Source organism: Nocardia sp. NPDC050412 (genome assembly GCF_044458825.1).
GTDB lineage: Bacteria > Actinomycetota > Actinomycetes > Mycobacteriales > Mycobacteriaceae > Nocardia.
Map to the genome: position 1 here is coordinate 1 of NZ_JBITIJ010000008.1, position 56,525 is coordinate 56,525.

Below are 56,525 nucleotides of genomic sequence, written 5' to 3' on the forward strand. Positions count from 1 at the left end.
GTCTCGCGTCCGAGCCGTCGAAGCGCATGCGCCGCAGGCGCGAGTCTCGACGGCTCGGACGCGAGACACCAGGGGGCCGCGAACACGCCGCGCCGAAGGCGCTGCCATCAGACAGAGCTCAGGCGGAAGATCCGCAAATCCTCCGGCACCCCACTCAACGGTGCGGCGAAGAAACTGCGCCTGTACGGCTTGACCGAGTACCCGAGTTCTTCGAGTGTCTCCGGCGCGAGGGACTGCAACGTCGCATGCGAAAGCATGGTGTTGCCATTGCCTCCGGCCTCCATCACCCGAGCGGCAATCGTCACATCCACACCGAGCCAGTCGCCGCCGATCTCGCGCGGCGAGCCGGTGTGCAGTCCGATCCGCATCTGCGGGCGATAACCGCGCACACTGACGTCGGCCAGATTCCGTTTCGCCTGTACCGCAGCGCGCACCGCGCGATCGGCCGAGGTGAACACGGCCATCACGCCGTCGCCCATTCGCTTGACCACCTGACCGCCGCGATCGGCGATCGGCGGTTCGATGGCTTTGGCTACCCCGCGCAACAATTCGAGGGTCGCCTCATCGCCTGCAGAGAGCGACCAACTGGAGAACGCCACCAAATCGGTGAACATCACAGTTATTTCTTCGCTACCTCGGCCGCGGCCGACGCGCTCCAACATCGCCTGCCAGACCTGCAGTGCGCCGAACCCGATTTCCCGGGCCGCGCTCGGCGTATCGCCGACCAACTTATCCGCCGCGCGCGCCACCGCGCGGGCGCCGCCGGGACCCGAAACCGAAAGCGGGTCACCGAAAGACGGGTCACCTGGCAGTTGTTCGCGCGCCTTGCGTAGCACACCGATGATGTCGGGCCGCTGGTTCGCGGCATTCATCAAGGCGGAGAACTGTCCGCGTCGAATTCCCGAGCCGGGACGACGAGCGGATCGGTCCTCGTCGGCGGGCACCAACGGTATGGTCACCTCGGACGAGCCGCCCCCGTTGTCCTCCGGCTCCATCCCCGGCTCAGCACCGCCGGAAGGTGTTTCGGTCACGCCCCGAGCGTATCTCAGCCGACCAACCGTCGGCGGGTTACTTATTATCGCCACCTGCGCCCCCTCGATCAGACTGAGCGGGCACTTCGACGGGTCCGCCAATGGATAACTCACTGGTTGCTGAACCCCGAGCGTAGCCAGGGCTGATTCTGGACGGAAGCGGTGCCGGGCATAGTTTCCGGGATGTTCACATGCCGCCCGGATTGTCCCGAATACATACACCGGCCCGGTGTGGAAGGGGATTCACACACCGGGCCGATGACACATCGTCCACCGGGCAGTGGCAGACGGTGCGCGGGGCGTCGGACCTCCCGACAAGGTCGGCACCCGTCACCCGAGCGGCGAGGGAGGGCAACTCGGGTAGTTCAATCATGCATCGCGTTGGTTGACCATAACCAGTGCACCGCCAAAGACAATTGCCACGAAAACCGCGAAGTAGAGCAGACCGCCCCACGGCCCCCAGTGCCAGTTCGCCGTCGATTCCGACGCGCTGTAGAAGTGGCTCGCATTCGCGAAGGGCAGGAACGGCTGCACATTGCGTCCGAAGCTGCCGAAGGCGCCGAGCAGCGGCTCGATCAGCAGCGGCCAGAGCACGATCAGGGAAATCGCTGCGGCCGATTGTCGGACCAGCACACCGATGCCGACCGCGAGGATCACGCCGAGGAACGTATAAATCGGAATGCCGTAGATCTCGCGCCAGGCATCACCGCCGGAGAGCGTCAGATTGTCGGCCGCACCACCACCGATTGCCTTGGCGATCGCGTAGGCGGCGAAGGCCAGCACAATCGTGAGCACCGCGCCGTACACGCCGACCAGCCCCGCCTTGGTGGCGATCACCTTGGCGCGATGCGGTGTCGCCTGGAAGGTGGTCCGGATGATGCCGAAGCGGTATTCGCTGGTCACGGTCAAGGTGGCCATGATCATCAGGACCATGACGCCGAATCCGCTGATCCCGCCGACCGCCGTGGACACGGTGAGATCGAGCGCGTTCTCCTGGCCCGATGACGAGCGGGCCACCGCCGCGAACAGCGCGGCCAGGCCGAGTGCGAGCACCACCACGATCGCCGTGCACCACCACGGCGACCTCGTCGAGGTGAGCTTGATACGTTCCGCTGCCAGCACGCCCATCAGAGCGCACCTCCCATCGCTGTGTAGGGCGCGGGGCCCTGCGGGGTTACGCGAGCCGCCGCCTCCGGGCCTGACGCTCCCACCGGGTCGAAGCCTTCGGCGTGGTACTGCACCGCGCCGCCGGTCATCCGCATGAATGCCTCCTCCAGCGAGGCCCGCTGCGGCGCCAATTCGTACAGCGTGATGTCGTTCGAACCAGCCAGTTTGCCGACCGTGTCACTGGTCACCCCGGCCACGACCAATGCGGCGCCGTCCTGGCCCGTGCCGTCCTCGCGGACGGTCATGCCATTGGAGGTGAGCAGACTGCGCAACTGCTCGAGCTGCGGACTGCGCACGCGCACCGACTGTTCCGAGGCGCGTTCGATGAATTCCTGGGTGGTCGAATCGGAAATCAGCTGACCGCGCCCGATGACGACCAAATGCTCTGCGGTCTGGGCCATTTCAGAAAGCAGATGGCTGGAGACCAGCACCGTGCGCCCCTCGGCCGCGAGCCGCTGCATGAACCGGCGGATCCAGAGGATGCCCTCGGGATCCAGGCCGTTCACCGGCTCGTCGAACAGCAGCACCGGCGGATCGCCGAGCAGTGCCCCGGCCAGGCCTAGCCGCTGCGACATGCCGAGGGAGTAGCCACCGGCATTCTTGCCCGCCACCTCGGACAGGCCGACCAGCCGCAGCACCTCGTCCACCCGAGACATAGCGATGCCATTGGAAGCGGCCATCCACTGCAGATGCGCGCGGGCCGAACGGTTCGGATGCACCCACTTGGCATCCAGCAGCGCACCGACGGCACGCAGCGGATGGTCCAGCTCGTGATACGGCTTGCCCTGGATCAACGCGGTGCCCGCGGTGGGCTTGTCCAGGCCGAGGATCATCCGCATGGTGGTGGATTTACCGGCGCCGTTCGGTCCAAGAAAGCCCGTCACCTGTCCGGGTCGAACGGTGAAGGAGAGATCTTGAACCGCGACGGTCTGCCCGAAATGCTTGGTCAGGCCCCTCAGCTCGATCATGGTGCCAGCTTTCCTCATTGCGCTGCCATGCGCGTCATTAAATGGTGCCGATTTCAATCATCCTCGAGGATGACGAACGATCCCATCGGCCCCCGGGCCGCATCAGGGAATCACCCTGAACCATCTACCCGTTAACGAGCCGGGGCTCGGAGCCGCCCGCATCGGACGTGAGCGGCGACCGTGCGCCGCAAACCCATCGTTGGGTCCGGAGCCAGCACCATGCCGTAGTCGACCGGGGGCCTTGTCTACTCGTCCTCCTCGTCATCGTGGCCATGGGGCGGCCAGCAAACCGCGCCGACAAGCACCGCCAGCGGCAACCCAACCGCCATGGCCAACCCGAACGCAACCGTACCGCTCACCACAGCTGCCCGGCAGGCGCGACCGCCGCCCAACGATGGAACGAAAGTCGTGGCAGCACGATCTCCACATCGGCCACACTCATGATCGCGTTCACCGCAAGCACATTCAGGTGTTCGAGCGACGGTGTTATCACCGCATCGACATCAGCACAGCGCACCTGGTCGACAAGCGGAAGAGGCGAAACCTCCGGCCAGATCAGCGCATACCCGAGCCGCTGCGCCAGCCGCCGCACCTGCGCCGCATCCCAGTCCTCCGCCGTACTGATATCGAGGTCGACCCATCCCAATGCGGTCGGCTCTTCTCGCATCGCATGTACCCCCTCGTTGGCGTGGTGGGCACCCGCCGCCGAGGTGCCGAAGGCATCGACCCGGCGGCGCGTGCTACCTCGAGCGTCACACTGGGGACCTATGGCACTCAATGGCACTTTGCCGAGCGACATTGCTGAAGTGCCACAACGAAGTCACGCGCCCAGAGCCCTGCGGGCAGTCGAAAGGTATTGGCGCGCTTAGTATTCCAGACAGACCAGATCGGCCAGCTCGCGCATTTCATTGGTCAGTGTGCGCCGCCGGGCGATGATTCTGCCGACCAGATCCCGAGCCATCCGCTGCTCGATCAGCCACGGCCGGGCTTCGTGAGACAAGCGGAACAGGGTTTCGAACGCCGCGTCGTAGCGACGCAACTCGATATGCGCGTGCGCGACGTCCAACAGATGCCGATTTCGGTTGTCCGACGTCGGCCGCAGACCCGCCGGTACGTTGCGGGCAAGTCGGAGCGCCAGGTCCGGGCGATCGTCCACGACCGCGTTCTCCACCCGTTTCATCGCGACCGTCGCCGGGTCGAAAGTTGTCCAATACTGGTGGTAGCCGCCCGGTTGGCGGCGGACCGCGACCGCTCCGGCCTGGGCGAGCCGCATCATGTCGTCAGCCTCGTCGGACCGGTTGTCCCGGATGGCCGCGGCAGACGCGCGCAACAGCAACCAACCCCAGGTAGAAATCTCCTGCGTGGTGGCCACCGACAGTCGCGGCTCAACCCGATCGGCCCATTGCGTTGCCAGCTTGCGAACCTTTTCGAACTGCCGCTCGACCAGCAGCAACCAGCACAGGGTCACCACAGCCGACGCCGCGTCGAGCACATTGCCGGTCGCCTCAGCTTCGGCCAGCGAGCGCTCGAGCGCCACCCGTGCCGGCTGCAGCTGGCGGGTCTGGACCAGCACCGAACCGGCAAGTTGCAGAATCCGCGACCGCATGAGTGGAGACCCGGCGTAGCCGTCCTCGATCAGCCGAGGCAATACGGCGGCGAGCCGCTCGTATTCGTTGTCGTGGTACAGCTTCACGGCTCCGGTGAGGGCTTCCTCCATTGCACGATCGGCCACTACCCCGCCGTCCTGCCCAGAGCTCGGCGACAGGATTGCCGTACGGGTCGGCAGCCAAAGATTGCCACCGCCACCCTCCGGTGCCCCTGGGTTCGGGCCGAGCAACACCGACACCGGGCACTCCAGTGCGACGGCCATCCGGCGCAGGGTCTCGATCCGGGTGTCGTCGCGCTCACCCTGCTCGATCTTGCGGACCAGCGACACCGAGATACCCGAAGCCTGTGCAAGCTGCCGCTGTGTCAGTCCGCGCCGCTTCCGAACCGATTGCAGGCGTTCACCGAGATCCGCGCCCATGATCCGAGCCTACGGGGATGTGCATGCGCCCGTACGAGTTTGCGCCGCTTGTGGCGCCGCTTCACGCACCCGACCTGCGAATACCGGCACGAGCACCGAACCACAGGCGACGGCGTCACCGCAGACTCAGCGCACCGGTGACGACGCCTCGGCCCAAAAGGGTTTTGGTGCTCCGGCCTGCCCGACGCGCCAGGTGACCGAAGGTGACCCCATTGCGCACAGCCGCCGCCACTTTTCGGGTGCCCCCCGTTTCGGCCCAACCACCCCAGTCACCAGCCACCCCAGCGCGACGGCCATGCGCACCCGCCCGTCACGCCTCCGGCTGCTGCCGCGCATTGATTCGCGCGCCACGCACGAATTCGCGCGAAATAACATGCGTGGCACGCGAATCGCTGCGCCGGACGGTGCTATCGGCCGCAGGCACGCGTCAGCGGCGGGTGGTCCCGGCTCAGCGGGCCGGTGAGGAGGCTTGGGCCCAGAAGCGTTTGGGGATGCGGCCTGCGTGGCGCGCCAGGTGACCGGCGGTGACCGCATTGCGCATCGCAGCCGCCATGAGGGCCGGCTGCTGGGCGCGGGTGACGGCGGTGGCGAGCAGGACTGCTGAGCATCCGAGTTCCATGGCCAGTGCGGCGTCGCTCGCGGTGCCGATGCCCGCATCGAGGATGATCGGGACGCCCGCGGCGGCCACGATCATCTCGATATTGTGTGGATTGCCGATGCCGAGTCCGGTGCCGATCGGGGCGCCGAGTGGCATGACGGCGGCGCAGCCGGCATCCTCCAGTCGGCGGGCCAGGATCGGGTCGTCGGTGGTGTACGGCAGCACGATGAATCCGGCGTCGACCAATTGCTCTGCGGCGGTGAGTAATTCGATCGGATCCGGCAGCAGGGTGCGCTCGTCGGCGATCACCTCGAGTTTGACCCAGTTGGTGTCGAGTGCCTCGGCGGCCAGTTGCGCGGTGAGCACGGCCTCGGCGGCGGTGCGACAACCCGCGGTATTGGGCAGCGGCGTGATCTCGAGGCGTTTGAGCAGGTCGAGCACGCCGGTGCCGCCGACGGCGTCGACCCGGCGCATGGCGACGGTGGTCAGCTCGGTGCCCGAGGCGATCAGCGCCTCCTCCAGCACGGCCAGATTCTCGGCGCCGCCGGTGCCCATGATGAGGCGAGAGCCGAACCGCTTGCCCGCGATCTCCAGTGCGTCAGGGGTGTCCAGTGCTTCAGCCACCCTGGACCGCCGTCAGCACTTCGATCTCCCAGCCGCGCCCGACCGGCTCGTCCCAGCGGGACTTCGGGAAAACCGCACCGTCCACCGCGAGCGCGACGCCCTGCGACGGCAGCCCGAGCTGGTCGAGAAGTTCACGCACCGTGAGGGATCGGTCGAATTCGTGGTCCTGCCCGTTCACCGTGACACCGATGGGGACCGAGGTCATCGAACTCCTCCTGCAGATATTGCCGGCGACGGCGAGTGCGCCGTCGAAAAACGTTGAGGGTCGGCGGCTTTCGCATCAGGGAGCGGTGCGCCGTCGAGCAGGCTCAGCACCGCGTCGACGGTGAGCGGTACCGCGAGCATGCCGTTGCGGCCGTGACCTGTGGCGGCCACGAGCCGGTCGGTGAGCCGCCCGATCAAGGGCAGGTTGTCGGGGGTGCCCGGCCTGGATCCTGCGCTGGCCTCGGCCAATTCGTATTCGCCGATACCGGGCAGTATCGCCTCGGCGTCGGCGATCAGGTCGCGGACTCCGGCGACGGTCACCGTCGTGTCGAAACCCGCCTCGTACTGTGTTGCGCCGACGACGATTCCGTCCGCGCGGGGCACCAGGTAGACCTGCCTGCCGTGTACCCGCGCGCGAATCACGCGCTGTGGCGGCGGTGTCGCGCCCGGACGATGGCGCAGGCGCAGGATTTCGCCCTTCACGGGGCGGACCTGGAGTTCGGACCACAGCCCCGACGATGCCGCGCCCGCGGCGAGCACTATTTGGTCGTGCGACAGTGCGTCCACTCTTTCGACCGTTTCAGCACGCACCTCGACTCCTGCTTTCCTGCAAGCCTTTTGGAGCGCGTCCAGGAGTCGGCGATTATCGATAGCGGGTTCGGCGGGGGCGCGCAGACCGGCGCGCACGGTGCGTGCCAACGCGGGTTCGAGCGCGCGCACACCGGCTCGGTCGAGCACTTCGAGCTCATGGCCTCGAGCACCGACCCATTCGGCCACCGCGCGCAGATCGGCGGCATCCGCGCCATCCAGCGCGACGGTCAGGGTTTCATCGGCGACGAATACCGATACACCGGTCGTCGATTCGAGTCGCGCGGCGAACTCGGGCCAGCGGGCCAGCGAGGCCGCGCCGAATTCCAGGACCAGATCCTCCCCCGGCCAGCCCTCGGACATTGGTGCGAGCATCCCTCCGGCAACCCAGGAGGCGCCGGACCCGACGGCGGGATCGAATACGGTGACCGACCAGCCCGCCTCGGCCGCCCGCCAGGCGGCGGCGAGTCCGATGGCGCCGCCACCGACGACGGCCAGAGTCCGCATCAGATCCACCTGCCCTACTACTCACGCTATTCGCATCCCCACGGTAGCGCGACTACGGTCGAGCACGTGCAACCCTCCCACCAGTTCCGGTCCCTACCGCCCAGGGAGCGTTTGGCTACCGCCCGGCTGTATCTGTGCACGGACGCACGCAGGGAGAAGGGCGACCTGGCCAAGTTCGCCGAGGCCGCGTTCGCGGGCGGTGTCGACATCATTCAGCTCAGGGATAAGGGTTCCCCCGGTGAGGCGAAGTTCGGCCCGCTCGAGGCCAAGTCCGAAATCGGCGCACTCGCCGAATTGAAGGCCGCGGCCCGCAGGCACGGCGCACTGATCGCGGTGAACGACCGCGCCGATATCGCATTCGCCGCCGGAGCCGATGTGCTGCACCTCGGACAGAACGATCTACCGCCGTGGTATGCCCGACGCATTCTCGGCCCCGATGTGGTGATCGGGCGCTCCACCACCAACCGGGCGCAAGCCGGGCTCGCCGCGATCGATGACCACATCGACTACTTCTGCACCGGACCGGTGTGGGCGACGCCGACGAAGCCGGGACGTCAGGCGGCAGGCTTGGAGCTGGTGCGCTCCACCGCCGACGCCCACCCCACCCGGCCGTGGTTCGCGATCGGCGGCATCGATGCCGAGCGACTACCCGAGGTGTTGGCGGCGGGAGCGCAGCGCGTTGTCGTGGTTCGCGCGATTACCGAGGCGCACGATCCGGAGGCAGCGGCACGGCAGCTGAAGACCGCACTTCTGCAAAACGCTCGGCTCGGCTAGATCTCACCCAGCGCTACCCGCACGCAGCGGCGCGACAACTCCAGCCAGCTCTGCAGCAAAACGCCTAGGTCGGCGGCGACTCGGCGCGCGGGAACCCGAGGTGACATTGGTCGGTCAGCACAGCCACGGCCTGCCGAGTGCGAAACCGAAGCACCGCCCCTCGCCCTGGGGCCTGCCGATCACGAACTCGAGGCGACCTGCCCAGCACGACTCGAAGTTGTATTGCCGCATTTCAGCGCTGCGGAGAGGTGGGGCTTTCGTACCCCCATCTTCAGGACAGCACCTGGACTCGGGTAAGCGCCAAGATCGAATCGGTCGGGGCGATCGTCGAATTCGCATCCGGCCGCAAGGCATCCGTCGAAACCATATCCGCATCGACTATGCGGGCGTAGGCACCAGGTCCTTCGGGATCGGAGTGCAACCAGACGAAGCCTTGATCGGCGAGGTCAACGGTGCGAGGCAGCGCGGCCGCGACGGTATTGGCGTCGTCCACGTCGATATCGTCGAGGCAGACGCGCGCCGGGGCCGCCCGCAGCGCAGGCCAGGAAACGGCGAAGCCGGGGTGCAGCGGATGGCTGTCGACCTCGTCCTCGGGAACCCAGGCCAACGCACTGCTCTCCCGGTTGCGGCTGGTCGGCAGCGTCATCACCGCATCGGCCACCACGGTCGTGTAAGTCCAGCCGCTCAATGCCGTCGCGGTGATTCGCTCTCCCCGCACCCGAACATCGGCGGGATCGATACCCGCTTCCTCCCATGCCTCGCGGACCGCGGCGTGCACGGGGGTCTCGTGGCTGTCACGAGCGCCGCCGGGCAGCGCCCAAGTGCCGCCCTGATGACTCCACGGCGCGCGGTGCTGCAACAACACCGCCGAAACGCCGCCGGCGAGCGGCGCGCGCAGTAGCAGTCCGGCCGCCCCGAAGCGGCCCCAATGCCGCAATCCGTCCGGGCCGCGTGACCAACCGTCACCGTCACCACGCATCTGGTTACCATCCTCATCTAGCCGTCGCGCGGTTGTTTCACACGCCACGGCGCCGGTAAGACCACAATAAGCTCCCAGCAGGAGCACATGTGCGCACCAACCGGGGAGGTGGAGATGGCAGCGCTCGATTCGACGACGGCCCCGCGGCCGCCGTCGGTCACGGCCGATGTCGGGCCCGAGCGGCTGGACGTGCCGCGTGAGGCCGGGCTACGTGCCCATCTGGACCCGGCCAACCTACGATCGTTCGCGCTATCGACCCCGGGTCGGCTGATCGCCATCGGTCTGCTGCTCATCGGCCTGTGTCTGGCCGCGGGCGTGATGACCGCCGCGACGGTGAGCGATCGGCAGCAGTCACTGGACATCCTGCTCGACGACACCGAGCCGGACGCGAACTCCTCCCATCACCTCTACACCTCGCTGTCCATCGCCGATGCCGCGGCGAGTACCGCGTTCATCGCGGGCGGTCTGGAACCGGAGACCGTGCGCGACCGCTACAGCCAGGCATTGGGCGAGGCATCGGCGGAATTGGTGACGCAATCAGGTCACGCGGCCGGACAGGCCACCGATGACGATCCGGACACCCGGCTGCGCACGGGCATCGCCACCGGCCTGCCGGTCTACTCTGGTCTGGTCGAAACCGCCCGTGCGAACAATCGCAACGGGTACCCGGTCGGCGCCGCGTACTTGAGCGAGGCATCGAATCAGATGCAGACCGTCTTGCTGCCGATGGCCGCACAACTGCAGAGCCACCGCTCCGATGCCGTGAGCGCGGCCCAGCGGCATCACGTGCAGCCGCCGTGGTCCGCGATCGGCATGCTGATCCTGGCGCTCGCAGCGCTGATATGGGCGCAGTTCGATCTGGCGAAGCGCTGGCACCGCGTACTCAATCCGGGACTGCTGCTCGCCTCGGCCGGGGTGCTGATCCTGTTGGCGTGGACGCTGATCGCCGGATCCGTATCGGCCGCGGAGATGATCGGTGGCCGCGATGACGGCGCGGTACCGAGTTCCCGTTTGACCGAGAGCCGCATCCTGACCCAGCAGGCGCGTTCGGCGGAGACGCTGAAGCTGGTGCGCCGCGACGCCACCGGCGACTACGACCGCACCTACGAGTCCAGCGTCACCCGGCTCGACGAACTGCTCAGCGGCTATCCGTCCGACGCACCCGCGGCCGATGAGATCACGAAAGCCCGTGCGGCACTCACCCGTTGGCGAGCGGCCCATCAGCGCATGAACGACACCCTCGCCCGCGGTGATTTCGTCGGGGCGGCGACAGTGGCGACCGGACCGGGCTCAGCGGATGCCGCGGCACAGGTGGAATCGCTGGACCGGGCACTGGGACTGGGCCTGGATGCGACGCGCGATACGTTGCGCGACAACATCTCCGGCGCGGCCCGGTCACTGAACTTCCTGGCGCCGGGCGCGATGGTGCTCGGAATACTCGCCGCGGCCTATGTCGGCCTCGGTATGTGGCCGCGACTTCGGGAGTACCGATGAACCGCGTGCGCGGACTGCTCGCCGCGCTCGCCGCAACCACCCTGCTCGCCGGGTGCGCGGCGGGCTCGGACACGATCGATACCAAGACCACCAAATACACCGAACCACCGCTGCCCGCCAACGCCGTTTCGATATCCACGGATTCACCGATTCCACCGGAACGCGACGAGCAGTGCGGCGATCCGACCGCGAGTCTGCGGCCTACCGGGGCGGGTGCGGCCGCCCACGGACCGACCATCGATGCGATTCGCGCCCGCGGTCGGCTGGTGGTCGGATTGGATACCGGCAGTAACCTTTTCAGCTTCCGGGATCCGGTCAGCGGCACGATTGTCGGGTTCGATGCCGATATCGCGAGGGAGGTCGCCCGGGATCTGCTCGGTAGTCCGGATCAGATCGAGTACCGCAGTCTCGGGTCCGCGGAGCGCGAGAGCGCGCTGCAGAATCACGTCGTCGATATCGTCGCCAAGACGATGACGATCAACTGCGAACGGCGGCAAAGGGTCACCTTCTCGACCGTCTATCTGCACGCGAATCAGCGTGTGCTCGCGGTGAAGAATTCCGGTATCCGAAGTCTGGCCGATTTGGCCGGTAAGCGGGTGTGCATCGTCTCCGGCACCACCTCGCTGGACCACATGCGCCGCGAGCAGCCGGGCGCGACCATCCTCACCGTGCCGACCTGGGCCGACTGTTTGGTCGTGCTGCAGCAGCGTCAAGTCGACGCGATCAGCACCGACGACGCGATCCTCGCGGGTCTGGCCACGCAGGACTCGTCCTACACCGAATTGGTCGGCCCCAGCATCAGCGTCGAGCCCTACGGCATCGGAATTCCCAAGGGCAACGACGATCTGGTCCGCTTCGTCAACGGCACGCTGGAGCGCATCCGCAACGACGGCACCTGGGCCCGGCTTTACCAGCAATACCTCATCGCACTGGGCCCGGTCCCACCCGCGCCCGTCCCGACCTATCAGGACTGACGGCGATGACATCACCGCACGATGCCGCCGATTCGACCGAGAACGAGCCGCAGGAATTCACCGAGGAATCCGGAGAAAGCACCAGGGCGACCGCGTTCTTCGAACAAGCCGAATCCGGCTCCGCGGCCATCGAAACGATCAGGTGGTCACCGAGCACCGGACCCGAGGCCGAAACCCCGCATACCGGGGCGGCCGAGGGTGCCAGTGCCGCTTCCGGTGAAACGGTTCGGCACCAGCCCGCCTCCGCCGAGACGATCCGTGACCACCGCGCCTCCCCCGAGACCATCCGCCGCCGACCCCCCTCCGGCGAAACCGTTCGCCGTGACCATATGGCCGCCGAATTCACCGTCGGCGCATGGAATGCCCCGGAGCCGACCTCCGCCGCAACCATGCGCACCTCGGGCCGCAGCGTGCGCACCGCGCGCTCGCGACCGACGACGCGCAAACTCGGTGCCGGACTGGTCACGATCCCGAATATCCCGCCCGCCGATCCACGCACCGCGGTGCTCGCCGAACCCGTTGTCTCCGAGGGCAGGCGCTTCTGTTGGCGCTGCGGCAACCCGGTCGGGCGCGCCACCGCGACCCGCCCCGCGATGACCGCTGGCACCTGCGAAACCTGCGGTGCGCCATACGATTTCCGCCCGTCGCTGCACGAGGGCGATCTGGTTTCGAACCAGTACGAAGTCCAGGGCTGTATCGCGCACGGCGGGCTCGGCTGGATCTACCTCGCGATCGACCGCAATGTCAGCGACCGCTGGGTGGTTTTGAAGGGCCTGCTGCACGCGGGCGATACCGAGGCCCAAGCGGTGGCCGTCGCCGAACGCCAATTCCTCGCCGAGGTAGCACATCCCAGCATCGTCAAGATCCACAACTTCGTCGAGCACACCGGCCCGGACGGCGAGTCGATCGGCTACATCGTCATGGAGTACGTCGGCGGTCGCTCACTGCGCGATATCCTCGACACCTACCCGCGGCCGCAGCGGATGCCGGTCCCCGAGGCGATCGCATATCTGCTGGAGATCCTGCCCGCGCTGGAATATCTGCATTCGATCGGGTTGGCCTACAACGACCTCAAACCCGACAACATCATGGTCACCGAGGACCAGGTCGAACTCATCGACCTCGGTGCCGTCACCACCCTCGATGCCTACGGAAACCTTTACGGCACCAGAGGTTTTCAGGCGCCCGAGATCGCCAGGACCGGACCGACGGTGGCGTCGGACATCTACACGGTCGGGCGGACGCTGGCCGTGCTGACGCTCAGTATGCCGATGGAACAGGGACGGTATCTCGACGGCATTCCCGACCCCGGCGACCATCCGGTGCTCGAACGCTACGAGTTCTTCCACCGCCTGCTGCTGTGTGCGACCGATCCCGATCCCGAGCGCCGCTTCCCCTCCGCGCGCGTCATGTCCGCGCAGCTGGCCGGGGTACTGCGCGAGATCCTCGCCATGAACACCGGTGCCGAACATCCACAGCTGTCCACAGTTTTCAGTCCACAGCGCGCCAGCTTCGGCACCGAGGAGTTGATCAGCCAAACCGATGCCTATGCCGACGGCATCGCCAGAAGCAACCTGCTGCGCGCCGACGAAGTGGCTGCGGCACTTCCGGTTCCGCTCATCGATCCGACGGACGCATCGGTGCCGGTGCTCGCAGCCGTGGCACATCCGGAACCGAACGACGCGCTTGCGGCATTGCAGGAGGCACATGAGCGTGCCGTAGCCGATCCCGAAAAGCCCCAGGAGACATTGGATCTGGAGCTGACGCTGGCCGAGGCCAAGCTTCGACTCGAACTCGGTGAATCGGCGGCGGTGCTGCATATGCTGTCGCGGCTGCCCAGCGATCACGATTGGCGCATCGACTGGTACCTGGGCCACGCTCAGCTGCTGGAGCTGGATTACGAGCAGGCCTATAACAGCTTCGATGCGGTGCTGCGGGTGCTGCCCGGCGAGATCGCCCCCAAGCTCGCGCTCGGCGCGACCGCGGAACTCGTTCTGCAGCATTGGGATTCGGTTGACCACGAACAATGGCGAGCCTATGCCGAGAAGTTCTATGCCACCGTCTGGCGCACCGACCGTGCCGTGGTGAGCGCCGCCTTCGGCCTGGCCAGGCAGTCGTCCGCGGCGGGTCAGGTCGAGGAGGCCGTGCGCGCGCTCGACGAGGTGCCCGCCGCCTCCCGGCACTACACAACAGCCCGGATGACCGCGGTGTGGCTGTTGCTCACCGCCGCCCCGATCGCCGAACTCCCCGAATCCACCCTGCACCTTTCAGCTTCGCGCGTGGCCGGCCTGCCCAGCGGGGAGAGCCGCGCGATCCAGATGCGCGTGCTCGTCCTCGGTGCCGCGCTGACCTGGCTGCAATCGGGCAATACGCCCGCGAGCGACGACGCCACCCTCTTCGGCGCGCCGTTCACCGAGCGCGAGCTGCGCGCGGGCACCGAGGCCGGGCTGCGTGCGTTGGCCCGCAGCGCCCCGGGCCGCAACCACCGCTACGCCCTGGTAGACCTGGCGAACTCCATTCGAGCCAAGACCTGGATCTAGGCGGGGAACAAAGCAAACCCGGCCGGGAGGGAACTCCGGCCGGGCTCGGATCCAGATTCGCGGAGCAGTCGGCACACCGATCATCCCCGGGTTCCGCGCGATTCCGGCCCGCCCCGGGGGCAGCCGGGGCGGGCGCATCGGGAGTGGCGAGGGCATCGCGGTCCCGATAGCGGCGGAGGTTCCGCCCCGGTTTCGGCGTCCGGCGCGAATCTGATCCGACACCAATACTGCCGCAGCGACTGTGAGGATTCCGTGAGGTTTTCTAGGCCCGCTCAATCAGCCCGCTGAGCTGCGACAACTTGTAGTGCGGCCCGCGCGATCGCCAGTTCCTCATTGGTCGGCACGACCAGCACGGCGACCTCTGCGCCCGGCGCGGAGATATGCCGGGCGGCGCGATCCTTGGCGAAATTGCGGTCCGGATCGACTGCGATGCCGAAACGGGACAGTCCGGCGAGTGCGTCGGCGCGGACCTGCGGGCTGTTCTCGCCGACGCCCGCGGTGAAGGTGATGGCATCGACGCCACCGAGCTCGATCAGGTAGGCGCCGAGATAGCGGCGCAGGCGGTGGATGTACACGTCATAGGCCAGGCGGGCCGCGACGTCACCCACCTCGATCAGCCGCTGCAGCTCACGGAAGTCGTTGACGCCGGACAGGCCCTTGAGTCCGGCATTACGGTTCAGCATTTCATCGATCTGGTCGACATCCAGGTGGGCCGCACGGACCAGATGCGCGATGATCCCCGGATCGAGATCGCCGCCCCTGGTGCCCATCACCAGCCCCTCCAGCGGGGTGAAGCCCATGGTGGTGTCGATCGGGTGTCCGCCGCGGATGGCAGATGCCGATGCGCCGTTGCCGAGGTGGAAGATGACCTGGTTCAGGTCGGCGGGATCTCGATCGAGCAGCGCGGCGACGCGACCGGAAACGTACTCGTGCGACGTGCCGTGGAAGCCGTACTTCCGGATGCCCTGCGCGGCAGCGAGTTTCGCGTCGATGGCGTAGGTCTTGGCGGCTTCGGGCAGGCCATGGAAGAACGCGGTATCGAAGACCGCCACCTGCGCTACCCCGGGCAGCAGTTCGCGCGCACTCTCGATGCCCGCGACATTCGCCGGATTGTGCAGCGGCGCAAGCGAAGACAGGTCGGATATGGTCGCGACCACGGCATCATCGATGAGCGTCGGCCGATAGAACACCTCGCCGCCGTGCACAACGCGGTGCCCGACCGCGCGCACATCGGCGGTGGCCAGATCGTGGCCGGATTCGGCGAACACATCGAAGACCAGCCGCAGCCCCGCCGTGTGATCGGCGATCGGCTGGCGATGTTCGATGGTTCGGCCATCGACCTGATGCTCGATCCCGGCCTGCTCCTCACCGATCCGATCGACCATGCCGGAGGCGGCGACCACACCCGACTCCGGGTCCAGCAGTTGGTATTTGATCGACGACGAGCCGGAATTGATCACCAACACCAGATCATCGCGCCCACCAGTCGCCTGACCACCGCCGCTTGTCGAATCGCTCCGCGATGCCGCGTTCATCACACCTCCTGCGTTTCGTGCGTTCCCCGCACTCGTTCAGCAATCACAGTCGCCGCCAGTGTGGGAAGCCATGGTCTCCGCATCGAACGACCGCGTCGAGAGTCGGTTCGCATCAACCCTCCTGCGCCTGGATCGCCGTGATCGCAACGGTATTCACGATGTCGGCGACGAGCGCACCGCGAGACAGATCATTGACCGGTTTGCGCAGCCCCTGCAGCACCGGGCCGATCGCGACCGCACCGGCACTGCGCTGAACCGCCTTATAGGTGTTGTTACCGGTGTTGAGATCGGGAAACACGAAGACCGTTGCGCGCCCGGCCACTTCGGAATCCGGGAGTTTGGTGGTGGCCACGGTGGGTTCGATCGCCGCGTCGTACTGGATCGGGCCCTCCACCAGCAGCTCCGGTGCGCGCTCGCGGACCAGTTTGGTCGCGACGCGCACCTTGTCCACATCGACGCCACTGCCGGATTCACCGGTCGAGTACGACAGCATCGCGACGCGCGGATCGATGCCGAAGCGGGCCGCGGTGTGCGCGGAGGAGATCGCGATATCGGCCAATTGCTCCGAGGTCGGATCCGGGACGACGGCGCAGTCGCCGTAGGCGAGCACCCGATCGGCCAGACACATGAGGAACACACTGGAGACGGTTGAAACCCCCGGCACGGTCTTGATGATCTCGAAGGACGGCCGGATGGTGTGGGCTGTGGTGTGCGCGGCACCGGAGACCATGCCGTCGGCAATGCCCTTGTGCACCATCATGGTGCCGAAATACGAGATATCGGCCATGGTTTCGCGGGCACGCTCCAGCGTCATGCCCTTGTGCTTGCGCAATTCGGTGTACTGCGCGGCGAATTCGTCGAGGTAACCGGAGGTGCGCGGGTCGAGTACCCGCGCTGCCGAGATATCGACACCGAGTTCTGCGGCGCGGGCACGCACCGCCGCCTCGTCACCGAGAATGACCAGATCGGCGATCTTGCGCTGCAGTACCCGACCGGCGGCGCGCAGAATCCGGTCGTCGTCGCCCTCGGGCAGCACAATGGTCTTGCGGTCGGCTCTGGCGCGCTCGATCAGCTGGTATTCGAACATCTGCGGCGTCACTACCGACGTATCCGGAATCTCGATGCGCTGCAACAACTCCGACGCGTCGACATGCTGTTCCATCAGGGCCAGCGCGGTATCGACCTTGCGCGGACTGCCCGCCGACATGCGGCCGCGGGTGCGGAAGGCCGCGCTCGCGGTGTCGTAGGTGCCGAGCTCGGTGGTGAGGATCGGCAGCTTGGGTTTGAGCCCGTTCATCAGCCTCGCGATGGCCGGATGCGGCAGCATGCCACCATTCATGATGATGCCCGACAGCGACGGAAAACCTTCCGCCTCATGCGCATTCACGACACTGAGCAGTACGTCGGAGCGATCGCCGGGCGCGATGACGACGACACCGTCGACCAACCGCTCCAGAATATGTTCGGCCGTCATGCCACCGACCATGATCTTCAGTGCCTCGCGGTGCAGCAATTCGACATCACCGCTGTACATTTCGCCGTCGATCGCGGTACACAGCTCGGCCATGGTGGGCGAAATCAACAGTGGCACTTCAGGTAACGTCCAGGACGGCACACCGAAGGCCGTCAGAGCGGCACCTACTTCGTCCAATTGCCCTGGATCGCAACGGTTGGCGATGATGGACATCAGGTGCGCGTGTTCGAGGGACAGCTCGTGCGCGCATAACTCGGCCAGCTGCTCGACCTCGCCCGGAGTACGGCCCGCACCGCGCACCACCAGCAGTACGGGTGCGCCGAGGTTCACCGCGATGCGGGCGTTGAAACGCAACTCGCTCGGGCTGGCCACATCGGTGTAGTCGCTGCCGACGATCACCACCGCATCACACAGCTTCGCGACTTCGTGGAACCGCATGACGATCTCGCTGATCGCGGCATCCGGATCCGCGTGTACCTGCTCGTAGGTAACGCCGATGGCCTGCGCGTAATCGATATCGGCGGTGCTGTGCTCGAGCAGCAACTCCAGGATGTAATCCGGCTCGGTGGTCGAGCGGGTGATCGGCCGGAATACGCCGACCCGGGCGGTGGTCGCGCACAGCATCTGGAGCATGCCGAGGGCCACCGTCGATTTTCCGGTGTCACCCTCCGGAGATGCGATGTACACAGCGGATGGAGCGGAGTCGGCCATGTCCGAGAGCTTAGTGAATCCGCCGCTACCTCGACCGTTCGGCGAGACGGCGATCACGAATTCCTATTCGCACCGACTGTCGGGCTGCGCGCGCAAGGTTTGGTGAAGCACCGATCCGGATATAGTCCGGGGATGGCTGAGCAGTTTCCGAAACGGCAGTGGGGTTCGAACACCAATTTTCTTGCCCGCCTGGCGACCAAGCTCGCCTCCACCAAACCCGGGTCGTGGCTGATTCGGAAGGTCACCCCGCTGGATCGGGCCATCCTCCAGCGCACGAATGCCAAGTACACGCTCCTCGGCCCGATCGGCGCCCCGGTCATGCTGCTGACCACCACCGGCCGCAAATCCGGCGAGCCGCGCACTCAACCGCTGCTCTGCCTGCACGACGGCGACACCATCTACGTGATCGGCAGCAACTTCGGCCAGCATAAGCATCCAGCCTGGACCGAGAACCTGCTGGCGAACCCGAATGCCACCGTCGCCATCGCAGGCCAACGCATCCCCGTGCGCGCCACCCTGGTCGAATCCGACAAGGACGCCCTCTTCGCCCGCTTCGCCGAAATCACCAGCGCCTACAACGTCTACCGCACCCGCACCACCCGAGACCTCCGCATCTTCGCCCTCACCCGCGCCTGACCCGAGTCGAATAATCGCCGCACCACCGCGCCTCGGCAGCGCCGAAGGTAGTCAGATGGTCGGTGCGGGACCCGGCCGAATATCGGCGGACGGAGCCCAACGACATTCAGCCGGTACCGCCGCGATCGGAACAGCCGCGCCTCAGCCGAGGGCGCGGAGGCGGGGGGCCAGGTCGCGCTGGAAGAGGTCGAGGAAGCGGGACTGGTCGTGGCCGGGGGCGTGGAAGACCAGATGGTTGAGACCGGCGTCGAGGTAGGGCTTGATCTGTTCGACGGCCTCGTCGGGATCACTGGCGACGATCCAGCGCTTGGCGATCTGTTCGATCGGGAGGGCGTCGGCTGCGGCCTCCATTTCGATTGGGTCGGTAATGGAGTGCTTCTGCTCGGCGGTCAGCGACAGCGGTGCCCAGAAGCGCGTGTTCTCCAGTGCCAGTTCGGGATCGGTGTCGTAGGAGATCTTGATTTCGATCATCCGATCGATCTGCTCGACGGTGCGCCCCGCCTTGGCGGCGCCCTCCGCGACGGCGGGCATCAGCTTCTCGGTGTAGAGGTCCATGCCCTTGCCGGAGGTGCAGATGAAACCGTCACCGGCACGGCCCGCGTAGCGCGCGACCAGCGGTCCGCCCGCGGCGATGTAGATCGGAATGCCGCCCTTGGGCACGTCGTAGATCGAGGCGCCGACGGTCTTGTAGTACTCGCCGTCGAAGTCGGTGCGCTCACCGGTCCACAGTGCGCGCATGAGGTCGACGGATTCGCGCAGCCGGGCGAAACGCTCCTTGAATTCCGGCCATTCGCCGGTGTAGCCGGTGGCTATCTCATTGAGCGCCTCACCACTGCCGACACCGAGCATGATGCGGTCAGGGTAGAGACACCCCATGGTCGCGAAGGCCTGTGCGATCACGGCGGGGTTGTAGCGGAAGGTCGGGGTGAGCACCGAGGTACCGAGTTGGATGCGCTTGGTGCGCTCGCCGACCGCGGCCATCCAGGCCAGCGAGAACGGTGCGTGCCCGCCCTTGTGTCGCCACGGCTGGAAATGGTCGCTCACGGTCGCGCTGTCGAGGCCGTGTTCCTCGGCCGCCACCGCGATTTCCACCAATTCCCGCGGTCCGAACTGTTCTGCCGACGCCTTGTATCCGAGCTTGAGATCACCCATATGCGCCACTCCTGTCGCTTCGCTCAACGGTCCGTGCGGGAGTTTCCGCACACCGTCGGCCGCCTGAATCCCGCGACCGCATCCCGGTACAACCGCAAGGGCGACACGGGAGTTCCCGAGCCGCGATCGGCCTACCTGAGCGCTGCGCGATCGGTTCTCACACGGCCTCCCCTCGACCATAGTCAGCCCGAGCCAGCGCGATGTGCAGGGTCGCGCTACGCGAGCGCATTAGGTGATTCGCCCACACATAACCAGGGGGCATGGCGCATACCTCGCAGTGCCTGTTGCCGAATTGTGGCGGATTTTGGCCGTGACATAAGTCAAGCCGCTATTTCGACGGCCGCCACGCAATCATGCTCAGCCGGAAGTGATTGATCCCCCGAGGGTGACGATGATGTGATGGAATAACCGCTCGGCGGAGCAGTCGGCACACCCCCCAACTTCTGCGGGATGCCACCACTTGTACAGCTTCGCTCTAGAAAGTGCGCCGCGCGGTGTCTCGCGCACAGCTCTGACGTCTGCGGGATGTCCACCGCTTGTACAGCCTCGCCCTCGAAGGTGCGCGGCGCGGTGTGGGGATGGTCGCACCTGACCTGGTATCCCAGCGGTGAGCGGGCGGGTAGCCGACAATTGACCCGTGAGTACACCAGATGAACCGATCCTGTCCTACTTGACCGATATGGATGGGGTGCTGGTGCACGAAGACCATCTGGTGCCCGGCGCCGACAAATTCCTTGCCGAGCTGCGCAGCAACGAGATCCCCTTCCTGGTGCTCACCAATAACTCCATCCGCACGCCGCGCGACCTGCAGGCCCGGCTGCGCCACACCGGACTCGATATTCCGGAGGAGGCGATCTGGACATCGGCGCTGGCCACCGCGACCTTCCTCAACGACCAGCGCCCCAATGGAACCGCCTACGTCGTCGGCGAATCCGGCCTGACCACCGCACTACACGAAATCGGTTATGTGCTGACCGATAGCGATCCGGACTACGTGGTGCTCGGCGAAACCCGCACCTACTCCTTCGAGGCGATCACCACCGCGATCCGCCTGGTAGACCGGGGCGCCCGCTTCATCGCCACCAACCCGGACGCGACCGGACCGTCCCGCGAGGGCCTGCTCCCCGCGACCGGTTCGGTCGCCGCACTGATCACCCGCGCAACCGGTAGGGAGCCCTACTACGTTGGAAAGCCGAACCCGCTGATGATGCGCTCGGCACTGCGCCGGATCGGCGCGCATTCGCAGTCGACGGTGATGATCGGCGACCGGATGGACACCGATATCGTCTCGGGCCTCGAAGCGGGCATGCGCACCGTCCTGGTCACCACCGGCATCTCCACCCGCGAGTCGGTCGAGCAATTCCCCTACCGCCCGACCCTGGTCGTCGATTCGGTTGCCGACCTGGTCGGCCGAACCGACAAACCCTTCGCCTGACCGGCGCGGGTTCGCTGATCAGGCCTGGTCGGTGATGGCGTCGAGCGCAGCGGAGAGTCGGGTCATGACCTGCGCGGTCAGGGCGAATTGCTCGGCACCGAGTTCATCGGCGAGCCGTTTCGCCATGACGGCATGCTGTGGATTGATGCGTTTGATGGCCTCGCGACCCGCCTCGGTGACCGCGACGAGTTTGGCCCGGCGGTGCGCCGGATTCGGTTGGAACTCAGCAAGTCCCTTGTCCACCAACAGGTCCGCGATGCGCTGCACACTCTGTCGGGTGATCCCCATCGCTCGGGCGATTCCGGCGACCGGCAGTGGTTCGCGCAGCACCGCGCCGAGCACCTGCCACCACGCCGCCGTAATTCCGCCGGGCGCGGCCAATTCCTCTGCGATGGCGAGGAATTGGCCGTTCAGCTGAAACGAGGTGATGGCGACGCTCGCGAAGAGTTCCTGCTCAGGCGTGTCACTCATATCGGAACTCCTGTTCTGCACGCCTTCCTGGATCGGCGGTTCTCTGCGGATTCTTCCTCACACGGAAGCGGTGGCCCTATGCGCCTCGTACTCCGACAGTGCGGCGAACGCCGCCGGATCACTGTGGCCGAACAAGCGATACCACGCGTCCAGCACATGCGGTTCATAGACATCGAGCCTGCGCAACACCTCGCGCGCGAATTCGAAGGGCGCGGTCGGACCTGCCGTGATGAGATCGCCGTCCAGTACCGCCGCCTGGTCCAGATAGCGATCGCCGCCCGAATATCCGCTGTAGGCAAGGTATTCCGCGGCAGCACCGGTATGGGCGTGATTATCGAGGAGCCCTCCTTTCGCCAATCCGAAGGTGGCACCGCATATCGCCGCGACCGGAACCCCCGCATCCAGAAACTCCCGCGCCTTGTGCACGAAGGGCACGAGTTCGCCAGTCTCCCAGGTGTCAGCGCCGGGCAGGATCAGCATCGCGCTCGCGGCGGGCGTGAGATCGGCGAGCACCACATCCGGCACGATCCGCATCCCACCTGTCGTAATGATCGGATCGGCGGTGAGCCCAACGGTCTGCACTTGGAAGGTTCCTGGCGCTTTCTGCCAGCTGGGCCGATTGATATGCGCGGTCGCCGCACCGACCTCCCAGTCGGCGAGCGTGTCGTAAACGGCCATGTGAACTGTTTTCGTCGGCATGACAGTATGCTGTCATATTTGACAGCATACTGTCAATGCCTCAATGTCCGCGTTCGATCTTCGCCAGATGTGCGATATTGGCGCGATCCTCCACATCAGCACTCGGCTCACCGCCGAACCACGCGTCAAGAATCTCCGTCAGCTCTGCCCGGGAAGTCGAACGCAGGCTCAGCGCAAGCACATTCGCGTCATTCCACTTCCGGGCACCAGCGGCGGTCGCCGCATCCCCACACAGCGCGGCCCGGACCCCCGCCACCTTGTTGGCGGCAATAGAAGCCCCCGTCCCCGTCCAACAGCACACCACCCCCTGCTCCGCCCGCCCCTCGGCCACATCCCGCGCGGCCGCCTCACTGGCCCAAGCCCAGTCGTCGCGCTCACTATCCGATAGCGCCCCATGCACCAACGTGTCGAACCCCCGCCGCCCGAGCTCCACCACCAGCTCCTCGGCCACCCCAACCCGCTCATCCGCCGCAACCGAAATTCGCATACCCCAAGCGTAATAACGCCCCGACCACACAGCCCCACAAAACGGCGAGTGGCCCGTCCCCTGTTCCGAGGACGGGCCACCGCGCCCGTCACCAGGCAACTGGGCCGAGGCGATCGATGAAGATCCCGGTCGGCCCGTCGGCGTCGATCATCGCGAGTTCGACGATCGAATCGGTGCCCTCGGTAACCGTCAGCTGTCCGGTGTGATGGTTCATGTCGGTGGCGGCAAACTTGCGATTCGCGACCTCGCCGGGAGTGGCGACATTGAATTTGATCTTCGGAAGCGCCTGGGCGTACCGCACGGTAATCATATTCAGCGCCGCTTTCGACGAGCTGTAGGCGAGCTCGTGCATTTTCGAGACGGGCTGATCCGGATCGGTCACGACCGCGAAGGAACCGCCACCACTGGACACCATCACCACCCGTGGATTCTCCGCCGCCTCCAGCAAGGGCAGAAACGCATGCGTGACCCTGATCGGTCCGTACACGTTGGTGTCGTAGACGGAATGAATTTCGTCAGCCGTCGCGTCCGCGGGCGCGACAATATTCCCCGGTGCACCGGCGTTGTTGATCAACACATCCAGCCGGTCGGTGTGCTCGCGAACGAGCCGTACCGCATCCGACACCGACTCCTGCGAAGTCACATCCAGCGGCACCATCACGACGTTCACCCCCTCAGCGGCGAGTTTGTCGGCGGCGGCCTGCCCTCGAGCTGCGTCACGCGAGCCGAGGAACACCGTCCACCCCTGTTCCCCGAGCCGCCGCGCCGCTTCGAGACCGAGTCCCTTGTTGGCTCCGGTGATCAACACTGTGGTCTGTTCTGTGTTCGTCATGCCCACTAAGACGGACGGGGCCGCGCACGCTGTGACAACCTGTGAGCGGCCTCACAAACGCCGGGAATCGACACCGTGCACCGATCCGGCGAATGGGCCAGAATCCTGGCAGCGTGACTAGACGCGGAAAGCGGAGGGACCGGCAGTGTCAGCTTGGGGTGAGGTCGTTGTCGGCCTGGTAATTCTGGTCGGGCTGGTCGGGATCATCGTCCCGATTCTGCCGGGCGCAATTTTGATCTTCGGCGCCATTGCCGTGTGGGCGTTCATGACCGGGGGCGCGACGGCGTGGACCGTATTCGCCATCAGCACAGCGTTCTTGGTGCTGTCCGGGGTCATCAAATACACCTGGCCGGGCCGGAAGATGAAGGATGCGGGTGTATCCAATCGCGCGCTGTTCATCGGCGCGATCTTCGGCATCGTAGGCTTCTTCCTCATTCCTGTGGTCGGGTTGTTCGTGGGATTCGTTCTGGGCGTATACCTTTCGGAGCTGCAGCGGCTTCGCGACAACCAACCCGCTTGGCAGGCAACGGTTCACGCGCTCAAGGGTGTGGGCCTGTCGATGCTCATCGAACTCTTCGGTGCGCTGCTGGCGACCGGGGTGTGGGTCATCGGTGCCATCGTGACCTGAGTCGAGGCCGGGCATCGATGGCGTTTCCCGCCGCCGGGCTCCGGGCTACGAGGTCATGTCGGCGATGACGCTGATGATCGTCGTACTCACTCGATGGCAGGGAACGGAATCGTGTCCGCCGATTCGAGCTTCGGCAGCTCATCACGCCGCAGCGGCAGCGTCGGCTGCTCGGTGCGGCGGATCGGCAAAGTGGGCGTCGGATCAGCCGGAATCGCCCGTTGGCGGGCGGGCAGTCGATAGAACGCCCGCGCATTGTCCTCCAGCACCTTGAACATATCGGTGCCCACCACATCGCAGATCAGATCGACATCGGAATCCTGGAACGGCCGCCCGGCGCGGGTACCGGGCAGATCGGTGCCGAACATCAGCGCCCCGGGATTGACCGCGTGGATCCGGCGCAGCGTATCGGCCACCTTCATCTGCACCCGCCCGAAACCGGTCGCCTTCACCCGCGCCCCGCGATCAACCAGATCCAGCAGATAGGGCAGACCCTCCTCGGACATACCGAGATGGTCGATGGAGAAAACCGGCAGCTTCGATATCACCGGCCGCATGGAGGTGAGCATGTTGCCGTCGATATACACCTCGACATGCCAGCCGACGAGGTCGTGCGCGCGCAATGCCTGCAACGTCATCGCGGTGATATCCGCGGCCGCGCGCTTGACGTTGAATCGCAGCGCCCGTACACCGATCCGATCGAGTTCGATGATCTCTTCGTCGGTGGCGTCCGGGTCCAGCGCCGTGACGCCGACCCACCCCTCGCCGAGCTCGGCCAGCGCCGCTTTCAGGTAGGTCTGATCGGTGCCTTGGAACGATCCGCTGACCACGGCGCCACCACCGACATCGAAGCGCGACATGCGCTTTCGATAATCGGCGATGGTGAACGGGTCGGGCAGGTAGCCCTCGTTCTCGGCCAGCGGGAACCGCGGGTCGAAGATGTGGAGATGGGCATCGAACACTTGTACAGAATGCCTCATTGCATCGCCTCCCGCCTAAGGTGGGAGATTTCTGGCTCATGCCGCCCACTCACTCGGCGAGCGCTCGAATCCGCCCTGCGGGACGGGGCATCCGCGCCACGTCTTCGGTGAAGGATTTTCCGTCGCCGCCCGGCGGTGGACTAGACCTTGTGCGGCTCGCTGGCGCGCAGCATGTCCTCGCGCTCGACGACCTTGACACGCTCGCGGCCCTCCGGCTCGCCGAGGGCGCGCTCATGCGCGTCGAGGCGGTACCAGCCCTGCCAAGTGGTGAACGGGATGCCCTTGCCCTCGAGGAATTCGGTGACCGCATCCAGTTCCGGCTCGGCGGCCGGGGTGAAGTTCACGCTGTCGTCGAGCAGGCAGGCTACGGTCTCGTTGGCATCGCCCTTGGTGTGGCCGATGAGTCCGACCGGTCCGCGCTTGATCCAGCCGGTCACGTAGGTGGCGGGCAGATAGCGGTCCGCACCGTCGGCGTCCTCGTCGGCGAGGACACGTCCGGCCTCGTTCGGGACGACCCCGGCCTGATCGTCGAATGGCAGGTTGGTGAGGTTCTGCGACAGGTAGCCGACGGCGCGGTAGACCGCTTGGATGTCCCAGTCCTTGAACACGCCGGTGCCCTTGACATTGCCGGTGCCGTCGAGCTGGGTGCGCTCGGTGCGCAGGCCGACGACCTTGCCGTCCTCGCCGAGGATCTCGGCGGGCGATTCGAAGAAGTGCAGGAACAGCTTGTGCGGGCGGTTGCCGACATCGCGGATGGCCCACTGCTCCAGGGTGTTGGCGATCATGTCGACCTGCTTGGAGTGCCGACGCGCGGCCTCGGAACCCTCGTCGTAGTCGATGTCCTCGGGATCGACGATGACCTCGATGGTCGGGGAATGGTCGAGTTCGCGCAGCTCGAGCGGGGTGAACTTGGCCTGCGCGGGGCCCCGGCGACCGAAGACGTGCACCTCGATGGCCTTATTGGCCTTCAGGCCGTTGTAGACGTTCGGCGGAATCTCGGTCGGCAGCAGCTCATCACCGGTCTTGGCCAGCACCCGCGCCACATCGAGGGCGACATTGCCGACACCGAGGACCGCGACCTTCTCGGCCTCCAGCGGCCAGGTGCGCGGCACATCCGGATGCCCGTCGTACCAGGACACGAAGTCCGCCGCGCCGTAGCTGCCCTCCAGGTCGATGCCCTGGATCGGCAACGCCCGGTCGGCGTTGGCGCCGGTGGAGAAGATCACCGCGTCATAGAACGTGCGCAGATCATCGAGGGTGATGTCGGTGCCGTAGTCGATATTGCCGAGCAGGCGCACCTGCGGCTTGTCCAGCACCTTGTGCAGGGCGGTGATGATGCCTTTGATACGCGGATGGTCCGGCGCGACGCCATAGCGGATCAACCCGAACGGCGCGGGCATGCGCTCGTACAGGTCGATGCTCACCTCGGCATCGGACTTCATCAACGCGTCGGCGGCGTAGATACCGGCCGGGCCCGCGCCCACGATCGCGATCCGAAGCGGGCGAGGCCCTGTGTGTGCGTCAGGCCCGGAGGAGGCAGCTCGGCGCGCACCGCTAGTCGACTCAGCACTGTGTTCGGTCATCTCTTACGCGCACCCTTATGGTCGAAACAATTGACGGCGTCACTCTTAGCTTAGGCTAACTTGACGCACCCTCTCGATCGCATCTGCCGATGCGAACAGGCGGCCATCTCGGCTATGACAGCAGGCCGCAATGTCGCGATTCTATCGGTGGCATAGCGCGCACCCTGCGGCGGTGCGTACACCGGGTGTTTGCGGCCCCGGCCCACCTACCGTGACTACCCGCTCTGCGGACATCTATCAAATCCTCGCGTCGCGGGTATCGGGGCCCGGTGCGGGGCCGAGTGCCGGATACCGCCGTCCACCAGGGATGATCGACCCATGACAGAGCAGCATGGCACCGATGAAGAACCCGTAATCGAGGTCGATCAGACCGATCGTCGCTCCATCGCGCCATTCATCGCGGCCGCCGTATTCGCCGCTGTCGTGCTGCTCGCGATCGTGCTCGGAGCGGTGCTTTCGCCCGCTGAGAAAAATGTCACAGAATCGGACAAGATCGCGGCCGCGGTGCAGCGCTACGCGGAAGCACGCGCCACCACCGACAACACACCCCCGCCGGGCGTGGCCTGTCAAGGATTCGACGAGAGCAAGACGCCACTCGCAGGGCAGTTCGGCGGGGCCGCGGCCGGAAAGTCGATCAAGGTCACCAAGATTGAGAATTCGATGGTCGACGGCGATAAGGCCAAGGCGACGGTGACCATCGCGGTCGACGGCCGGGAGACCCCGGCAACCTGGAATCTGACCCGTTCCCAAGACCGCTGGATCGTCTGCGGTTGATTACTTATGCGCGGCGCGAACTGGGGTTTGACACGGCGGCACCTGCCCAGGCAATCTCATTTTCAGGTCATGAGTACCAGCGCCAAGCCCCGGCTGGCTGGTCGGCAACCCTCCTCCGCGGTGGGGTGCTCCGGGTGACGACCTGGCCGCGCACCGAAACCCAGGTGCGGCAAGCGTGGATTCACAGGAGGATCGCATGACATATGCCGGTGACATCACCCCACAGCAGGCGTGGGAGTTATTGCAGGACAACCCCGAAGCCGTCTTGGTAGACGTGCGCACCGAGGCCGAATGGCGTTTCGTCGGTGTGCCGGATACGAGTTCGATCGACCGGCCGACGGTGCTGATCGAATGGGTCGACAGCAACGGCGCCCGCAACGGTGAGTTCGTCGAGCAGCTGACCAACGCGCTGGAGGGTCGCGATCCGGCGGCGCCCGTCGTCTTTCTCTGTCGCTCCGGACAGCGTTCGATTGGTGCGGCGGTGGCCGCTACCGGGGCCGGTATCGCCCCGTCGTTCAATGTGCTGGAGGGCTTCGAGGGCCCGATCGACGAGTTCGGACATCGCGGCGGCGCCGGCTGGCGCGCCATCGGCCTGCCGTGGCGGCAGTCATGATCACTGGTGGTGCGTTCGACAAGCCGCTGCCCGAAGGTGTCGGTCCCGCGACGCTCGGCGTGCGAGGTGGCCTGCGCCGCTCGGGATTCGAGGAAACCGCCGAGGCGCTGTATCTGTCCTCCGGATTCGTCTATGAGAGCGCCGAGGCGGCCGAGGCCGCATTCACCGGCGAAATCGAGCATTTCGTCTACTCCCGCTACGGCAACCCGACCGTCGCCATGTTCGAGGAGCGGCTGCGTCTGATCGACGGCGCCGAAGCATGTTTCGCGACCGCGAGCGGTATGTCGGCCGTATTCACCGCGCTCGGCGCCCTTTTGGGCGCCGGTGATCGACTTGTGGCCGCACGCAGCCTGTTCGGCTCGTGCTTCGTGGTGTGCAACGAGATTCTGCCGCGCTGGGGTGTGGAGACGGTTTTCGTCGACGGTGATGATCTGGATCAGTGGGAGCAGGCGCTTTCGGTGCCGACCCAGGCCGTCTTCTTCGAGACACCGGCCAATCCGATGCAGACGCTGGTCGACGTGCGCCGGGTGACCGAGCTCGCGCATGCCGCTGGCGCGAAAGTGGTGCTGGACAACGTCTTTGCCACGCCGCTGCTGCAGCGCGGTTTCGAACTCGGTGCCGATGTACTGGTGTATTCGGGCACCAAGCACATAGATGGTCAGGGCCGGGTGCTCGGTGGTGCGATCCTCGGCGCCCAGGACTACATCGACGGTCCGGTGAAAACCCTTATGCGCCATACCGGTCCGGCGTTGAGCCCGTTCAACGCATGGACCCTGCTCAAGGGTTTGGAGACCATGCCGCTGCGCGTGCGTCACTCGACCGAATCCGCCCTGCGCATCGCGCGCTTCCTCGAGAGCAACAAATCCGTTTCGTGGGTGCGCTACCCGTACCTCGAGTCGCATCCGCAGCACGACCTGGCGACCAGCCAGATGAGCGGTGGCGGCACCGTGGTCACTTTCGAACTGAACGCATCCGAGGACGAGGCCAAGAAGCGCGCCTTCGAGGTGCTCAACCGCCTGCGCATCGTCGATATCTCCAATAACCTCGGCGACTCCAAAACCCTCATCACCCATCCCGCCACCACAACCCACCGCGCCATGGGCCCTGAAGGCCGCGCCACCATCGGCCTCTCCGATGGCGTCGTCCGCATCTCGGTGGGGCTCGAGGATGTCGAGGATTTGCTGAGCGATTTGGATTACGCCCTGAGCTAGAGCTCATGTCACCGACCTCGCCGGACCAAGTTCGGCACGGCGGCATCGGCGACCACGACCAAGACGGCAATCACGCGTCCGGGATGCTCGAAGGCATCGCTCGGCCGGTGATCTCGGTGCCCGGCGGAATCATCTGTGCGCGTGCGGCTTGCAATCGCTCGCGTTCGGCCGGGCTCATCGCCGCGAAGGCCGCCTCCCGCCGTTTCGTCAAAGCCGCAAGCTCTTCCGAACTCAACTGCCGCGCATATTCTTCGCGCTGCCGCGTCAGCCGGGCGAACTCTTCCGGGGTCAGTGGTTGGTTCATCGTGATGGTCTCCTCGATCAATCGCAGGAATTGCGACGTCGATGGCTCGACCGCGTGGTCGAGGCCGTCGGGCACATCGAGCAGGCGGTCCCGCAGTCCGGTGGCCCGGGTGATGCGGTCCTCGACCAACGCCAACTCCTGCCTTACCCGCTCGCGTGGGTCCTGATCGGGTTCTGCGCGGAGGACGGCCGCGATGTCCTCGAGCCGAAACCCGAAGCCCCGCAACGCCACAATGCGATGCAGCCGCCGGACATCGTCCCGGGTATAGCACCGGTGCCCGCCCGATGTTCGCGACGACGGCACCAATAGCGCGAGCCGGTCGTAATGGTGCAGCGTCCGCACCGTCACGCCGGTCTCCCGGGCCAACTCTCCGACCCGCCATACCCGCTCGGTCAACGCGCCCTCCTGTCGACGTGCACCACCCACGCTAAAACCTGACGTTACGTCGGGTTCAAGTGTTGTTTCGATCACGGCTCGGGAGTTGCTGCCGTTGGGCCGCAGGCGATGTCGTGGAAGGCTTCGCGGAGCAGGGCGGTGATGCGCTCGGGCGGAGCGTCGCGTAGTCCGTCCAGCTGGAGTAGGTGTCGACCGATGACGGTGCCGATGGTGATCGCGCCGATCAGCCCGGCACGCAGGTCCGCGTCGTCGTCGGCGAGGTGCTGGGCGGCTTGCCGCTGCCGGGACACCATGGCGAGCTGTACTTCGGCGGCGGCGTCGGGGTGGGTGAACATGGAACGGATCGCGGCGAGTGCGTCGGTGGGGTGCTGGGCGAGTTTGTTTTCGAGCGCTGCTAGCAGTTGCTCGGCCGCCTCTTCGGGCGTGCCGGTGACCAGGTCTTCCTGTTCGAAACCGGAGGCCTGGGCGAAGAGATTGTCTTTCGACCCGAAATAGCGCATCACCAGTCCGGGATCGGCCTGCGCCTCGGCGGCGATGGCACGGATGGTGGCCCGGTCGTAGCCGACCTCCGCGAACAGCCGCTTGGCCGCATCAAGGATCCGGGATTGTGTGCTCTGCCGTTGCTCGGCGCGGCTGCGAGGGCGAGAGTTCATGGGCTCAGTCTACGGACGTTGACCCAAGCCAACTGCCATGCTAGCTTTCGGCCTACAACCGTTGACCGAAAGAGGATCATCATGTGGCACACAATTCTGTTGTCCGCACTCGCCGGACTGTTCGGCGCGAATGCGGTACCGCATTTCGTCAAAGGCATGATCGGCGAACAATTTCCGAATGTGTGGGGTAACGATCCACTGCGCAATGCGGTGGCGGGCACGTTCGGACTCGCGCTCGCGGCCGTGATCGGATACTGGGCCGACCTGCCCGCACATGCTTACGCGGGCATCGGCGCCACCTTGGTCGGCGCACTGCTGATGGCGGTATTCCACGGCCGCGGTGGGGCTTATCGACTCAACTCCACCTTGGGGCTCGCGAACCCGTCTCGGGTATAGCTTCGGCGTTATTGTCATACTGTCAATACAGCCTCGGGTCGCTCCCGGGGAGCGCTGGATCAACGACGAACCGAGGTAGGGCGTGAGCACACCAACCACCGCCAAGCAGGGCCCGCTCGCGGGCATCAGGGTCATCGAGCTGGCCGGTATCGGCCCCGGTCCGCATGCGGCGCTGCTGCTGGCCGACCTCGGCGCCGATGTGGTGCGGGTCCAGCGCCCCAATATGCTGCCCGGCTTCATGGAGCGCCCGCAGTGGCGCGGGCGCACCATCGTCGAGGCGAACCTGAAGGATCCGGCGGATATCGAGAAGGTGCTCACACTCACCGAGAAGGCCGACGTGCTGCTCGAGGGCTTCCGACCCGGCGTCACCGAGCGCATGGGCCTCGGCCCGGATGCCGTGCTCGCGCGCAACCCGCGGTTGGTCTACGGCCGGATGACCGGCTGGGGTCAGCACGGCCCGCTGGCCGATCGCGCCGGACACGACATCAACTACATTTCGCTGACCGGTGTGCTGCACGCCATCGGCCGCAAGGGCGAGCGTCCGGTGCCGCCGCTGAATATGGTCGGCGACTTCGGTGGCGGCTCGATGTTCCTGGTATTCGGCATTCTCGCGGCCCTGATCGAGCGACAGAGTTCCGGTAAGGGGCAGGTCATCGATTCGGCGATGATCGATGGGGCACTTGCCCTTTCGCACATGATCTGGGGTATGCGCGGTGTGGGCCTGTGGTCGGATGAGCGCGGCACCAACCTGCTCGATACCGGGATGTCGTTCTACGACACCTACGAAACCTCGGACGAAAAGTACATGGCGGTCGGGGCGATCGAGCCACAGTTCTACGCGGAACTGTTGCAGGGCTTGGAAATCGATCCCGAAGGTCTTCCGGCGCAGCTCGATCCGAATGGTCAGGATCAGCTGAAGAAGCTGTTCACGGAGAAGTTCAAGACCAAGACCCGGGACGAGTGGGCCGCGATCTTCGACGGCACCGATGCGTGCACGACACCGGTGTTGACCTTCACTGAGGCAGAACAGAATCCGCACATTGTCGCGCGCACCGGGTTGATCGAGATCGACGGTGTCGTCCAGCATGCGCCGGCTCCCCGCTTCTCCCGCACCCCCGCAAGTACGCCCACCCCGCCGCCAAGCGAGGCGACGCCGATCGAATCCATCTGGGCGGACTGACACCTCGTCGCCAGCGCCCTCCGCGGCGCACTCCAACTGCTCCCGCGCACTGATTCACGCGCCGCGCATATTTTCGCCAGCGAATTCGTGCGCGCCACGGGAATTCGTGCGCGCCACGGGAATTCGTGCGCACCGCGAGATACGTGCACGCCCGGGGCAGGAGGGGCGGAGCGTCTACGCTAGTTGCGGGTCCACTCGGGCTGGGCGAAGTGTGCGATGCGGGCGGCGTCGGCAGCCCGGCCGAGTAGTACGACTTCGCGGAACTGCCAGAGCATCGCACCGGTCGGTGCGTGGATGGTCATGTTTTCGGCGAGGCGCATCTGTAGCAGACCAGGGCCGTCGTAGGCGACCGAAGGAGCATCGACGCGCAGATCCTTTTGTCGCACAGCATCTTTGGGATGGACCCAATGTGGGACATCGTCGGCGGCGAGCCGGGCGAGATGCACTTGATGAACCGAGTGGACCTCGTCCGGACTGGGCCGCAGTCCGGATGCGTCGGTGAGAGCCGCCACGATCGGAGTGATGACGAAGCCCGATGCTGCGGGGAAGTCGTCGAGCCTGCCGAGTAGATCGGCCGAGCTTGCGGACAGTCCGAGTTCCTCGTGCAACTCGCGTAGCGCCGCCTGCTCAACGGTTTCCCCGTCGTCGACCCGACCACCCGGGAGCGCCCATTGCCCGGCATTGCGCCCGCGATACGCGCGTTTGATGACCAGCACCGACGTCGGACCGTCCACGGCCACCACGCACAACAACACCGCCGCCCGACGAATACCCGGCGCATCGGCTACCTCGGTATGCGGGAACTCGCCCAACCGTGCACGCGCAAGCACACGGAAGTCATCAACATTCTCAGGAACACTCGGTCCCGCATCAGGTCCCATACCGTCGATCATGCCCCACATCACCGCTCGGCTCCCGGTCACTACCTCGCCTACCGTATACCTTGCGCGAGATAGCCATTCGCTATGCGAGCGGTTATCAGTAACAGGTGAGGGGCTGGAGGGGGTCGGCGGCGCGGGGAGTGAGGGCTTCGTAGGCGGCGGCGATGGACTTCACCGCCAGGCGCAGTTCCGGCTCGGGGTGGGTGAAGGGCAGTCGGATGAAGCGTTCGAAGGCACCCTGGACACCGAATCTCGGTCCGGCGGCGAGCAATACACCGTGGTTGGGGGCGGTTGCGGCCAGTGCCGTCGAGACCGGAGCCGGTAGCTGCGCCCAGACCGACATGCCGCCGTCGCCGACAATCGTGCGCCAGTCCGGGAGCTCTTCGCCGAGCGTGGCGAGCAGGGCCGCACGCTGGGCGCGCAGTTGGTCGCGACGGCGAGTGAGGATGGTGCCGGCATTCTCCAGCAGGTGGATGGTGGCCAACTGATCCATGACGGGCGTGCCGAGGTCAACGGTGGAGCGGATGCCGAGCAGCTTCGTGATCAGTGTTTGGTTTGTGCGTATCCAGCCGACGCGCAGACCACCCCAGAAGGATTTCGAGGCCGAGCCGATGGTGATGATCTCGCTGCCCTTGGCAAAGGCCGCGACCGGCGGGGGCGCGGTCCGGTCAGTCAGACTCAGGTCCACCATCGACTCGTCGATCACCACGGTCATCCGGGTTTCGCGGGCGATGGCGGTCAGTTCGGAGCGGCCGTCGGCGTCGAGCAGCAGGCCGGTCGGGTTGTTGAAGTCCGGCACCAGGTAGGCCAGGGTGGCCGCGGTTTGCCGTGCGGCACTGCGGATTCCGTCGAGATCCCAGCCGGACTCCGGGGTTTCGGGACGCAGCGGCACCGGCACCGGGCGGGCGCCGACATCGCGGATCGCCTCGATGGCATTCGGGTAGGTCGGGTGGTCGATGAGCACGCGGGCCGCGGGCGCGGTGAGCACATTGAGCAGCAGGCGCAGGCCGTGCTGGGCACCCAGGGTGACCAGGATCTGGTCGGGTTCGGTGGGCAGGCCGCGCTCGGTGTAGCGGCGGGCCAGTGCCTCGCGCAGCGCGAGCACACCGACCGGATCCATGCCGTGCGTGCCGAGGTAGGCCGGAAGGCCTTGCAGTGCAACGGAGTACGCCTCTTGCATCTCGAGCGGCGCAGCCATGGCGGCATAGGTCATATCGATGGTCGGCAGTTCCGGTTGCGCCATCATCGCGAGAATGCTGCGGGCCGGTTTGGTGCCGTCGTGCTGCACGTCGCGTGGGAGGGCGACGGTGCTGCGTGAGCCCTGGCGGCTGATCAGATAGCCATGTTCGCGCAGCAGGCTGTAGGTGGAGGTAATGGTCGTGCGACTGACGCCGAGGGTCGCGGCGAGGTCGCGCTCGCTGGGCAATGCGACGCCGAGCGGTGCGCGGCCGTCGTGGATGAGCAGGCGGATACCTTCGGCGAGAGCCAGATAGGCCGGACGCGTCGACCGGCGCTCCCCCGGTTCGCCGTTCTCATCCGCACTGCGCCAACTGCCCAGATCGCGGGCAATGCTGGCGGCACCGATAACTCTCGTCGACATAAAGTCCAGTATTAGCCAAGTGGATATTTAATGGCAAGGCCAGTGCGCGCACGCTGACTTCTATGACCGCCCTCGCCGCCCTGCTCGTCGTCGCCGCCTTCGGCTATCTCATCCATCGGTTCGCACCGCGACGCCCGAGCGAGGCCTTCCGCCTCGAACGGTTCCACGCGCCGGGACCACTGACCGACCGGTCGCCGTCTTACTACGAAAACCAGCGCCAATACGCGGATCTCGCGGCGATCTACGGACGCAATGATGTGCCGGATCCGGATGCTTCGGCCCTCGCGCATCCGCAGCGCCGGATCTCGAACGCGAGTTGCGGAGCAGTGAAGCCGACCATCGGTGGCGTCCAGGCCAGTTTTTGAGAACTGGACTTGACTGCTCGAGGATGTCGGACCCGAAGTGCACACTGACCGTATGAGTGCTTCCGCTCGCCCGGTCACCGGGTCGGCGCTGTTCGAAACCGCGATCGGCACCTGCGCGATCGCCTGGACCGAGGACTCCGTATTCCGATTCGGACTGCCGGAGGCGAGCCCTGCCACGACGCGGACCCGGATCATGCGTCGCAGCAGCCGAATTCCGGACTCCGAGGAAATTCCGGAGGTCGAACCAACCGGCCCGATAGCCGATGCCATCGTCCGCATCCAGGCCCACCTCGCTGGCGAACTCGACAATCTGCGCTGGATTCCGGTGAGCACCAATGGAATTCCGGAATTCCACCGTGCCGTCTACGAAGTGACCCGCGCCATCGATCCGGGCCACACCCTCAGCTACGGCCAGGTCGCCGACCGCATCGGCGCACCGGGTGCGGCCCAAGCCGTCGGACAGGCCCTCGGGCGCAACCCGATCCCCCTGATCATCCCCTGCCACCGAGTCTTGGCCGCCGACCACACCCTCACCGGCTTCTCCGCCCCTGGCGGCATCACGACCAAACAACGCCTCCTGGAAATCGAACGCACCCCCGGCTTCGGCGAACCCACCCTCTTCTGACCCAGCGACCGGCTGTCTGCGTCGAGTTTGGAGTTCTGCTACTCCGTGCGGTCTGCTGCCGACCAGGCAGTAGACCGTCGAGCACATACGAATGCCGTCCCGATCGACGAAACCATCGATTATCGCGCCCTCGCCGCATCTAGTGACCGGGTCCCGGGAGTAGGCCGATCGGGCATAGTCGGGGAATGACCGATAAACGACCGCCGCTTGCCGTCGCACTCGATCTGGAACCGCATCCGGAGGGTGGATGGTATCGGCAAACCTGGCGTAGTGCGGTGGAATTCACGCCGCAGGGGTATCCGGGGCAGCGGGCGAGTGCGACCGGGATCTACTTTTTGCTGATGCCCGGTGAGCGGTCAGCACCGCATACGGTGCGCTCGGATGAGCTGTGGTTGTGGCATCGGGGTGGGCCGCTGGTGCTCGACATCGGGGGCGAGGAGCTTGTCCTCGGGCCCGATGTCGAGCACGGGCAGGTATTGCAGGCCGTGGTGCCGGGCGGGGTCAGTCAGGCCGCGCGGCCGGCAGGTAATGAGTACGTGCTGGTCAGCTGCATAGTCGCGCCGGGATTCGACTTCGCGGATTTCCGACTCGACTGATTCGGCGAGCGGCACACCCGGCTACTCGCGGACTTCCAACACACCCTCGTCGACGGCCCATTTGATCGTCTTCTCCAGTTGCGCACAGGTTTCCGGACGCCCCGGCCCGTGACCCTCCGCGCTCAGTCGGGCGAAAACCGGGCAGCGCGCGGCCGGATTCTCGGTCCACTGCACCGAGGTCTGGTGCGAGGAACTCTTGCGCACCAGCACCTCGCTCTGGCAGGACTGACACCGCAGCGGTGTCAGTCCCTCCTCCAGATAGCGCTGTTTGTCGACGACGGTCTGGGCCTGCACTTCGGCCCGCCGCGCCGGTTGGTCGGCGAAGTCGGGTGCTTTCGCCCAGGTTGGCGCCATCAGACTCCTGCTTCCGCTTCCGTTTCCCGCTTGCGCCGCAGATTCTCGGCGACCTCCGCCTCCCACGCCTCATTCGCCTTGGTGGTATCCACCTCGAATTCGAAGCGCTGGGTCATCTTGTCGGTCACATCGGCCAGATCCACATAGAACTGGTCGTACCAGCGACGCAGCTGGTAGACCGGACCGTCCTCCTCGCACAGCAGCGGATTGTCGACCTTGGACTTGTGCTTCCAGATCTCGACATCCTGCAGGAATCCGACGCTGATGCCTTCGGTCATCTTCGCGGCCAACTTATCGGCCACCTCACCGTCGACGCCCTTCGGCTTCTCCAGCGAGACACCCCACTGCAGCACGAACGAATCCTGCGTCACCGGGTAGTGGCAGTTGATCAGGACGCTCTTCACCTCGTATCCGCTGTAGATATTGACCAGCGGGTTGATCATGTAAGAGGGCCCGAAATACGACGCCTCCGACTTCAGCAGGGTGTCGCCGCCGTACTTGGAGGCCATGCCGATATCGGGACGACCCTTGGTCTCCAGGAACTGGGTGGCGATATGCCCCTCGAAGACATTCTTGAAGTACGTCGGGAAGGCGAAGTGGATATAGAAGAAGTGAGCCATATCCACCACGTTGTCGATGATCTCGCGGCAGTTCGCGCCCTCGATCAGCAGGGAGTTCCAGGTCCATTCGGTCCACCCGCTGTCGAGCTGTTCGCTCGGGTTGCCGTCCGCGTCGGTGTACGGGCCGACGATGTGCGGAATGGTCACCTCCGGCGGCGGCTGGCTGCCCTCGACGTCGTGCCAGACGAACAACTGGCCGTTGCGCTCGAGCGTGGTCCATTTGCGGGTCCGTGCCAGCGGCGGCACGCGCCGCGCATAGGGAATCGCGGTGCATTTGCCACTGGTACCGGACCAGCGCCAGTCGTGGAACGGGCAGGCGATATCGCCGTCCTTGACCTCACCCATGGTCAGGTCGCCACCCATATGCCTGCAGTAGGCGTCCAGCACCCGGAGTTCGTCATTGCTGTCGACCCAGACGACGAGCTTGGTTCCGAACACCTCGACCGCATGCGGCTTGCCGTCGCGGAACGACTTCGCCAATCCGAGGCAATGCCATCCCCGCGCATATCGGGTGGGCGCGGAGCCGACATCGAGCTCGCGGTGCTTACCCACCCCGTCGGCTGCGCCTCCTGCCATCCCCCTTCCCTTCGCACCGCTCCCCTGTGGGGTAACTGCCATCGCGATTCCTCCTCCTTCTGTACTAGAACACGTTACAAAAATGTCGCGTTCCACGCCAGCGATTCCGTCGACCACCTGCGAATCGGTGACGAATGCCCCTTATGGTCACCCGTTCTCGACAGAAATAAGAACCTGTTCTAGTCTCAGAGGCAAATGAGTACCGGTTACCAATCCGACCAGGCAGGAGCAGGTCCCGCGATGACGCAAGAAGTGACCGAACGGGTCGAAGCACTGTTGCCGACGCTGCGCGAGCGCGCGCAGGAGGCCGAGGACCTGCGGCGCATCCCCGACGAATCGATGAAGGCACTGCAGGAGACCGGCTTCTTCCGCCTGCTGCAGCCCAAGCAGTGGGGTGGCCACGCGGCCGACCCAGTCGTGTTCTACGACACGGTTCGCAAGCTCGCCAGCGCGTGCGGCTCCACCGGCTGGGTGGCGGGCATCGTCGGCGTGCACAACTGGCACCTCGCATTGTTCGACCAGCAGGCGCAGGAGGATGTGTGGGGCGAGGACAACGAGGTCCGGATCTCCTCGTCGTACGCTCCGATGGGCGCGGGCACGGTCGTCGACGGCGGCTATCTCGTCAAGGGCGCGTGGGCCTGGTCCTCGGGCTCGGATCACGCTACCTGGGCGGTGCTCGGCGGTCCGGTGATCAAGGACGGTAAGCCGGTCGACTTCGGCAGCTTCCTGATCCCGCGCACCGACTACCGCATCGATGATGTGTGGAATGTGGTCGGCCTGCGCGGCACCGGATCCAATACCGTTGTGGTGGAGGATGTTTTCGTGCCGAAGCATCGGTTCCTGAGTTTCCGGGCGATGAGCGAGCTGAAATCCCCCGGCCTGGAACAGAACACCGACCCGGTGTACAAGATGCCGTGGGGCACAATCCATCCCACGACAATCTCCACACCGATCGTCGGCATGGCCTACGGCGCGTACGCCGCTCATGTCGAGCATCAGGGTAAGCGGGTGCGCGCGGCCTACGCCGGCGAGAAGGCCAAGGACGATCCGTTCACCAAGGTGCGCGTCGCCGAGGCATCCAGCGATATCGATGCGGCTTGGCGTCAGCTGTCGGGCAATGTCGCCGACGAATACGCACTGCTGGCGGCGGGCAAGGAGATTCCATTCGATCTGCGTGTGCGGGCCCGCCGGGACCAGGTGCGCGCGACCGGCCGGGCGATCGCTTCGATCGATAAGCTCTTCGAGGCCTCCGGCGCCACCGCACTCGCGAACGGCACTCCGCTGCAACGCTTCTGGCGTGACGCGCACGCCGGGCGGGTACACGCGGCCAACGATCCCGAGCGCGCCTATGTCATGTACGGCACGCACGAATTCGGGCTTCCGGTTACCGACGGCATGGTCTAGTCGTGGCCGAGCGCAGCGAGGGCACCATGAACACAGCACTAGCAGTCGCAGCGGAACCGAGCGCCGGCGAGGCGCAGCTGTGACTGCGACGACCGAACTCACCTACGAATCGACCTCGCGATACGCGCAGGTGCGGCCCGATCTGCGCCTGCACTATCACGAGGCTGGAGTGGGCAACGGCCCGACGATCGTGCTGCTGCACGGCGGCGGGCCCGGCGCCTCCTCGTGGTCCAACTTCGCCCGCAATATCCCGGTGCTGGCACGCGAGTTCCATGTGCTCGCCGTGGATCAGCCGGGCTTCGGGCTCTCGGATAAGCCCACCGAGCATCCGCAGTATTTCGTGCACAGCGCCTCCGCGCTGAAGGATCTGCTGGATGCGCTGGAGATCACCGGACGCGTGCACCTGCTGGGCAATTCGCTCGGCGGCGGTACCGCGGTGCGCTTCGCGCTGGACTATCCGGGTCGGGCAGGCAAGCTGGTACTGATGGGTCCGGGTGGGTTGAGTGTCAACCTGTTCGCACCGGATCCGACCGAGGGTGTGAAGAACCTCGCGAAGTTCAATTATGAGCCGACCAGGGCGAACCTGGAGGCATTCTTGCGGATCATGGTCTTCGATCAGTCGCTGATCACCGACGAACTGATCGATGAGCGCTTCGCCTCGGCGAGCACGCCCGAGGCGCTGGCCGCGACCAGGGCGATGGGAAAGTCCTTCGCCGGAGCCGATTTCGAGCAGGGCATGATCTGGCGCGACGCCTATAAGCTGCGCCAGCCGGTGCTGCTCATCTGGGGCCGGGAAGATCGGGTGAATCCACTCGACGGCGCACTGGTCGCGACGAAGATGATTCCACGGGTGCAGCTGCACGTCTTCGGCGGTTGCGGGCACTGGGCCCAGCTGGAGAAATTCGACGAATTCAACCGGCTGGCAACGGATTTCCTTGCCGGTGTGAAGGAGAAGTGATGGGCATTCGATCACTGGCGTATCTGCGCATCGAGGCCACCGATATGGCCGCCTGGCGTGAATACGGGCTCAAGGTGCTCGGCATGATCGAGGGCAAGGGCAGCAACCCCGAGGCCCTGTATCTGCGCATGGACGACTTCCCGGCTCGGCTCGTCATCTCGCCGGGCGAGAAGGATCAGCTACAGGTCTCCGGCTGGGAGACGGCCAATGCCGCTGAGCTGCAAGATATTCGGGACCGACTGGACGCCGCCGGAGTGCCGTTCAAGGAGGGCACCGCACAGGAGAAGGCCGATCGCCGGGTCTACGAGTTGATCTCGTTCGAGGATCCCTCGGGCAATACCCTCGAGGCGTTTCACGGTGCGGCACTGGAACATCGGCGCGTGGTCAGCCCATACGGACACCGATTCGTCACGGGCGAACAGGGACTCGGGCATGTGGTGCTCAGTACCTCCGACGATGCGGCGGCGCTGACCTTCTACCGCGATGTGCTCGGCTTCCGGCTGCGCGATTCGATGCGGCTGCCACCGCAGATGGTCGGGCGGCCCGCCGACGGTGAACCGGCCTGGTTACGCTTCTTCGGCTGCAACCCGCGCCACCATTCACTGGCCTTCCTGCCCATGCCCACCCCGAGCGGCATCGTGCACCTGATGCTCGAGGTGGAGGGCTCCGACGACGTCGGGCTCTGCCTGGATCGCGCACTGCGCAAGAAGGTGAAGATGTCGGCGACGCTGGGTCGGCACGTCAACGACAAGATGCTGTCCTTCTATATGAAGACACCGGGCGGATTCGACGTCGAATTCGGTTGTGAAGGTTTGGAAGTCGACGACGCCGACTGGATCGCACGGGAATCCACCGCGGTCAGCCTGTGGGGTCACGACTTCACGGTTGGACAGCGGCAGCCGTGAGCGAGCGGCAGCGACGATGACGACCGACGAATATCCCGCGATCGACGGGCGGCAGTTCCGAAATGTATTGGGGCAGTTCTGCACCGGCATCACGGTGATAACCACCTTCGATACCGACAGCGCCCCGATCGGGTTCGCCTGCCAATCCTTCGCCGCCCTGTCCCTGGACCCGCCCCTGGTGCTGTTCTGCCCGACCAAGACCTCCCGGTCCTGGGCGGCCATCGAACAATCCGGCGGCTTCTGTGTGAACGTCCTTGCCGAGGAACAGCAGCAACTGTGTGCCCGCTTCGGTTCCCGCGAACCCGATAAGTTCGCCGAAACCAACTGGCACACTTCGGACCTGGAGCTCCCGCTCCTGGACGACGCCTTGGCCACCATCCAGTGCAAGGTGGACAGCGTCGTCGACGGCGGCGATCACTACATCGTGATCGGCCGAGTGCTGGCCCTGTCGGAGTCGACCACCTCCGGCAGGCCGCTGTTGTTCTATCGCGGCCAGTACACCGCCATCGAACCGGATAAGACCGTCCCGGCTCCCTGGCGGCACGACCTGGAGCATTTCCTCACCACGACTACGCTGGACACCTGGTTGTAGAAAATATGGCCCCGCCCGGAATCGACCGGGTGGGGCCATATTTCATTCCGCGGCGCGAGTGCTACGGAAGGTTAGAGCGACCACGAAGGTGAGGGCGGCGATGACCACGGCACCGGCGAAGGCGGTGGTAATGCCGCTGACCAGTGCGTGGTGTGCCGAACCTCCGGCATCACGGGCGGCGGTGCCGAAGATGGTGACCAGAATGGCGAGGCCGAGGGAGGCACCGGTCTGCTGCAGCGTCTGCAGCGCGCCGCCCGCGGCACCGGCCTCGGTCGGTGCAACGCTCGACATGATGATCACATTGAGCGGCGAAAAGGCGAGGCCGATACCGCTTCCTATCAGAATCATTGCGATGAACAGCATCGGGAAGTATGCGGTGTCGACCGTCAGCCGGGTCAGCAGGACCAATCCGGCCGCCATCAGCAGCGTGCCGATTACCGTCACCGGTTTCGGACCGAAGCGCGGCAGCAGCCAGGGGATCAGCCGGATCATTGTGAACATCATCAGCGCGGTCGGCATAAATGCGAAACCTGTTGCCAGCGCACTCAATCCGCGCACTTCCTGGAGATACTGGGTGAGGAAGAAGAACATCGACATACCGGCCATCGGACCGAGGAACATATTGGCGTAGGCCGCGGCGCGATTGCGATCGACGAACAGCCGCAGCGGCAGCAGGGGCTGGGCCGTGCGCGCCTCGATGGTCAGAAACGCGGCGATCAGTGCCGCGCCGACAGCCAGCCAGATATCGGTGCCCGCATCGCTCCAGCCGTGTGATGCGGCGCTGATGAAGCCGTAGACCAACGCGGCCACACCGCCCGTCGAGGTGACCGCGCCGGGCAGGTCGAGGCGGGCGGGTTGCCCCCCGGCGGCGCGAGCGTCGGGCGCGGAGGCGGCAGCGGAGCGTAACCACGGAGAGACCCGCGAACGCCGCAAATCCGACCCAGCGTCCGGCAAGTAGCGCAGGGCGAACACTACGACAGCCAGGCCGAAAGGCACATTGATGAACAGCGCCGAGCGCCAGCTCAGCCATTCCGTCAGCAGGCCGCCGACGATGAGACCGATCGCGAAACCCGCACTGGACATGCCGGAGAACAGCGCGAGCACGCGCATCCGGGCCTTGGGTTCACTGAATGTGGTGGTCAGCAGCGCGAGGGTGCTTGGACCGGCCATCGCCCCGCCGATGCCCTGCACAACACGGGCGATGAGCAGCCAGGTGGCCGACGGTGCCAGCCCGCCAGCCAGCGAGGCCAGCGTGAACAGGGCAGTGCCGGCGATGAACAGGTTGCGGCGGCCGAACAGATCGCCCGCGCGGCCGCCGAGCAGCAGCAGACCGCCGAAGACCAGGGTGTAGGCGTTCATCACCCAGGACAGGTTGGTCGCGCTGAAGTGCAGGTCGGTGCGGATGCGCGGCAGCGCCACATTCATCACCGTGATGTCGAGGATGATCATCAATTGGCAGGTCAGCAGCGTGACCAGCACAATGCCGGGTCGCAGCCGACCGGCGCTGGAGATTGCGGGCACACGGGTGTCCGCGGACATGGTGGTGGACAAAGAACGCTCCATCGAATGGGACTCAAACGGAGGGAGCCTCCGCTTCCGATAGAGCTATCATATGGAGGGTTCCTCCACTTACGCAAGCCTATCTGGAGGGTCCTTCCGTTTTCCAGTGGAGGGAATATGGCAGCACCGTCGACAGGACGGCCGATGCGCGCGGACGCACGGCGCAACTATGAGCGGATCGTGACATCCGCTCAGCAGGCATTCGCCGAACAAGGCCCGGACACCCCGCTGGAAGAGATCGCCCGCCGCGCCGGTGTCGGTATCGGCACGCTCTACCGGCACTTTCCGAGCCGCGAGGTGCTGATCGAAGCCGTATACCGTTCCAGCATCGAGCAATTGAGCGCCCGTGCCCACGATCTGCTCGAAACCCATTCTGCCGCCGCGGCTTTCGAAACGTGGCTGCGCGAACAGGTGTACTGGGTGATGGCCAACCGCAGCCTGGCGACCACCATGAAGGCCGGTATGGACAAGGGTTCACCAACCTTCACCCTATGTCGATCGATGATCACCGATGCGGCGGCCGCGCTGCTGCAGGCGGCACAGGATTCGGGCGATATCCGTCGCGATATCGAGCCGCGCGATCTGCTCAGATTCGGCCACGGGATCGGGGTCGCCTGCGAAACGGTGCCCGAGGCCGCCGATCACATGTTGGATGTCACGCTGGACGGTATGCGCGCGCCGAACAGGTGATGGAAAGCCGAGGTGTCGATCCCCATCCCATTCGCATGGGACCAGCCGTTTTCAAGACGGTGACGGACGCCGGTCCGCATGACTTTCCGAGGTGAGGGTGGCGGAAAGACGAGGGCACGATCCCCAAGGCCGTTGGGCCTCGATTCGCTTAGCAAGCGATCCCAGACGCCCGTCTGGTTGACTTTCCCGGTCGTGCGCCCGGTAGGGATCGAACCTACGACCTTCGGATTAAAAGTCCGCAGCTCTACCAGCTGAGCTACGGGCGCATCGCGACCTCGACGGGAATCGAACCCGCGTCGTTCTGATCGACAATCAGAGTGCTCAACCAACAGAGCACGAGGCCAGGGATACCCGTTGAGAGAATTGAACTCCCATCTCCTCCGTATCAGAAAGGCGCTCTCAACCATTGAGCTAAACGGGTGTGACGCAGATCGGAATCGAACCGACGTGGTCCCTGAATGAAAGTCAGGTTGCCCATTCCAGCAGAGCAACTGCGCCGGAAATGAAGAAGGGCCGCTCCCCGGCATTCGCCCGGTGCGACCCTGTGACACTAGAGATCCATGTCATGGGCCGCACGCTGTATCGGACCGAATACTCTGGGACAGAGCACTTTCCAGGGCAGCATCGAACGAGCGCGTGCGCTCCTCGAATTTCGCCTTGGTGGTCATTACCGGGTCCTTCCCCTGAACTGCGATGTACTCAAGGTAGGCACGCCCCCACACGATCGCAACCGAATTAAATCGGCACCTCGAACCCTGAATCGGCTGTCGCACACGCATGGCCAGCACGCACAGGTTGCAGAGGCGGTTGCCGAATGCGCCGCCGGGCCGTCATTCCGTCACATCATCGCCACACTCGGGCGATCAAATCACTTCCGGCTGAGCATGATTGCGGGGCGGCCGTTGAAATAGCGGCACGACTTGTGTCAGGCCGAAATCCGCCACAATCGGCAACAGGCACTGCGCAGCTGGATATGCGAGGGACGCACCAGGCATGCGACGACGGGACGAGGTGCTGATGGTGGTGTGCGGCCAGCGGACTGGTGCTGATCGAATCGCAGCTGACACCGAGTGCATTATGGGAGCGATGTGCAGGAGGCGCTGTCCGGCAATTCCTCTGCGAGGAACACGGTTTGGGCCATCATCTTGAAGCCGGACATCTGTTCGCGGAAGACTTCGATGGACTCTTCGGGGTGGACCGAGTCGATGACGGCATGCGGGCCGATGGCGTTGAACTGATGGCTCACGCCGCGAGGGATCTGCATATCGACGAAGGAGCACGGCGGGACGACCAAGTTGTATCTGGTGCGATGCAGGCTCGGTGGTGTGTCGGGAAGGTCGTCCTCGAATTGCTCAGGCGCGAAGGGCGTAACGCCTTCGACATCGGTCACCCGGAATGGCGAGAGGCTGCTCACCCGAATATTGGTGTCCGGACCGGTCATCATGCGCACGAAGCGCAGGCCGGTGTGCAGATGCATGCGCGAGCAAATGCCGCGCTCCTCGGCATTGTAGAAATCCATGATGTATCGGTCGGCGAAGAAGCCGTCGAAGGGCGACTCGATCATGTAGACGTCGCCCTCTTCGAAAGTCTGGGAACGGATGATGCCATCCGCATCGGGTGTGGTCGCGCCGCGACTGGCCTTCGCATTCCGGACTATCTGGGCGAAGGCCGCCACGACCACCGCGGCGACCTCCGGCGGGAACTGCGCGACGGGCGTGACGACATTGCGTCCCGCGTCGACGAATTCCGCCAGGTCGTGGATCTCGTTCTCATCGTCCGCGTGGTGCTTGATTCGGGGATCGGACATGCGGCTCCTATTCCAACGTACTCAGGGCCCGACTTCGAAGGACCGCAACCACAGTTCCAACGACAGCACCAGCCACAATTTCCCGCCCTGCCGCGGCAGCAGCGCACCGTCGCCCCGCAGCCATGAGCGGATGGTGTCCTCGCGGAACAGGCCGCGCGCCCGGGCGGACGAGCCGAGCAGCAGATCGTGGCCGAGTTCGCGCAGTGGACCGGAGAGCCACTGCTGCACCGGCACTCGCATACCGCTCTTCGGGCGGTCCACGATGGTTGCCGGAAGTAGATCGCGCACTGCCTGTTTGAGGATCCACTTCTCACTGGTACCGGCGAGCTTGAACCGGCCTGGTACGCGAAAGGCACAGTCGATGACGGCGCGGTCGAACAGCGGCGCGCGGCCCTCCAAACCGCTTGCGGCGGTGAGTCGTTCGACCTTGGTGAGAATGTGATGTGCGCCTTTGGTGCGCAGGTTGGTGTGCAGCAGTTGGTTCAGCAGGCTGGTCATCCGGCCCTGGCGTAGGTAGGGCGAGAGCAGATCGGTCAGTGGTGGGGCGCCGGCCAGTGCTGTCAGAACGTCGGGGCTCAGTAGTACCGGCAGGTCGCCGTAGCACTTGCGGTAGCTGTCCAGATAGGCCAGTGCTCTGGCGTCCGGAGATGGGTCGTCACGGGATAATTCGAAGATGAGCATCGGCAGGTTTTTCGGGCCGCCGAAGACCGGATCGCCACCCTCACCGTTGAGGGCAACCCGGATGCCGTCTGCGGCAACGGCTTCCGCGAGCATCAGGTTGGGCACGGTGAGTGGGTCGCCGACCGGACAATCGAGAAGCGAGACAGTCTCCGCCAGTCGCGACGCGATCGTTTCGCCGGGCACCGTGAGCACGCGGTGTTCGATATTGCAGTGTGCGGCAACGAGTCCAGAGTATGCGAGTTCGTTCGGGGTGGTCCCACCGAAGCTGATGGAATACGAGCGCACGCGCTGATCGTGCAGTTCGGCGGCCAGTGCGGTGACCAGGCTGCTGTCGATGCCGCCGGAGAGCAGCACTGCGACCTCGTCGCCCGCAGGCAGTCTTCGAGCGACAGCGTCCTCGAGCAGTTCACGGAGTTCGAGTGCGTGGTCGGCGGCGGCTCGGGTGTCGTCGACTTCGACTGGCTCCCAGTAGGTTTCCTCGATCATCGAGCCGTCGCCGCGCAAACGAACACAGCGTCCCGGTAGGACCTCGTGGATGCCGCGCAACAGGGTCTCGCGTCCCGGTAGGTAGGCGAAGGTGAGGAACGAACGAACCGCCGGCAGATGTAGACCCGTCCGCAGTGTGGGCCATCGGTGCAATGCGCGAAGCGATGTGGACGCCGCCCAGCCATTGCCTGCGCGTGCATGGAAGAGCGTGCGGGTGCCGACGTGATCGCGGATCAGTACCAGATCGTCGCCGTCGGCGATGGCGAGTGCGAACATCCCGTCGGCGGCGGCGATGCCGTCGAGTCCGAACCGGGCATAGCAGTGCAACAGCAGTTCACCGGCTGTGCAGTCCGGCGGCACGTCGGCGCCGAGTCGGGCGCGCAGCCGCGCCGCGTTGAACAGCGTGACCTCGCCGACCGCCGTCAGCTCACCCACAGTGAACGGACCTGCGGCAATGCCCGGGCCATCGAGCAATCCCAGCGCATGACGACCGGTCACCGACACCGGATCGCCGCCGACCACCCGAACCTGACCGGCCGGATCGTTCGGCGTCGAGAATGCACACCAACGAGACATCGTTACCTTCAGCCGAAATCGCCGCCGTCGTCCCCACCGTCATCGTCCCAACCGCCGTAATCGCTGTCCCCGTCGCTGGAACCGGACGACTGCGCGGCCGCTTCTCGGCGCAGCTGCTCCTCTTCCTCGGCGCTCAGCGAACTCGGCGGCATGATCAATGCGCCGAGCAGCGCACCGCCCGCCACGGCGGCGAGAATGCCGCCGAGCCGACCACCGAACGAAGACCGATTGACGGTCAACACCCCATCACCCCACAGTGTCCGCCCGAACCCCGCCTCCCTGCCGTAAACCACGGATCCGTTGTGGTACACGCGCTTAACGATCTTCGGCCCGAGCCCCTCATCGGTCCCCGAGTTCCCCCGATCATCGCGCCAGGAGACCACCCCCTGCGCACCACGCGTCCGCCACTCCTGACGCCCATCGGCATACCGTCGATGCACAGACCCATCAGCAAGCAACTCATCGGTATACGTAATCTGCCGATGCTCCGGCACAGCAATTCCCTTTCATGCAGCGGGCCAAGTCGATAAGCCCGCTTCCCGGGCACAGCACAGTTCGGCCAAGTGTTCGCGGCGCACGCCTCGCGAACCAGGTGGCGCACAGCAGCGACGCCGGATGGACGGCGCACCTTCCGCGCGCAGCGGGTCGCTCCGACCGGTTCGAAATGGCAAACTTCTATGACGAAGCAGTGCATTGTGCGTAGCAGCGAGACCGGGCCGACCGCATCCAGTTCGGTGCCGCGACCACACCGCAGCCAGGCGCTCCCAGAAATCGACTTCCAGGCGCAGCGCAGTGCGGTCGAGCGTTCGCGGCGCATGCCTCGCGAACCAGACCGCGCACCACACGAAACAGGCCGCAGGGCATCCAGTTCGATCCCGCGACCATACGGCAACCAGAAGCTCCCCGAGTTCGACCGGCACTGCGCGCGGCTGCGCCACAATGCTGAGCGTCCTCATGCGGCGGGCCAGCTCATGAACCCCGTGGTTCGGCCGCGGCGCAGTTCGGGCAGGCCGGTTCGGGGTGGGCGCACCTCGCGGACAAGGCGGTACTTGATGCCTAGCAGCAAGCCGGGCCGATCCCATCCAGTTCGATGCAGCAGCCAGGCGCTCCCAGCAATCGACCTCGGTCACCACTGCACGCGGCTGCTGCATGGCGCTGCGGGACCTCATGCGGCGGGCCAGGTCATGAAGCCCGTGGTTCGGGCGCGACGCAGTTCGGGCAGGCCGGTTCGGGGTGGGCGCACCTCGCGGACAAGGCGGTGCACGGTGCGCAGCAGTGATGCCGGGCGCACCGCTTCGACCTCGACGAACCGGCCGCGGCTCAGCCATGCGCGTTCCCATGAGTCCAGTCGCGCTGCCTGAGCATGCGGCACCAGGTTCGGGCGCGGCTCATCGCGCGGATCCACCTGTGCCGCCGCAACACTCGACTCGAGGCCATGCAAATCTGCAGGCTCCCGCGAATCCGTGTGCGCGGCCAGAGCATGCGGTACCGGGAACGGCTCATCGCCCTCGTACGGATCCACGTGCGTTACTCGAACACGCGATGCCGGGTCGTGGTGCAATTCTTCGCGTTCGCTCGATTCGTCCTGCGCCGTCTCGACACCCGACTCGAGGTCGAGGAAATCTTCATGCGCGGTCTGAGCACTCGACTCTGAGCGGTGAAACTCTTCGCGCTCCCACAGATCGACCTGCGCCGCAACCGCACTCGGTATCGAGCTACGGAGGTGGGTCAGGTGGAGTGTGCCCGCTTGACGGGGGCGCAGACCCAAGGGAACGACTCGCACTCCATCCGGGATCTCGGTCAGATCCGCTAGCCGTACTGGGAAGGTGAGGCCGTGCGGGCTCGCGTCGTGCAGGAGATAGATGGTGCCGTCCACTCGGGCGAGCATTTGGGCGATGCCGGGGTCGAGGGGGAGTTCGGACGTGCTGCGGACCGGGCAGGCGGATTCCATGGGTAATCCGTTGGCGCGCAGCATTTGTGCGATTGCATCGGACTCACAGACGAGTAGGCGGGGCAGGCCGTAGTCGAAAAGGTCGGGTTCGGGGGTGTGGAGTCCGGCGCGGGTGGTTCGGGGTGGGGTGGGGGTCAGTAGGCCCGGGAACTCTTGGTGGTCGAGGGCGGCGCGGAAGGTGGTGTAGCTGAGTGGCGCGGGGACTGTGCAGGCGAACCGAGCGGGCGCTCGATGCATCGGCGTGAGTAGGCGACAGACCTCGTAGTAGAGCTGACGCTCGGTGAACCGGATGCCGCTCGGGGCGGCAGCGCGTTCGGCCGCGACGCGGAGTAGCCGATCGAGCATGTGCTGCCTCACCGGGTGGGCCACGTGAGGAAACCTACCTCGCGGGCGCGGCGGCGATCCGGATCGGCCGCATCCTCGATCCGCTCGACCGCTCGTTCCAACACGGTGAGCAGCTTCGCGGGTGGAATCGCGGCAATCGGCGACCACCACCCCTCGGCGAGCCATTCGATCTCCGCCGCCGACAACGGTTCCCCCTGTAGAAATGCGGTGTCCTGCGGCTGTGGCTCCCGCAACCGCAGCGCCGAAGCATTGCCCGATACCGCCCGCGGCGACAGGCCGACCACCACGGCCCGGCTACCGAGTGCGACGCGCGCCTTCCCGGCCAGCGCAATGCCGGGCAGGCTGGCATCGTGCAGCACGATCACCGGCACATTCGGGGGCAGCTGATCGATGCGGTCGGTCAGCGCCATCGACCAGGTCTGCGCCACGTTGTTGGCGGCAAGGCAGGCGAGCACGCTGCGATCCGGGCACAACACCGCGAATCGAGGCCGGTCCACGGCCGGTGGCCGCGCCAGCCCCTCGTCGACCGAGCCGGGCGGCAGGCCACCGTAGATCGGCAGCCACCGACCGACCACCTCTCGACGAAAGATCTCGTAGGACACCGGCATTCGCACTGTGGCCCGGCGCAGGAACCACGGGCGTGCCGCCCCGATTCCGACGATGGTCAGCGCCGAAATCAGCGCGCCGAGCGGAATTACCACCCCGGGCGGTGCCGCGCCGCTCACCATCAGGAAAAAGGCGACCACCACGATGGCCACCCCCACTCCGATACGCACCCGCTCGAACACGCGCGCCACATCCGGAACCTTCTTGCGTCCGGCCGCATACCAGAGCTGCACCAGCGTGTACCGCAGTCCGCGCCCGTCACCGAACCGCTCGGCGAGCTTGCGGATCCGGATATCGTGCAGCCCGAGCGGACTTTCCTTCGGTTCGAGCGCGAATGCCCGCTTACACGTCGAACAGCGCCGACCGCCGCGCTCCTTGCGCAACAGGTTGGCATTGCAATGCGGACAGATCACGATTCATGATCGCCGATTCCCCTACCCATCCGCGACCCCCGAATTCGAATGTTCACCTGCCGCATATCCAGTGGGTCCTCGCAGAACCGATAGAGCCTGTTGCCGAATACACCCAACGTGCGATCGCGCCGTCACAGCGACGGACCAGATCGAACGGGTCGAGCCGCTGCCCGTAAACGCGAAAGGCCGCGACCGAACCGGTCGCGGCCTTCGCGGAGAACTATCAGGCGGACACAGACGCCTCCCGCTGAAGTTCGAGCGCGATATCGATCAGCTGATCCTCTTGGCCGCCAACGAGTTTGCGCTTGCCCGCACGCACCAGCATTTCAGCCGCCGAAACCCCATAACGCTCGGCCTGACGCTCGGCATGCTTCAGGAAGCTGGAGTACACACCCGCATAGCCCATCATCAGAGACTGGCGGTCCAGCAGACATTCCTGCGGCATGACAGGCCGCACCACATCCTCGGCAGCATCGGCGATCGCGAAGAAATCGATACCGGTCTTGACACCGAGCTTGTCGCAGACACCGACGAACGCCTCGACCGGCGTATTACCGGCACCTGCACCGAATCGCCTTGCGCTGCCGTCGATTTGCTTCGCACCGGCACGAACCGCATAGATCGAGTTGGCGACCGCCAGATCCAGGTTCTCGTGCCCGTGGAAGCCGACCTGGGCGTCCTCACCGAGTTCCGCGACCAGCGCCGCCACCCGGTCCGAAACCTGTTCGAGCACAAGCGCACCCGCGGAGTCCACCACGTAGACGCACTGGCATCCGGCATCGGCCATGATGCGCGCCTGCTTGGCCAGCGCCTCCGGCGGCTGGGTATGCGACATCATCAGGAAGCCGACGGTTTCCAGACCCAGCTCGCGTGCGAGCCCGAAGTGCTGGATCGATACGTCCGCCTCGGTGCAGTGCGTGGCGATGCGGCAGATCGACGCACCGTTGTCCTGCGAGATCTTGATGTCCTCCTTGACGCCCACGCCGGGCAGCATGAGCACCGCGATCTTGGCTTGCTTCGCCGTTTCCGCGGCAATCTTGACCAGTTCCTGCTCGGGAGTGTGTGAGAAGCCGTAGTTGAACGACGAGCCGCCCAGGCCGTCGCCGTGTGTCACCTCGATGACCGGCACACCGGCGCCATCGAGCGCGGTCACGATATTGCGCACATCGTCGGCGGTGAACTGGTGGCGCTTGTGATGCGAACCGTCACGCAGCGACGTATCGGTGACGCGGATGTCGAGTTCTGCGGAATATGCCATGGTTGAGCTCCTTTACACCCGGGCCGACAGAATCTGCTGTGCCATGACCTCGCCGACCTGGGTGGCGGCTGCGGTCATGATGTCGAGGTTGCCCGCGTACGGCGGCAGGAAATCGCCCGCACCCTCGACCTCGACGAAGACCGAAACCTTCGCCATTCCACCGGAAACCACTGACGGCGGGTCGAATTGCGGGTCGTTCAGCACCCGGTAGCCGGGCACGTACTTCTGGATATCGGCGACCATCCGATGGACGGAATCCGCGATCACATCGGTATCGGCATCCTCGGGAATGGCGCAGAAGATGGTGTCGCGCATGATCATCGGCGGTTCGGCCGGGTTCAGAATGATGATGGCCTTACCGCGCTGCGCACCACCGATGGTCTCCACACCACGCGAGGTGGTCTTGGTGAATTCATCGATATTGGCGCGGGTGCCCGGTCCGGCGGACACCGACGATACCGACGCGACGATTTCGGCGTAGGCCACCGGCACCACGCGCGAAACCGCAGCGACGATCGGAATGGTGGCCTGACCACCGCAGGTGATCATATTGACGTTCGGCGCATCGAGATTCGCCCCGACCAGATTCACCGGCGGCACCACGGCGGGCCCGACCGCGGCGGGTGTGAGATCGACTGCGCGAATTCCGGCCTCGGCGTACTTCGGCGCGGCCGCCCGATGCACATACGCCGAGGTCGCCTCGAATACCAGATCCGGCAGTTCCGACTGCGCGAGCAACCAGTCCACGCCCTCGTGCGAGGTTTCCAGCCCGAGCCCGCGGGCGCGCTTCAACCCCTCGCTCTCCGGGTCGATTCCGATCATCCACTTCGGTTCCACGGTGGTGGAGCGCAGCAGTTTGTACAGCAGATCGGTGCTGATATTGCCGGATCCGACGATCGCGGCGGTGACGGTCCCCGTTTCGGACACGGCAAGCCTCCTATTTGAATTGCAAACGGACAGAACCGAGTCCGACGAACTCGGCGTGGAACGAATCACCCGCGCGGGCATCGATGGCACGGGTGCAGGAACCGGGCAGCACAATGTCGCCCGCCTGCAACCGCACCCCGAAACTGGCGACCTTGCGCGCCAACCAGGCCACCGCGATCACCGGATCGCCGAGCACCGCATCGCTGCGGCCCTGCGCGACCACCTCACCATTTCGGGTGAGCACGGCGTCAATGGCCCTGATATCCAGGTCTTTCGGCGCGACTCGCGCCGCACCCAGCACGAAACCGGCCGAGGATGCGTTATCGGAAATGGTGTCGGCCAGCCCGATCTTCCAATCCTTGATCCGCGAATCGATCAGCTCGATGGACGGCGCATAGGCGACCGTCGCGGCGAGCACATCGGCCTCGGTGCAATCTTCGCCGGGCAGATCCGCGCCGAGGATAAAACCGACCTCGACCTCGACTCGCGGAATCAGATAGCGCGAGGTCTCGACCGGAACATCCTCGAAGACCTCCATATCCGCGAGCAGATGACCGTAATCGGGTTCATCCACACCCATCATCTGCTGCATGGCCAGCGATGACAGTCCGACCTTGTGCCCGACCACCTTCGCGCCGTTATCGAGTTTGCGCCGGATATTGATCAGCTGGATCTCGTAGGCGTCGACGACATCGATATCCGGATGCCTGGCGATCAGCGGGTCGATGCCGACCCGATCGCGCTCGGCGGCCTCGAGTTCATCGGCCAATTCGATTCGTACCGCGTCGGACAGCACGCTAGTTTCCTTCCACTGTTGTCGCTTCGGGCACCGCTGCCCGCGAAAGCACTTCGGCGCCTGCCGCGAATCTGCCCGCACGCCGACCGGAGAAAATGCAGTCGGCCAGGGACAATCCACTGACATAGGAGTCCGAGCAGATACCGACGGCCGTCCGCCCGGCCGCGTAAAGGCCGGAAATATCGGTTCCAGCAGTGGATTTCACCGCTCCGGTGTCCTCGTCGACGACGACTCCGCCGAGGGTGAGCATCGGGCACGGATTGACAACGCTCGGTTTGATTCCCACATCCAACAACCAGAACGGCCCGGCCCCCACCGTTTTGGTGAATTCGGCGGGCTTGCCGACCGGATCGGGCGAACCGTTCGCGATCGCGGCATTGTGCTCGGCGACGGTGGCGCGCAACCCGTCGGCATTGATACCGGCCTTCGCCGCAACGGCATCCAAAGTTTCGCCGCGCACAGCATTCCGCCGCATGGCCTCGAATTGTCCGCGCTGGAACCAGGCCGACTGCGTCCGAATCTGTGAGATCGCGGTGCGCATGAGTCCGTCGTCGGCGAGCAGCCAACCCTTGCCGCCGTGTTCGGTGATCAGTGCGTGGCCGACCGCGGCACCGTAGCGGGTCTCATCGATGACCCGACGACCCTCCGCATCGACCAGCACCGAACCGGTAAAAGCACTGGGCGGCAAGATGAATCGCCACGCCGAGATATTGCCCATCCGATCCGTCGCGGCACCGACCTGTTCGGCCATCCGGATGCCGCTGCCGTCATCACCGGTGGTGCCGAGCGCGAGTCCGCCGCGGTATTGCGGCCCGTACTCCCGCAGCATCTCCCGATTCGCGATGAACCCGCCCGCGCTGAGCACCACACCGCGACGGGCCTGAATCCGAATTCTCGTGCGATACCGACGATCCAGCTTCGCGAGCTGCCGCTCCATCGCCTTGCGCAGCGGCGGATAGTAAATGCCCGGCTTGGCAGCTATTTGCGCCAACCGGGTGTAGCGATCCCTGATCCGCCCGGGAGCGTCACGCAGTGACTCACATTCGACGCCGATAACAGTGCCGTTTTCATCGGTAATCAATCGCGTTGCCTGCGTGAGGGTTTCGACGCGAACCCCGCGCCGCGACGCCGATGCGGCGAGCGGACCGGTGAGCTTCTTCCCGGACGTGCCCTTGCCCTTGACCCGATGTCCGCGCTGCGCGGGCGTCGCGACCTCGCGACCGTAACCGGAGACCTCACTACCGGAGTAATAGAGGTAGTAGCTGTCATTCGGATACGACGTCTTGTACGGACACAGCGACGCCTCGAACGGCACACCGTGGCCTTTCAGCCATTCGATCATCGCCGGACTCTCGTCCACGAACCGCCGCAGCGTCTCGGGCGTGACCGCCGTACCGACCTCACGCTCGAGATAGGCCAGCATTTGCTCCGGCGTATCGCGCACCCCGGCCTCGTGCTGCACCGAGGTGCCGCCGCCCGCGTAAATGATGCCGCCGGACAACGCCGACGCTCCACCACCGGCGAAACGCTCCAGCACCAGCACCTGCGCACCCGCCTCGGTCGCTTCCAGCGCGGCCGCGGCCCCCGCCGCACCATAGCCGACGACGACTACGTCGGCGGTCAGGTCCCATTCGCCGCTGCCGATTGCTCGCAGGTCGCTCGAAACCACGCCGCTAGCGACTGCTTGCAGGTCGCTCGAAACCACGCCGCTAGCGACTGCTTGCAGGTCGCTCGAAACAACACCGCCCATGTACACCACTCCGGTCAGAAACTGAAACAAGTTTTCTCGACGAATGGAACGTCGAGCGCGTCTTCTGCCACTCAACATAGACCAAATGCGGTCCCATTCTATAACGTGTTCTACATGACTGATCGGGAATACGATGTGGTGGTGGTCGGCAGCGGTGCCGCCGGGATGACCGCCGCCCTCGCCGCCGCCCACCATGGGCTGAGCGCGGTGATCATTGAGAAAGCCGCGCACTACGGCGGGTCGACCGCACGCTCCGGGGGTGGCGTGTGGATCCCCGGCAACAAAGCGCTCAAAGCCTCCGGCCGTCCCGATGACCGCGAGGACGCCCGCACCTACCTGCACAGCATCGTCGGCGACGTGGTGCCGAAGGACCGGATCGACACCTACATCGACCGCGGTGCGGAGGCCTTCGACTTCGTCCTCGACCACACCCCACTGAAGATGAAGTGGGTGCCCGGCTACTCCGACTACTATCCGGAGGCCCCCGGCGGCCTCGGCCAGGGCCGCTCGTGCGAGCCCGCGCCGTTCAATGCCAAGATCCTCGGCGAAGAGCGGTTCAACCTGGAGCCGCCGTATGCCAAG

The 56,525-nt window shown here is 65.5% G+C and carries 55 protein-coding genes, 4 tRNA genes and 1 riboswitch (1 of these 60 running past the window's edge); of the genes, 21 read left to right on the top strand and 38 right to left on the bottom strand.

Going from position 1 to position 56,525, the window contains the following annotated elements; all coding sequences use genetic code 11:
- Positions 1-107: 107 nt before the first annotated feature.
- From ACIBI6_RS22750 to thiO, 8 genes are all read right to left on the bottom strand, one after another.
- Positions 108-872: an adenylate/guanylate cyclase domain-containing protein gene (locus ACIBI6_RS22750; RefSeq protein ID WP_364359415.1), complete on the bottom strand. Its 765-nt coding sequence runs from the start codon at positions 870-872 to the stop codon at positions 108-110.
- 528 nt (positions 873-1,400) lie between these two features.
- On the bottom strand, positions 1,401-2,159 hold the full coding sequence (locus ACIBI6_RS22755; protein WP_364359350.1) for an ABC transporter permease: 759 nt from the start codon (positions 2,157-2,159) through the stop codon (positions 1,401-1,403).
- Positions 2,159-3,166 carry an ATP-binding cassette domain-containing protein gene (locus ACIBI6_RS22760; RefSeq protein ID WP_364359353.1) on the bottom strand — a complete coding sequence of 336 codons (1,008 nt, stop codon included), beginning with the start codon at positions 3,164-3,166 and terminating at the stop codon, positions 2,159-2,161. The genes ACIBI6_RS22755 and ACIBI6_RS22760 overlap by 1 nt, the downstream gene beginning before the upstream one ends.
- A 355-nt stretch (positions 3,167-3,521) precedes the next feature.
- Positions 3,522-3,833, bottom strand: coding sequence for a hypothetical protein (locus ACIBI6_RS22765; RefSeq protein WP_396957629.1), 312 nt, complete (start codon positions 3,831-3,833; stop codon positions 3,522-3,524).
- Between the two features lie 198 nt (positions 3,834-4,031).
- Entirely contained in the window at positions 4,032-5,192 is a 1,161-nt protein-coding gene (locus ACIBI6_RS22770) for a helix-turn-helix transcriptional regulator (protein ID WP_364359359.1), read from the bottom strand.
- A gap of 448 nt (positions 5,193-5,640) precedes the next feature.
- Positions 5,641-6,402 (bottom strand): thiazole synthase, encoded by a 762-nt coding sequence (locus ACIBI6_RS22775; RefSeq protein WP_364359418.1) that lies wholly within the window; start codon positions 6,400-6,402, stop codon positions 5,641-5,643.
- A 4-nt stretch (positions 6,403-6,406) separates the two neighbouring features.
- A complete protein-coding gene (thiS, locus tag ACIBI6_RS22780) occupies positions 6,407-6,619 on the bottom strand; it encodes a sulfur carrier protein ThiS (protein ID WP_364359362.1) in 213 nt (70 codons plus the stop codon).
- Positions 6,616-7,713: a glycine oxidase ThiO gene (gene thiO, locus ACIBI6_RS22785; protein WP_396957631.1), complete on the bottom strand. Its 1,098-nt coding sequence runs from the start codon at positions 7,711-7,713 to the stop codon at positions 6,616-6,618. The genes thiS and thiO overlap by 4 nt, the downstream gene beginning before the upstream one ends.
- Positions 7,714-7,779: 66 nt before the next feature.
- Here thiO and thiE point away from each other — a divergent pair, with 66 nt between their 5' ends.
- On the top strand, positions 7,780-8,487 hold the full coding sequence (thiE, locus tag ACIBI6_RS22790; RefSeq protein WP_364359368.1) for a thiamine phosphate synthase: 708 nt from the start codon (positions 7,780-7,782) through the stop codon (positions 8,485-8,487).
- A 271-nt stretch (positions 8,488-8,758) separates the two neighbouring features.
- On the opposite strand, the gene ACIBI6_RS22795 is transcribed toward thiE, so the two are convergent.
- On the bottom strand, positions 8,759-9,466 hold the full coding sequence (locus ACIBI6_RS22795) for an NUDIX hydrolase (protein WP_396957633.1): 708 nt from the start codon (positions 9,464-9,466) through the stop codon (positions 8,759-8,761).
- Positions 9,467-9,580: 114 nt separating this feature from the next.
- Here ACIBI6_RS22795 and ACIBI6_RS22800 point away from each other — a divergent pair, with 114 nt between their 5' ends.
- Genes ACIBI6_RS22800 through ACIBI6_RS22810 form a run of 3 tightly spaced genes read left to right on the top strand, consistent with a single transcriptional unit; the run spans position 9,581 to position 14,474 of the window.
- On the top strand, positions 9,581-10,960 hold the full coding sequence (locus tag ACIBI6_RS22800) for a hypothetical protein (protein WP_364359373.1): 1,380 nt from the start codon (positions 9,581-9,583) through the stop codon (positions 10,958-10,960).
- Entirely contained in the window at positions 10,957-11,934 is a 978-nt protein-coding gene (locus ACIBI6_RS22805) for a glutamate ABC transporter substrate-binding protein (protein ID WP_364359376.1), read from the top strand. Before ACIBI6_RS22800 ends, ACIBI6_RS22805 begins: the two co-directional genes overlap by 4 nt.
- A gap of 5 nt (positions 11,935-11,939) precedes the next feature.
- A complete protein-coding gene (locus ACIBI6_RS22810; protein ID WP_364359379.1) occupies positions 11,940-14,474 on the top strand; it encodes a serine/threonine-protein kinase PknG in 2,535 nt (844 codons plus the stop codon).
- A 272-nt stretch (positions 14,475-14,746) separates the two neighbouring features.
- On the opposite strand, the gene ACIBI6_RS22815 is transcribed toward ACIBI6_RS22810, so the two are convergent.
- Together ACIBI6_RS22815 and pta are read right to left on the bottom strand one after the other, a co-directional pair.
- Positions 14,747-16,009 carry an acetate kinase gene (locus tag ACIBI6_RS22815; protein ID WP_396957636.1) on the bottom strand — a complete coding sequence of 421 codons (1,263 nt, stop codon included), beginning with the start codon at positions 16,007-16,009 and terminating at the stop codon, positions 14,747-14,749.
- Between the two features lie 112 nt (positions 16,010-16,121).
- On the bottom strand, positions 16,122-18,194 hold the full coding sequence (gene pta, locus ACIBI6_RS22820; protein WP_364359385.1) for a phosphate acetyltransferase: 2,073 nt from the start codon (positions 18,192-18,194) through the stop codon (positions 16,122-16,124).
- Between the two features lie 132 nt (positions 18,195-18,326).
- On the opposite strand from pta, the gene ACIBI6_RS22825 reads away from it, so the two are divergent.
- Positions 18,327-18,830, top strand: a complete 504-nt coding sequence (locus ACIBI6_RS22825; RefSeq protein WP_364359388.1) for a nitroreductase family deazaflavin-dependent oxidoreductase — start codon at positions 18,327-18,329, stop codon at positions 18,828-18,830.
- Between the two features lie 141 nt (positions 18,831-18,971).
- Here the strand turns inward: ACIBI6_RS22825 and fgd are convergent, their stop codons facing one another.
- Entirely contained in the window at positions 18,972-19,982 is a 1,011-nt protein-coding gene (fgd, locus tag ACIBI6_RS22830) for a glucose-6-phosphate dehydrogenase (coenzyme-F420) (protein ID WP_364359391.1), read from the bottom strand.
- Between the two features lie 679 nt (positions 19,983-20,661).
- Between fgd and ACIBI6_RS22835 the strand changes: the two genes are divergently transcribed.
- Positions 20,662-21,417, top strand: a complete 756-nt coding sequence (locus ACIBI6_RS22835; RefSeq protein WP_396958000.1) for an HAD-IIA family hydrolase — start codon at positions 20,662-20,664, stop codon at positions 21,415-21,417.
- An 18-nt stretch (positions 21,418-21,435) separates the two neighbouring features.
- Here ACIBI6_RS22835 and ACIBI6_RS22840 read toward each other — a convergent pair whose 3' ends face one another.
- The 4 genes from ACIBI6_RS22840 to ACIBI6_RS22855 form a co-directional block, all read right to left on the bottom strand.
- The gene (locus ACIBI6_RS22840) at positions 21,436-21,888 is read right to left on the bottom strand and encodes a MarR family transcriptional regulator (RefSeq protein ID WP_364359397.1); all 453 of its coding nucleotides are present in this window, start codon (positions 21,886-21,888) and stop codon (positions 21,436-21,438) included.
- A gap of 57 nt (positions 21,889-21,945) precedes the next feature.
- Complete coding sequence (locus ACIBI6_RS22845; RefSeq protein WP_364359400.1) at positions 21,946-22,587, bottom strand: DJ-1/PfpI family protein; 642 nt, start codon at positions 22,585-22,587, stop codon at positions 21,946-21,948.
- A 40-nt stretch (positions 22,588-22,627) separates the two neighbouring features.
- On the bottom strand, positions 22,628-23,074 hold the full coding sequence (locus tag ACIBI6_RS22850) for an RpiB/LacA/LacB family sugar-phosphate isomerase (protein WP_364359403.1): 447 nt from the start codon (positions 23,072-23,074) through the stop codon (positions 22,628-22,630).
- A gap of 88 nt (positions 23,075-23,162) precedes the next feature.
- The gene (locus ACIBI6_RS22855) at positions 23,163-23,906 is read right to left on the bottom strand and encodes an SDR family NAD(P)-dependent oxidoreductase (protein WP_364359406.1); all 744 of its coding nucleotides are present in this window, start codon (positions 23,904-23,906) and stop codon (positions 23,163-23,165) included.
- A 145-nt stretch (positions 23,907-24,051) separates the two neighbouring features.
- Here ACIBI6_RS22855 and ACIBI6_RS22860 point away from each other — a divergent pair, with 145 nt between their 5' ends.
- On the top strand, positions 24,052-24,534 hold the full coding sequence (locus ACIBI6_RS22860; protein WP_364359409.1) for a DUF456 domain-containing protein: 483 nt from the start codon (positions 24,052-24,054) through the stop codon (positions 24,532-24,534).
- 86 nt (positions 24,535-24,620) lie between these two features.
- Here ACIBI6_RS22860 and ACIBI6_RS22865 read toward each other — a convergent pair whose 3' ends face one another.
- Complete coding sequence (locus tag ACIBI6_RS22865) at positions 24,621-25,511, bottom strand: amidohydrolase family protein (protein ID WP_364359412.1); 891 nt, start codon at positions 25,509-25,511, stop codon at positions 24,621-24,623.
- Positions 25,512-25,651: 140 nt separating this feature from the next.
- A complete protein-coding gene (locus ACIBI6_RS22870; protein ID WP_396957642.1) occupies positions 25,652-27,094 on the bottom strand; it encodes an FAD-dependent oxidoreductase in 1,443 nt (480 codons plus the stop codon).
- A 318-nt stretch (positions 27,095-27,412) separates the two neighbouring features.
- Here ACIBI6_RS22870 and ACIBI6_RS22875 point away from each other — a divergent pair, with 318 nt between their 5' ends.
- The 3 genes from ACIBI6_RS22875 (at position 27,413) to ACIBI6_RS22885 (ending at position 29,692) form a co-directional block, all read left to right on the top strand.
- Entirely contained in the window at positions 27,413-27,868 is a 456-nt protein-coding gene (locus ACIBI6_RS22875) for a hypothetical protein (RefSeq protein ID WP_364357437.1), read from the top strand.
- Between the two features lie 65 nt (positions 27,869-27,933).
- Positions 27,934-28,050, top strand: a riboswitch (SAM riboswitch).
- Between the two features lie 14 nt (positions 28,051-28,064).
- A complete protein-coding gene (locus ACIBI6_RS22880) occupies positions 28,065-28,481 on the top strand; it encodes a rhodanese-like domain-containing protein (protein ID WP_364357440.1) in 417 nt (138 codons plus the stop codon).
- Positions 28,478-29,692, top strand: a complete 1,215-nt coding sequence (locus tag ACIBI6_RS22885; protein WP_364357443.1) for an O-succinylhomoserine sulfhydrylase — start codon at positions 28,478-28,480, stop codon at positions 29,690-29,692. The genes ACIBI6_RS22880 and ACIBI6_RS22885 overlap by 4 nt, the downstream gene beginning before the upstream one ends.
- A gap of 70 nt (positions 29,693-29,762) precedes the next feature.
- On the opposite strand, the gene ACIBI6_RS22890 is transcribed toward ACIBI6_RS22885, so the two are convergent.
- Both ACIBI6_RS22890 and ACIBI6_RS22895 read right to left on the bottom strand, forming a co-directional pair.
- On the bottom strand, positions 29,763-30,392 hold the full coding sequence (locus tag ACIBI6_RS22890; RefSeq protein ID WP_396957645.1) for a MerR family transcriptional regulator: 630 nt from the start codon (positions 30,390-30,392) through the stop codon (positions 29,763-29,765).
- A 71-nt stretch (positions 30,393-30,463) separates the two neighbouring features.
- Entirely contained in the window at positions 30,464-31,045 is a 582-nt protein-coding gene (locus ACIBI6_RS22895) for a TetR/AcrR family transcriptional regulator (protein WP_396957647.1), read from the bottom strand.
- 81 nt (positions 31,046-31,126) lie between these two features.
- On the opposite strand from ACIBI6_RS22895, the gene ACIBI6_RS22900 reads away from it, so the two are divergent.
- Together ACIBI6_RS22900 and ACIBI6_RS22905 are read left to right on the top strand one after the other, a co-directional pair.
- A complete protein-coding gene (locus ACIBI6_RS22900; protein ID WP_396957649.1) occupies positions 31,127-31,441 on the top strand; it encodes a hypothetical protein in 315 nt (104 codons plus the stop codon).
- An 82-nt stretch (positions 31,442-31,523) separates the two neighbouring features.
- Positions 31,524-32,621, top strand: coding sequence for a CaiB/BaiF CoA transferase family protein (locus ACIBI6_RS22905; RefSeq protein ID WP_396957651.1), 1,098 nt, complete (start codon positions 31,524-31,526; stop codon positions 32,619-32,621).
- Positions 32,622-32,800: 179 nt separating this feature from the next.
- On the opposite strand, the gene ACIBI6_RS22910 is transcribed toward ACIBI6_RS22905, so the two are convergent.
- Entirely contained in the window at positions 32,801-33,544 is a 744-nt protein-coding gene (locus tag ACIBI6_RS22910) for a CoA pyrophosphatase (protein WP_364357458.1), read from the bottom strand.
- Positions 33,545-33,599: 55 nt separating this feature from the next.
- Positions 33,600-35,102, bottom strand: coding sequence for a PLP-dependent aminotransferase family protein (locus ACIBI6_RS22915; protein ID WP_396957654.1), 1,503 nt, complete (start codon positions 35,100-35,102; stop codon positions 33,600-33,602).
- Between the two features lie 62 nt (positions 35,103-35,164).
- Between ACIBI6_RS22915 and ACIBI6_RS22920 the strand changes: the two genes are divergently transcribed.
- The 3 genes from ACIBI6_RS22920 to ACIBI6_RS22930 all read left to right on the top strand — a co-directional run bounded on the left by ACIBI6_RS22920 (position 35,165) and on the right by ACIBI6_RS22930 (position 36,688).
- Positions 35,165-35,467: a hypothetical protein gene (locus ACIBI6_RS22920; RefSeq protein ID WP_364357464.1), complete on the top strand. Its 303-nt coding sequence runs from the start codon at positions 35,165-35,167 to the stop codon at positions 35,465-35,467.
- 52 nt (positions 35,468-35,519) lie between these two features.
- Positions 35,520-36,092 carry a methylated-DNA--[protein]-cysteine S-methyltransferase gene (locus tag ACIBI6_RS22925; RefSeq protein WP_396957656.1) on the top strand — a complete coding sequence of 191 codons (573 nt, stop codon included), beginning with the start codon at positions 35,520-35,522 and terminating at the stop codon, positions 36,090-36,092.
- A gap of 185 nt (positions 36,093-36,277) precedes the next feature.
- Positions 36,278-36,688, top strand: a complete 411-nt coding sequence (locus ACIBI6_RS22930) for a cupin domain-containing protein (RefSeq protein ID WP_396957658.1) — start codon at positions 36,278-36,280, stop codon at positions 36,686-36,688.
- Between the two features lie 21 nt (positions 36,689-36,709).
- Here the strand turns inward: ACIBI6_RS22930 and ACIBI6_RS22935 are convergent, their stop codons facing one another.
- Positions 36,710-37,042: a hypothetical protein gene (locus tag ACIBI6_RS22935; protein WP_396957660.1), complete on the bottom strand. Its 333-nt coding sequence runs from the start codon at positions 37,040-37,042 to the stop codon at positions 36,710-36,712.
- Positions 37,042-38,238 carry a Rieske 2Fe-2S domain-containing protein gene (locus tag ACIBI6_RS22940; protein ID WP_396957662.1) on the bottom strand — a complete coding sequence of 399 codons (1,197 nt, stop codon included), beginning with the start codon at positions 38,236-38,238 and terminating at the stop codon, positions 37,042-37,044. The genes ACIBI6_RS22935 and ACIBI6_RS22940 overlap by 1 nt, the downstream gene beginning before the upstream one ends.
- A 240-nt stretch (positions 38,239-38,478) precedes the next feature.
- Between ACIBI6_RS22940 and hsaA the strand changes: the two genes are divergently transcribed.
- From hsaA to hsaB, 4 genes are all read left to right on the top strand, one after another.
- Positions 38,479-39,642, top strand: coding sequence for a 3-hydroxy-9,10-secoandrosta-1,3,5(10)-triene-9,17-dione monooxygenase oxygenase subunit (gene hsaA / locus ACIBI6_RS22945; RefSeq protein ID WP_364357479.1), 1,164 nt, complete (start codon positions 38,479-38,481; stop codon positions 39,640-39,642).
- 79 nt (positions 39,643-39,721) lie between these two features.
- The gene (hsaD, locus tag ACIBI6_RS22950; RefSeq protein ID WP_364357482.1) at positions 39,722-40,600 is read left to right on the top strand and encodes a 4,5:9,10-diseco-3-hydroxy-5,9,17-trioxoandrosta-1(10),2-diene-4-oate hydrolase; all 879 of its coding nucleotides are present in this window, start codon (positions 39,722-39,724) and stop codon (positions 40,598-40,600) included.
- Positions 40,600-41,505: an iron-dependent extradiol dioxygenase HsaC gene (gene hsaC, locus ACIBI6_RS22955; protein ID WP_364357485.1), complete on the top strand. Its 906-nt coding sequence runs from the start codon at positions 40,600-40,602 to the stop codon at positions 41,503-41,505. The genes hsaD and hsaC overlap by 1 nt, the downstream gene beginning before the upstream one ends.
- Positions 41,506-41,521: 16 nt before the next feature.
- Positions 41,522-42,097 carry a 3-hydroxy-9,10-secoandrosta-1,3,5(10)-triene-9,17-dione monooxygenase reductase subunit gene (gene hsaB / locus ACIBI6_RS22960; RefSeq protein WP_364357489.1) on the top strand — a complete coding sequence of 192 codons (576 nt, stop codon included), beginning with the start codon at positions 41,522-41,524 and terminating at the stop codon, positions 42,095-42,097.
- Between the two features lie 42 nt (positions 42,098-42,139).
- Here hsaB and ACIBI6_RS22965 read toward each other — a convergent pair whose 3' ends face one another.
- Complete coding sequence (locus ACIBI6_RS22965) at positions 42,140-43,648, bottom strand: MFS transporter (protein WP_364357492.1); 1,509 nt, start codon at positions 43,646-43,648, stop codon at positions 42,140-42,142.
- A 126-nt stretch (positions 43,649-43,774) separates the two neighbouring features.
- On the opposite strand from ACIBI6_RS22965, the gene ACIBI6_RS22970 reads away from it, so the two are divergent.
- A complete protein-coding gene (locus tag ACIBI6_RS22970) occupies positions 43,775-44,347 on the top strand; it encodes a TetR family transcriptional regulator (RefSeq protein WP_364357495.1) in 573 nt (190 codons plus the stop codon).
- Between the two features lie 193 nt (positions 44,348-44,540).
- Here ACIBI6_RS22970 and ACIBI6_RS22975 read toward each other — a convergent pair.
- The 13 genes from ACIBI6_RS22975 to ACIBI6_RS23035 all read right to left on the bottom strand — a co-directional run bounded on the left by ACIBI6_RS22975 (position 44,541) and on the right by ACIBI6_RS23035 (position 55,862).
- Positions 44,541-44,613, bottom strand: a tRNA-Lys gene (locus ACIBI6_RS22975).
- A gap of 4 nt (positions 44,614-44,617) precedes the next feature.
- Positions 44,618-44,690 (bottom strand) — tRNA-Asp (locus ACIBI6_RS22980).
- A gap of 5 nt (positions 44,691-44,695) precedes the next feature.
- A tRNA-Ile gene (locus ACIBI6_RS22985) sits at positions 44,696-44,768 on the bottom strand.
- Between the two features lies 1 nt (position 44,769).
- Positions 44,770-44,845, bottom strand: a tRNA-Glu gene (locus tag ACIBI6_RS22990).
- Positions 44,846-45,422: 577 nt separating this feature from the next.
- Positions 45,423-46,154 carry a hypothetical protein gene (locus tag ACIBI6_RS22995; protein ID WP_396957667.1) on the bottom strand — a complete coding sequence of 244 codons (732 nt, stop codon included), beginning with the start codon at positions 46,152-46,154 and terminating at the stop codon, positions 45,423-45,425.
- 21 nt (positions 46,155-46,175) lie between these two features.
- The gene (locus ACIBI6_RS23000) at positions 46,176-47,897 is read right to left on the bottom strand and encodes an asparagine synthetase B family protein (protein ID WP_396957669.1); all 1,722 of its coding nucleotides are present in this window, start codon (positions 47,895-47,897) and stop codon (positions 46,176-46,178) included.
- Positions 47,898-47,905: 8 nt separating this feature from the next.
- Positions 47,906-48,391: a hypothetical protein gene (locus ACIBI6_RS23005; RefSeq protein WP_396957671.1), complete on the bottom strand. Its 486-nt coding sequence runs from the start codon at positions 48,389-48,391 to the stop codon at positions 47,906-47,908.
- A 671-nt stretch (positions 48,392-49,062) separates the two neighbouring features.
- Entirely contained in the window at positions 49,063-50,217 is a 1,155-nt protein-coding gene (locus ACIBI6_RS23010; RefSeq protein WP_396957673.1) for a hypothetical protein, read from the bottom strand.
- Positions 50,202-51,212, bottom strand: coding sequence for a hypothetical protein (locus ACIBI6_RS23015; protein WP_396957675.1), 1,011 nt, complete (start codon positions 51,210-51,212; stop codon positions 50,202-50,204). The genes ACIBI6_RS23010 and ACIBI6_RS23015 overlap by 16 nt, the downstream gene beginning before the upstream one ends.
- 223 nt (positions 51,213-51,435) lie before the next feature.
- Complete coding sequence (dmpG, locus tag ACIBI6_RS23020) at positions 51,436-52,470, bottom strand: 4-hydroxy-2-oxovalerate aldolase (protein WP_364357498.1); 1,035 nt, start codon at positions 52,468-52,470, stop codon at positions 51,436-51,438.
- A 12-nt stretch (positions 52,471-52,482) separates the two neighbouring features.
- Entirely contained in the window at positions 52,483-53,397 is a 915-nt protein-coding gene (locus ACIBI6_RS23025; protein ID WP_396957677.1) for an acetaldehyde dehydrogenase (acetylating), read from the bottom strand.
- A 10-nt stretch (positions 53,398-53,407) separates the two neighbouring features.
- On the bottom strand, positions 53,408-54,193 hold the full coding sequence (locus ACIBI6_RS23030; RefSeq protein ID WP_364357504.1) for a 2-keto-4-pentenoate hydratase: 786 nt from the start codon (positions 54,191-54,193) through the stop codon (positions 53,408-53,410).
- A gap of 1 nt (position 54,194) precedes the next feature.
- Positions 54,195-55,862 carry an FAD-binding protein gene (locus ACIBI6_RS23035; protein WP_396957679.1) on the bottom strand — a complete coding sequence of 556 codons (1,668 nt, stop codon included), beginning with the start codon at positions 55,860-55,862 and terminating at the stop codon, positions 54,195-54,197.
- Between the two features lie 186 nt (positions 55,863-56,048).
- Between ACIBI6_RS23035 and kstD the strand changes: the two genes are divergently transcribed.
- Positions 56,049-56,525 carry the 5' end (the start) of a 3-oxosteroid 1-dehydrogenase gene (gene kstD / locus ACIBI6_RS23040; protein ID WP_364357510.1) on the top strand. 1,233 nt of this gene lie beyond the right edge of the window, so only the first 477 of its 1,710 coding nucleotides appear in the window; the start codon lies at positions 56,049-56,051; its stop codon lies beyond the right edge, outside the window.

Coding starts and splice junctions, on each gene's coding strand:
- ACIBI6_RS22750 (WP_364359415.1), bottom strand. CDS start 872: ATGAATGCCGCGAACCAGCGGCCCGACATCATCGGTGTGCTACGCAAG.
- ACIBI6_RS22755 (WP_364359350.1), bottom strand. CDS start 2,159: ATGGGCGTGCTGGCAGCGGAACGTATCAAGCTCACCTCGACGAGGTCG.
- ACIBI6_RS22760 (WP_364359353.1), bottom strand. CDS start 3,166: ATGATCGAGCTGAGGGGCCTGACCAAGCATTTCGGGCAGACCGTCGCG.
- ACIBI6_RS22765 (WP_396957629.1), bottom strand. CDS start 3,833: ATGCGAGAAGAGCCGACCGCATTGGGATGGGTCGACCTCGATATCAGT.
- ACIBI6_RS22770 (WP_364359359.1), bottom strand. CDS start 5,192: ATGGGCGCGGATCTCGGTGAACGCCTGCAATCGGTTCGGAAGCGGCGC.
- thiS (WP_364359362.1), bottom strand. CDS start 6,619: ATGACCTCGGTCCCCATCGGTGTCACGGTGAACGGGCAGGACCACGAA.
- thiO (WP_396957631.1), bottom strand. CDS start 7,713: ATGCGGACTCTGGCCGTCGTCGGTGGCGGCGCCATCGGACTCGCCGCC.
- ACIBI6_RS22795 (WP_396957633.1), bottom strand. CDS start 9,466: ATGCGTGGTGACGGTGACGGTTGGTCACGCGGCCCGGACGGATTGCGG.
- ACIBI6_RS22800 (WP_364359373.1), top strand. CDS start 9,581: ATGGCAGCGCTCGATTCGACGACGGCCCCGCGGCCGCCGTCGGTCACG.
- ACIBI6_RS22805 (WP_364359376.1), top strand. CDS start 10,957: ATGAACCGCGTGCGCGGACTGCTCGCCGCGCTCGCCGCAACCACCCTG.
- ACIBI6_RS22810 (WP_364359379.1), top strand. CDS start 11,940: ATGACATCACCGCACGATGCCGCCGATTCGACCGAGAACGAGCCGCAG.
- ACIBI6_RS22815 (WP_396957636.1), bottom strand. CDS start 16,009: ATGAACGCGGCATCGCGGAGCGATTCGACAAGCGGCGGTGGTCAGGCG.
- pta (WP_364359385.1), bottom strand. CDS start 18,194: ATGGCCGACTCCGCTCCATCCGCTGTGTACATCGCATCTCCGGAGGGT.
- ACIBI6_RS22825 (WP_364359388.1), top strand. CDS start 18,327: ATGGCTGAGCAGTTTCCGAAACGGCAGTGGGGTTCGAACACCAATTTT.
- fgd (WP_364359391.1), bottom strand. CDS start 19,982: ATGGGTGATCTCAAGCTCGGATACAAGGCGTCGGCAGAACAGTTCGGA.
- ACIBI6_RS22835 (WP_396958000.1), top strand. CDS start 20,662: ATGGATGGGGTGCTGGTGCACGAAGACCATCTGGTGCCCGGCGCCGAC.
- ACIBI6_RS22840 (WP_364359397.1), bottom strand. CDS start 21,888: ATGAGTGACACGCCTGAGCAGGAACTCTTCGCGAGCGTCGCCATCACC.
- ACIBI6_RS22845 (WP_364359400.1), bottom strand. CDS start 22,587: ATGCCGACGAAAACAGTTCACATGGCCGTTTACGACACGCTCGCCGAC.
- ACIBI6_RS22850 (WP_364359403.1), bottom strand. CDS start 23,074: ATGCGAATTTCGGTTGCGGCGGATGAGCGGGTTGGGGTGGCCGAGGAG.
- ACIBI6_RS22855 (WP_364359406.1), bottom strand. CDS start 23,906: ATGACGAACACAGAACAGACCACAGTGTTGATCACCGGAGCCAACAAG.
- ACIBI6_RS22865 (WP_364359412.1), bottom strand. CDS start 25,511: ATGAGGCATTCTGTACAAGTGTTCGATGCCCATCTCCACATCTTCGAC.
- ACIBI6_RS22870 (WP_396957642.1), bottom strand. CDS start 27,094: ATGACCGAACACAGTGCTGAGTCGACTAGCGGTGCGCGCCGAGCTGCC.
- ACIBI6_RS22875 (WP_364357437.1), top strand. CDS start 27,413: ATGACAGAGCAGCATGGCACCGATGAAGAACCCGTAATCGAGGTCGAT.
- ACIBI6_RS22880 (WP_364357440.1), top strand. CDS start 28,065: ATGACATATGCCGGTGACATCACCCCACAGCAGGCGTGGGAGTTATTG.
- ACIBI6_RS22885 (WP_364357443.1), top strand. CDS start 28,478: ATGATCACTGGTGGTGCGTTCGACAAGCCGCTGCCCGAAGGTGTCGGT.
- ACIBI6_RS22895 (WP_396957647.1), bottom strand. CDS start 31,045: ATGAACTCTCGCCCTCGCAGCCGCGCCGAGCAACGGCAGAGCACACAA.
- ACIBI6_RS22900 (WP_396957649.1), top strand. CDS start 31,127: ATGTGGCACACAATTCTGTTGTCCGCACTCGCCGGACTGTTCGGCGCG.
- ACIBI6_RS22915 (WP_396957654.1), bottom strand. CDS start 35,102: ATGTCGACGAGAGTTATCGGTGCCGCCAGCATTGCCCGCGATCTGGGC.
- ACIBI6_RS22920 (WP_364357464.1), top strand. CDS start 35,165: ATGACCGCCCTCGCCGCCCTGCTCGTCGTCGCCGCCTTCGGCTATCTC.
- ACIBI6_RS22925 (WP_396957656.1), top strand. CDS start 35,520: ATGAGTGCTTCCGCTCGCCCGGTCACCGGGTCGGCGCTGTTCGAAACC.
- ACIBI6_RS22930 (WP_396957658.1), top strand. CDS start 36,278: ATGACCGATAAACGACCGCCGCTTGCCGTCGCACTCGATCTGGAACCG.
- ACIBI6_RS22935 (WP_396957660.1), bottom strand. CDS start 37,042: ATGGCGCCAACCTGGGCGAAAGCACCCGACTTCGCCGACCAACCGGCG.
- ACIBI6_RS22940 (WP_396957662.1), bottom strand. CDS start 38,238: ATGGCAGGAGGCGCAGCCGACGGGGTGGGTAAGCACCGCGAGCTCGAT.
- hsaA (WP_364357479.1), top strand. CDS start 38,479: ATGACGCAAGAAGTGACCGAACGGGTCGAAGCACTGTTGCCGACGCTG.
- hsaC (WP_364357485.1), top strand. CDS start 40,600: ATGGGCATTCGATCACTGGCGTATCTGCGCATCGAGGCCACCGATATG.
- hsaB (WP_364357489.1), top strand. CDS start 41,522: ATGACGACCGACGAATATCCCGCGATCGACGGGCGGCAGTTCCGAAAT.
- ACIBI6_RS22970 (WP_364357495.1), top strand. CDS start 43,775: ATGGCAGCACCGTCGACAGGACGGCCGATGCGCGCGGACGCACGGCGC.
- ACIBI6_RS22995 (WP_396957667.1), bottom strand. CDS start 46,154: ATGTCCGATCCCCGAATCAAGCACCACGCGGACGATGAGAACGAGATC.
- ACIBI6_RS23000 (WP_396957669.1), bottom strand. CDS start 47,897: ATGTCTCGTTGGTGTGCATTCTCGACGCCGAACGATCCGGCCGGTCAG.
- dmpG (WP_364357498.1), bottom strand. CDS start 52,470: ATGGCATATTCCGCAGAACTCGACATCCGCGTCACCGATACGTCGCTG.